The sequence below is a fragment of the Veillonella sp. 3310 genome (genome assembly GCF_003999875.1).
Classification (GTDB): Bacteria; Bacillota; Negativicutes; order Veillonellales; family Veillonellaceae; genus F0422.
Genome location: NZ_RQVJ01000001.1, coordinates 519044 through 576714, shown reverse-complemented (window position 1 = coordinate 576714; position 57671 = coordinate 519044). Strand labels below are relative to the sequence as shown.

The 57671-nt window shown below is 39.4% G+C and carries 50 protein-coding genes and 5 tRNA genes (2 of these 55 running past the window's edge); 45 read left to right on the top strand and 10 right to left on the bottom strand.

The genetic code is table 11. From position 1 onward, the window contains the following. The 15 genes from EO127_RS02830 to EO127_RS02760 form a co-directional block, all read left to right on the top strand. On the top strand, nt 1–780 hold the 3' portion of the coding sequence (locus EO127_RS02830) for a glutamate-5-semialdehyde dehydrogenase (RefSeq protein WP_127447923.1). It extends 477 nt beyond the left edge of the window; the window shows 780 of its 1257 coding nt (coding positions 478–1257); its start codon lies beyond the left edge, outside the window; its stop codon occupies nt 778–780. A 129-nt stretch (nt 781–909) separates the two neighbouring features. Next, nucleotides 910–1521, top strand: coding sequence for a nicotinate-nucleotide adenylyltransferase (nadD, locus tag EO127_RS02825; protein ID WP_127447922.1), 612 nt, complete (start codon nt 910–912; stop codon nt 1519–1521). A gap of 53 nt (nt 1522–1574) precedes the next feature. Beyond that, nucleotides 1575–2165 (top strand): bis(5'-nucleosyl)-tetraphosphatase (symmetrical) YqeK, encoded by a 591-nt coding sequence (gene yqeK, locus EO127_RS02820; protein ID WP_127447921.1) that lies wholly within the window; start codon nt 1575–1577, stop codon nt 2163–2165. Beyond that, nucleotides 2166–3257, top strand: coding sequence for an LCP family protein (locus EO127_RS02815; protein WP_127447920.1), 1092 nt, complete (start codon nt 2166–2168; stop codon nt 3255–3257). A 9-nt stretch (nt 3258–3266) separates the two neighbouring features. Further along, entirely contained in the window at nt 3267–3626 is a 360-nt protein-coding gene (gene rsfS, locus EO127_RS02810; protein ID WP_127447919.1) for a ribosome silencing factor, read from the top strand. A 1-nt stretch (nt 3627) separates the two neighbouring features. Next, entirely contained in the window at nt 3628–4545 is a 918-nt protein-coding gene (locus tag EO127_RS02805; RefSeq protein WP_127447918.1) for a S1 RNA-binding domain-containing protein, read from the top strand. A gap of 11 nt (nt 4546–4556) precedes the next feature. Beyond that, nucleotides 4557–5897 (top strand): Trk system potassium transporter TrkA, encoded by a 1341-nt coding sequence (gene trkA / locus EO127_RS02800; protein WP_127447917.1) that lies wholly within the window; start codon nt 4557–4559, stop codon nt 5895–5897. A gap of 28 nt (nt 5898–5925) precedes the next feature. After that, complete coding sequence (locus tag EO127_RS02795; RefSeq protein WP_127447916.1) at nt 5926–7440, top strand: TrkH family potassium uptake protein; 1515 nt, start codon at nt 5926–5928, stop codon at nt 7438–7440. Then, on the top strand, nt 7406–8008 hold the full coding sequence (locus tag EO127_RS02790; protein ID WP_127447915.1) for an MBL fold metallo-hydrolase: 603 nt from the start codon (nt 7406–7408) through the stop codon (nt 8006–8008). The genes EO127_RS02795 and EO127_RS02790 overlap by 35 nt, the downstream gene beginning before the upstream one ends. Nucleotides 8009–8156: 148 nt before the next feature. Continuing rightward, a tRNA-Asp gene (locus EO127_RS02785) sits at nt 8157–8232 on the top strand. Nucleotides 8233–8238: 6 nt separating this feature from the next. Beyond that, nucleotides 8239–8314: transfer RNA gene (locus EO127_RS02780), tRNA-Phe, on the top strand. 3 nt (nt 8315–8317) lie between these two features. Then, nucleotides 8318–8392: transfer RNA gene (locus EO127_RS02775), tRNA-Gly, on the top strand. 7 nt (nt 8393–8399) lie between these two features. After that, nucleotides 8400–8474: transfer RNA gene (locus EO127_RS02770), tRNA-Cys, on the top strand. A 15-nt stretch (nt 8475–8489) separates the two neighbouring features. Further along, a tRNA-Leu gene (locus EO127_RS02765) sits at nt 8490–8578 on the top strand. A gap of 88 nt (nt 8579–8666) precedes the next feature. Beyond that, nucleotides 8667–9011, top strand: a complete 345-nt coding sequence (locus tag EO127_RS02760) for a hypothetical protein (protein WP_127447914.1) — start codon at nt 8667–8669, stop codon at nt 9009–9011. A gap of 76 nt (nt 9012–9087) precedes the next feature. On the opposite strand, the gene EO127_RS02755 is transcribed toward EO127_RS02760, so the two are convergent. Beyond that, the gene (locus EO127_RS02755; protein ID WP_127447913.1) at nt 9088–10314 is read right to left on the bottom strand and encodes an MFS transporter; all 1227 of its coding nucleotides are present in this window, start codon (nt 10312–10314) and stop codon (nt 9088–9090) included. A 471-nt stretch (nt 10315–10785) separates the two neighbouring features. Between EO127_RS02755 and EO127_RS02750 the strand changes: the two genes are divergently transcribed. Further along, entirely contained in the window at nt 10786–11295 is a 510-nt protein-coding gene (locus EO127_RS02750; protein ID WP_127447912.1) for an Lrp/AsnC family transcriptional regulator, read from the top strand. Next, the gene (locus tag EO127_RS02745) at nt 11264–12475 is read left to right on the top strand and encodes an aminotransferase class I/II-fold pyridoxal phosphate-dependent enzyme (protein WP_240645974.1); all 1212 of its coding nucleotides are present in this window, start codon (nt 11264–11266) and stop codon (nt 12473–12475) included. Before EO127_RS02750 ends, EO127_RS02745 begins: the two co-directional genes overlap by 32 nt. A 201-nt stretch (nt 12476–12676) precedes the next feature. On the opposite strand, the gene EO127_RS02740 is transcribed toward EO127_RS02745, so the two are convergent. Beyond that, complete coding sequence (locus EO127_RS02740; RefSeq protein ID WP_127447911.1) at nt 12677–14368, bottom strand: DUF438 domain-containing protein; 1692 nt, start codon at nt 14366–14368, stop codon at nt 12677–12679. A gap of 421 nt (nt 14369–14789) precedes the next feature. Further along, on the bottom strand, nt 14790–15665 hold the full coding sequence (rarD, locus tag EO127_RS02735; protein WP_127447910.1) for an EamA family transporter RarD: 876 nt from the start codon (nt 15663–15665) through the stop codon (nt 14790–14792). A 321-nt stretch (nt 15666–15986) separates the two neighbouring features. Between rarD and EO127_RS02730 the strand changes: the two genes are divergently transcribed. The 26 genes from EO127_RS02730 to rsmA all read left to right on the top strand — a co-directional run bounded on the left by EO127_RS02730 (nt 15987) and on the right by rsmA (nt 45089). Further along, nucleotides 15987–18449, top strand: a complete 2463-nt coding sequence (locus tag EO127_RS02730) for a TonB-dependent receptor (protein WP_206169246.1) — start codon at nt 15987–15989, stop codon at nt 18447–18449. A gap of 51 nt (nt 18450–18500) precedes the next feature. After that, a complete protein-coding gene (locus tag EO127_RS02725; RefSeq protein WP_127447909.1) occupies nt 18501–19532 on the top strand; it encodes an ABC transporter substrate-binding protein in 1032 nt (343 codons plus the stop codon). Further along, entirely contained in the window at nt 19525–20580 is a 1056-nt protein-coding gene (locus EO127_RS02720; RefSeq protein WP_127447908.1) for an iron ABC transporter permease, read from the top strand. Before EO127_RS02725 ends, EO127_RS02720 begins: the two co-directional genes overlap by 8 nt. After that, entirely contained in the window at nt 20580–21350 is a 771-nt protein-coding gene (locus tag EO127_RS02715; RefSeq protein ID WP_127447907.1) for an ABC transporter ATP-binding protein, read from the top strand. Before EO127_RS02720 ends, EO127_RS02715 begins: the two co-directional genes overlap by 1 nt. Before the next feature lie 25 nt (nt 21351–21375). After that, nucleotides 21376–21990, top strand: coding sequence for a MotA/TolQ/ExbB proton channel family protein (locus EO127_RS02710; protein ID WP_062403273.1), 615 nt, complete (start codon nt 21376–21378; stop codon nt 21988–21990). Further along, complete coding sequence (locus tag EO127_RS02705) at nt 21980–22384, top strand: biopolymer transporter ExbD (RefSeq protein ID WP_127447906.1); 405 nt, start codon at nt 21980–21982, stop codon at nt 22382–22384. The genes EO127_RS02710 and EO127_RS02705 overlap by 11 nt, the downstream gene beginning before the upstream one ends. 9 nt (nt 22385–22393) lie before the next feature. Further along, complete coding sequence (locus EO127_RS02700) at nt 22394–23122, top strand: energy transducer TonB (protein WP_127447905.1); 729 nt, start codon at nt 22394–22396, stop codon at nt 23120–23122. A 225-nt stretch (nt 23123–23347) separates the two neighbouring features. Next, entirely contained in the window at nt 23348–24670 is a 1323-nt protein-coding gene (locus EO127_RS02695) for an MFS transporter (protein WP_127069032.1), read from the top strand. Nucleotides 24671–25144: 474 nt separating this feature from the next. After that, nucleotides 25145–26518, top strand: coding sequence for a bifunctional UDP-N-acetylglucosamine diphosphorylase/glucosamine-1-phosphate N-acetyltransferase GlmU (gene glmU, locus EO127_RS02690; protein ID WP_127447904.1), 1374 nt, complete (start codon nt 25145–25147; stop codon nt 26516–26518). A 114-nt stretch (nt 26519–26632) separates the two neighbouring features. Next, on the top strand, nt 26633–27586 hold the full coding sequence (locus EO127_RS02685) for a ribose-phosphate pyrophosphokinase (RefSeq protein WP_127447903.1): 954 nt from the start codon (nt 26633–26635) through the stop codon (nt 27584–27586). 1 nt (nt 27587) lies between these two features. Then, a complete protein-coding gene (gene pth, locus EO127_RS02680; RefSeq protein ID WP_127447902.1) occupies nt 27588–28166 on the top strand; it encodes an aminoacyl-tRNA hydrolase in 579 nt (192 codons plus the stop codon). Nucleotides 28167–28420: 254 nt separating this feature from the next. Further along, complete coding sequence (locus tag EO127_RS02675) at nt 28421–28609, top strand: hypothetical protein (protein WP_126939527.1); 189 nt, start codon at nt 28421–28423, stop codon at nt 28607–28609. A 312-nt stretch (nt 28610–28921) separates the two neighbouring features. Further along, entirely contained in the window at nt 28922–29119 is a 198-nt protein-coding gene (locus tag EO127_RS02670) for a hypothetical protein (protein WP_127069028.1), read from the top strand. 240 nt (nt 29120–29359) lie between these two features. After that, the gene (locus EO127_RS02665) at nt 29360–30967 is read left to right on the top strand and encodes an aminotransferase class I/II-fold pyridoxal phosphate-dependent enzyme (RefSeq protein WP_240645972.1); all 1608 of its coding nucleotides are present in this window, start codon (nt 29360–29362) and stop codon (nt 30965–30967) included. A gap of 108 nt (nt 30968–31075) precedes the next feature. Next, the gene (locus EO127_RS02655; protein WP_127447901.1) at nt 31076–31759 is read left to right on the top strand and encodes a thymidylate kinase; all 684 of its coding nucleotides are present in this window, start codon (nt 31076–31078) and stop codon (nt 31757–31759) included. A gap of 189 nt (nt 31760–31948) precedes the next feature. Beyond that, entirely contained in the window at nt 31949–32992 is a 1044-nt protein-coding gene (locus EO127_RS02650) for a DNA polymerase III subunit delta' C-terminal domain-containing protein (RefSeq protein ID WP_127447900.1), read from the top strand. Continuing rightward, the gene (locus tag EO127_RS02645) at nt 32992–33837 is read left to right on the top strand and encodes a stage 0 sporulation family protein (RefSeq protein WP_127447899.1); all 846 of its coding nucleotides are present in this window, start codon (nt 32992–32994) and stop codon (nt 33835–33837) included. The genes EO127_RS02650 and EO127_RS02645 overlap by 1 nt, the downstream gene beginning before the upstream one ends. Further along, entirely contained in the window at nt 33827–34546 is a 720-nt protein-coding gene (locus EO127_RS02640) for a tRNA1(Val) (adenine(37)-N6)-methyltransferase (protein ID WP_127447898.1), read from the top strand. Before EO127_RS02645 ends, EO127_RS02640 begins: the two co-directional genes overlap by 11 nt. Beyond that, the gene (gene rsmI, locus EO127_RS02635; RefSeq protein WP_127447897.1) at nt 34539–35405 is read left to right on the top strand and encodes a 16S rRNA (cytidine(1402)-2'-O)-methyltransferase; all 867 of its coding nucleotides are present in this window, start codon (nt 34539–34541) and stop codon (nt 35403–35405) included. Before EO127_RS02640 ends, rsmI begins: the two co-directional genes overlap by 8 nt. Next, nucleotides 35398–37347, top strand: a complete 1950-nt coding sequence (gene metG, locus EO127_RS02630; protein ID WP_127447896.1) for a methionine--tRNA ligase — start codon at nt 35398–35400, stop codon at nt 37345–37347. The genes rsmI and metG overlap by 8 nt, the downstream gene beginning before the upstream one ends. After that, the gene (locus EO127_RS02625; RefSeq protein ID WP_127069021.1) at nt 37347–38114 is read left to right on the top strand and encodes a TatD family hydrolase; all 768 of its coding nucleotides are present in this window, start codon (nt 37347–37349) and stop codon (nt 38112–38114) included. The genes metG and EO127_RS02625 overlap by 1 nt, the downstream gene beginning before the upstream one ends. Before the next feature lie 69 nt (nt 38115–38183). After that, nucleotides 38184–39746, top strand: a complete 1563-nt coding sequence (locus tag EO127_RS02620) for a Ppx/GppA phosphatase family protein (RefSeq protein ID WP_127447895.1) — start codon at nt 38184–38186, stop codon at nt 39744–39746. 10 nt (nt 39747–39756) lie between these two features. Next, nucleotides 39757–41877 carry a polyphosphate kinase 1 gene (gene ppk1, locus EO127_RS02615; protein WP_127447894.1) on the top strand — a complete coding sequence of 707 codons (2121 nt, stop codon included), beginning with the start codon at nt 39757–39759 and terminating at the stop codon, nt 41875–41877. A 628-nt stretch (nt 41878–42505) separates the two neighbouring features. Continuing rightward, nucleotides 42506–43156, top strand: a complete 651-nt coding sequence (locus tag EO127_RS08695) for a 3D domain-containing protein (RefSeq protein WP_164742263.1) — start codon at nt 42506–42508, stop codon at nt 43154–43156. 521 nt (nt 43157–43677) lie between these two features. Then, a complete protein-coding gene (gene rnmV / locus EO127_RS02605; protein ID WP_127447893.1) occupies nt 43678–44217 on the top strand; it encodes a ribonuclease M5 in 540 nt (179 codons plus the stop codon). An 11-nt stretch (nt 44218–44228) separates the two neighbouring features. Then, on the top strand, nt 44229–45089 hold the full coding sequence (gene rsmA / locus EO127_RS02600) for a 16S rRNA (adenine(1518)-N(6)/adenine(1519)-N(6))-dimethyltransferase RsmA (RefSeq protein WP_127447892.1): 861 nt from the start codon (nt 44229–44231) through the stop codon (nt 45087–45089). Nucleotides 45090–45169: 80 nt separating this feature from the next. Here rsmA and EO127_RS02595 read toward each other — a convergent pair whose 3' ends face one another. The 5 genes from EO127_RS02595 to EO127_RS02575 all read right to left on the bottom strand — a co-directional run bounded on the left by EO127_RS02595 (nt 45170) and on the right by EO127_RS02575 (nt 50293). Next, nucleotides 45170–45634 carry an OsmC family protein gene (locus EO127_RS02595; protein WP_127447891.1) on the bottom strand — a complete coding sequence of 155 codons (465 nt, stop codon included), beginning with the start codon at nt 45632–45634 and terminating at the stop codon, nt 45170–45172. Next, entirely contained in the window at nt 45627–46802 is a 1176-nt protein-coding gene (locus tag EO127_RS02590; RefSeq protein ID WP_127447890.1) for a cobalamin-independent methionine synthase II family protein, read from the bottom strand. Before EO127_RS02590 ends, EO127_RS02595 begins: the two co-directional genes overlap by 8 nt. A gap of 1 nt (nt 46803) precedes the next feature. Further along, the gene (locus EO127_RS02585; protein ID WP_127447889.1) at nt 46804–47628 is read right to left on the bottom strand and encodes a phosphate/phosphite/phosphonate ABC transporter substrate-binding protein; all 825 of its coding nucleotides are present in this window, start codon (nt 47626–47628) and stop codon (nt 46804–46806) included. A gap of 90 nt (nt 47629–47718) precedes the next feature. Continuing rightward, entirely contained in the window at nt 47719–48846 is a 1128-nt protein-coding gene (locus EO127_RS02580; RefSeq protein WP_127447888.1) for an acyl-CoA dehydrogenase family protein, read from the bottom strand. 202 nt (nt 48847–49048) lie between these two features. Continuing rightward, entirely contained in the window at nt 49049–50293 is a 1245-nt protein-coding gene (locus tag EO127_RS02575; RefSeq protein WP_127447887.1) for a sodium/glutamate symporter, read from the bottom strand. A 449-nt stretch (nt 50294–50742) separates the two neighbouring features. Here EO127_RS02575 and EO127_RS02570 point away from each other — a divergent pair, with 449 nt between their 5' ends. Then, nucleotides 50743–51579, top strand: a complete 837-nt coding sequence (locus tag EO127_RS02570; protein WP_127447886.1) for a polysaccharide deacetylase family protein — start codon at nt 50743–50745, stop codon at nt 51577–51579. A gap of 239 nt (nt 51580–51818) precedes the next feature. Here EO127_RS02570 and EO127_RS02565 read toward each other — a convergent pair whose 3' ends face one another. After that, nucleotides 51819–53408 (bottom strand): peptide chain release factor 3, encoded by a 1590-nt coding sequence (locus EO127_RS02565; RefSeq protein WP_127447885.1) that lies wholly within the window; start codon nt 53406–53408, stop codon nt 51819–51821. A gap of 530 nt (nt 53409–53938) precedes the next feature. Here EO127_RS02565 and EO127_RS02560 point away from each other — a divergent pair. Then, nucleotides 53939–56305 (top strand): DNA topoisomerase 3, encoded by a 2367-nt coding sequence (locus EO127_RS02560; protein WP_127447884.1) that lies wholly within the window; start codon nt 53939–53941, stop codon nt 56303–56305. A gap of 191 nt (nt 56306–56496) precedes the next feature. Here the strand turns inward: EO127_RS02560 and EO127_RS02555 are convergent, their stop codons facing one another. Next, nucleotides 56497–57671, bottom strand: the 3' portion of a protein-coding gene (locus tag EO127_RS02555) for a DEAD/DEAH box helicase (RefSeq protein WP_127447883.1). It continues 124 nt past the right edge of the window; only the last 1175 of its 1299 coding nucleotides appear in the window; its start codon lies beyond the right edge, outside the window — the gene reads right to left on this strand; the stop codon is at nt 56497–56499.

Below are 57671 nucleotides of genomic sequence, written 5' to 3'. Positions count from 1 at the left end.
GCGATGGTACAAGTTATGCAAAGTTCTTTAGAACGTTGTGGCGCTCCTAAGGAACTAGTTCAATTAGTATCTATTCTAGAACGTGAGGCTGTAGGTGAATTGTTAGCACAACGTAAATGGATCGATGTGATGATTCCACGAGGTGGGGCAGGATTGATTCAATTTGTTGTGAATAACAGTAAAATTCCTGTCATAGAAACAGGGAGTGGTGTTGTCCATGGCTATGTGGATGCCTCTGCTGATGAAGCGATGGCATTACAAGTATTGGAAAATGCAAAACTGTCACGCCCATCTGTATGTAATGCAATGGAAACAATTCTGTTACATGAAGCGAGATTACATGACTTAGGTCCTAAAATTGTGGCTATGCTAAAAGAAAAAGGTGTTACCATCTATGGAGATGATAAGGTGCAAAGCTTATCTTCTCAAGTGAAGCCTGCTACAGAGGACAATTGGGCTACAGAATATAATGACTATATTGTGAATTTCAAAGTGGTAGCTTCCATTGATGATGCTATTGACCATATTAATACATTTGGCACGAAACATTCGGAAATGATTCTTACAGAAGACCCAACTCAGGCAGAACGGTTTATGAACCTGGTGGATGCGTCTACAGTCTATGTCAATGCATCGACACGATTTACAGATGGTTTTGAATTTGGTTTAGGGGCAGAAATTGGAATTAGTACGCAGAAGTTACATGCTCGTGGACCTATGGGATTAGATGCGTTGACAAGTTATAAATATTTCGTCTTTGGTCATGGACAGGTACGATGAAACTTGAGTATGTAAAAGCTTACTTTCAGTATATGAAGTCTCCTAAAGGGGCTTATGAATGGAAGTCTTACGGCATCGTATTAGCCATACTAAGTATGGTATCTCTAGTGTGTATAGGGGCGTGGTTACATGGCAGATAAGAAAAAGAGAATTGGCATTTTAGGGGGTACCTTTAATCCTGTTCATTTGGGGCATTTAATGATTGCAGAAATGGCGTTAGAAGCGTTTGATTTAAATCGGGTTATTTTTGTGCCCGCAAAGGAACCACCGCATAAAGAAACCGATGTCATTGAGGCGAAATATCGATTAGAAATGGTGCGTGCAGCGGTATTGGATAATCCCAATTTTGTGGTTTCTGATGTAGAGATGAGGCGGGATGGAAAATCTTATACCATTGATACATTGAGGTATTTTCATGATGTGTATGGACCGGATACAGAGTTTTTCTTTATTGCTGGCACAGATACGATTCAGAATTTACCAAATTGGAAATACATAGAGGAATTGTTAGATATGTGCGAGTTCATCGGGGCTATTCGTCCTGGTGCTACAAACGACATTGGTGAAAGCATCGAATGGCTTACTCAACGAAGCGGTCGTATTCATATATTAGAAGTGCCAGAAATGAAGCTGTCTGCCACGGAATTGCGTCATCGATTGCGCCATGGCTTGTCTACCCGATATATGTTGCCGAGAACCGTGTACCAATATATTAAGGAACATAAGATATATAATACGTAAACTTACTATCGAAAGAGATAGAGTTAATTTTGTGATACCCCATAGAAAGGTATATGTTAGTGAAGGATACAATAACAATAGAAAGATTACAACATATTGTGAAAGGTCGGCTTTCATCAAAACGATTTGCCCACACACTAGGTGTGGTGGATATGGCAAAACGATTAGCGAGCCACTATGGGGCGTCGGTACAGCAAGCAGAAGTGGCGGCACTATTGCATGATGCTATGAAAGAAAGTCCCTTACAAGAGATGCAATCATTGGTGAAGGAGGCACAGATACCTGTGGATTCCGAGATGCTCAAGAATGGAGCGTTATTGCATGGACCAGCAGGAGCTGCCTATGCTAAGTTAATACTACATATCCATGATGAATCAATTTGTGAGGCCATTCGTGTTCATACATTAGGCAGTACCCATATGAGTGTATTGGATAAGATTATTTTTCTAGCAGATTATATTGAGCCAAATCGTGATTTTCCTGGTGTAGAAGAACTACGGGCGTTAGCATTTAAAGATTTGAACGCTGCTGTTATTCGCGCCTACGATGGAACAATACGTCATTTGCTAGATCAAGGGTTGAGCATACATGTGGATACGATTCGAGGTAGAAATAGTGTATTGTTAGAAAGGTCGGATGTATAAATGGATCAAAAGATACGACGCAAACCACGTAAAAATGGACTGCGTTGGGGACGAATTATAGGGGCCTTTATCCTCCTCATAGTAATCATAGGATTGGTAGTGTGGGGTATACGCATTGCGGTAAGTTCCGTATCACAGCCTACTACTGGCCAAGAATCGCATCCGTTACCGGTTGTGACAAATACAACGCCTATCGATATGAGTTCAATTAAGACCTCTTATATGCTAGTTGTAGGTGTCGATAAGAGTCAACCACAACAAGCAGATGCGCTGTATGTAGTGGCTTTCAATTTAGATGCCAAAACTATGCAGATTATTGGTATCCCAAGTAATAGTAAAATTATTAATCGTCATAATGAGGCCCCGCAACGAATTAATGATATCTATGCACAAGGTGGAATTGAATTGACGAAGGCAGTCGTGGAAGATATGTTCCATATCGTCATCCCTTATTATGCGGTAGTGGATCAAGATAGTTTCCACTCTATGATGAACATTTTTGGTGCTCCTAGTTTATATGTAGAGCAATCGATGGTACATCGAGATGCAGCATCTGGTGAAGTAGATATCAATATTCATCAAGGGTACCAAGATTTGACTAGTGATACAGCTTATGGGTATATGCGGTTTATCAATGATCCAGGGGATACATTGGGAAGGACCATGCATCAAGAGCGATTGTTGAAATCTATGTTGGAACATGAACGTAATCACGTTAGCTTAGGGACTGCTTTTCGAGTATGGCGACAATGGAGCCATATTAGTACTAATGTGAGCACTTGGGATGGAGTTCGTTTTGTGACAAAAGTGATTGAATTCCCGAAAGATAAAGTGCGTTGGTATATTTTGCCAGGATCACCAGAAACGATTGACCATGTGGACTATTGGAATGTAGAGCCAGTGGAATTACAACAATTGGTGGGGATAACCGTAGGGGATATTCCGAGCGATGCAGAAGTGATTCCTGTGATTGGAGACTCTCCAAAAGATGGATCCAAGGATTCTTCTAAAGATAATGGAAAGCAACCAAAGGACAGTGAAACAGAGGGCACTAAGGAGAAAACAGAGCCAGGGAGCCCCACAACAAGATAAGGAGTTAGAATGAAACAGAAACAAGATATTTTAGGAACCGTAAAGGTATTAGCACAAGCTGGGTATGATAAAAAAGGCGAAGATATTTCCATTATGGATATGGAAGGTCTTACGATGTTAGGGGATTATTTCTTAGTGGTCACAGCGAACAATGTAAAACATGCACAAAGTGTGGCAGATGCTATCGAAGATGCAGGGGCAGAACAAGGTATGACAGTGTTACATCGTGAAGGTTATCGCGAAGGCGATTGGATTTTGTTAGACTTTGGTGATGTCATTGCCCATGTGTTCACAGGTGAATACCGTCATTTCTATGGACTAGAAGAATTGTGGAAGGATGCACCGAGAGAATCCTTTGAAGGAGTCTAATATGGTTAGTAGCTTATCAGAAAATACCATTGCCACCCTTAAAGTGTTGCGTCAAAGTGATCAAGGGGCTTTCTTAGATGGTCAAACAGGCAATACGAATGATGACATTTTATTGCATAAGGACCAACAAACTAGTTCCGTTGCGATTGGTGAGGAAGTGACAGTATTTCTCTACAAAGATCCAAAGGGTCGTTTAACGGCGAGTATGCGTTTACCAGCCATGAAAGAAGGCCAAATCGGTTATGTAGAGGTTATCAATACAACAAACTTTGGTTGTTTCGTAGAGGTGGGAACAGAACGGGGGATTTTTATGCCTCATGCAGAAATGCGTGGACGCCCTCAAAATGGTGAAAAAGTTTGGGTTCGCCTTTATAGTGATAAATCAGGTCGCTTAGCGGTGTCCATGGATGTGGATGATGCCATGCGCCGTGCTTCAAAACCTGCTACAGAGGCTAAGATTGGTGGCATGGTGAAAGGTGCCATTTACAACATGACTAGCGAAGGGGCATTTTTGATTACTCCTGAACGATGGATTGCTTTCATGCATCGCAGTGAAATGACAAGACAACTAAAGGTGGGGGAACTCATTGAAGGTCGCATCACGTTTAAACGGGATGATGGACGTATCAATATTTCTATGCGCCCAGTGAAAGAAGCGGCACTCGCTTCGGATGGAGCCCAAATTATGACCTACTTAGGCAGTCGTCATGGACGTATGCCTTATGGGGATGGCACATCAGCACCTATCATAAAAGATAAATTCAATATTAGTAAAGCAGCTTTCAAACGGGCCTTAGGTCATTTAATGAAAGCCGGTTTTATCATCCAAGAAGATGGTTGGACTCTCTTAACTGAGGCAGGACAACGTGCTTTGCTAGACGCAGATGAACAATCTGCAACGGTAGAGGAACCAAAATAGGGGGATATGTCATGAAAATTGTGGTAGTAGGTGCGGGTAAAGTAGGCTACTCCTTAGCACAACGATTGGCGCAAGACCAACATGATGTGTATGTCATTGAAAAAAATGGAGATCGCATTAAGAATTTAGAAAATAATTTGGATGTGAACTTGGTTCAAGGTAATGGTAGCAGTATTTCTCTGTTACAAGAAATTGGCGTAGAAGATATGGGGATGCTCATTGCTGTGACAGACTCTGATGAGGTCAACATGCTAGCATGTATGCTAGGTAAAGCCGCAGGGATTCCTAAGACCATTGCAAGGGTCCGTGACACGGAATATGAACATGGTACGAATGCGGTGATTCGTGAGCGATTAGGGATCGATCTTTTTATCAATCCTGAAATGGTAACAGCCCAAGAAATTTATAAAATTTTAAAGACCCCAGCTGCACTGGATGTAGAAGATTTTGCTAGTGGTGCCGTGCGGTTAGTGGAGTTTAAAATACGAAACAATCACGATATCATGGGGATTCCTTTACGCTCTTTAACGTTGCCACCGAATGTGCTCGTAGTAGGGATTCTACGTGGTGGGGAAATGATTATTCCTCATGGTGACAGCACCTTAGAATATATGGATAATGTATTCTTTTTAGGTGCCACCGATAGTATTGATGAGGTGGAATCTTGGCTTCATGAAACAACACGTCCTACACAACGTGTAGTGATTATTGGGGCAGGCCTCATTGGTCGTAATCTAACAGTTCTCTTAGAAAAAGATGGATACGACGTGAAAGTCATCGAAAAGAATATTGATCGCTGTGAACAATTGGCAGCCATGGTAAATCGGTCCATTGTCATTCATGGAGATGGCACAGATATCGACCTATTGGAAGCTGAAGAAATTAGCGATAATGATGTTATCATTTGTTTAACAGATGATGATAAGTTGAATCTACTAGTAGCACTGTTAGCGAAACATATGGGAGTACCTAAAGCGTTTGTTCGTGTAGGGCGATTAGAATATATTACTTTGATGGAGCAGGTGGGTATTGACGTAGCATTTTCACCGAGATTATTAACATCGGGACAAATTTTACGGTTAATTCGAGAAGATGAAAATCTCATTAATATTTTTACTTTCGAAGGATCTAAAGCTGAAGCTGTGGAAATAGAAGTTACAGAAAAGACATCATTGCTAAATAAACATTTAAAAGACCTAAAGTTGCCTGGAAAATCATTAGTGGGAGCTATTGTTAGAGAGCATCAAACTATTGTTCCTAAAGGGGATACATTGCTCCTGGAAGGAGATCATATAGTTATCTTTACGTTGCCAGAAAATATTAATGCTTTATTAGCATATATTAATAAATGATATAAAAATTTTGAAAGGAGAAGGAATCATGCGCATTCAAAATATTATGCGAGTTGTTGGACAAGTGATGCTTATATTAGCTTCCTTCATTATGGTTCCCTTTTTCTTTGGTATATTAGATGAAGGGGTTTTTTACTACTCTTTTCTTATTACATCATGTATAGCAGGAGGAGTAGGGTTTCTATTATATTATTATGGTACAGCTACTAATGTATATAGTGTACGAGATGGATTTCTTGTAGTCAGTGCAACTTGGATCTTAGCGTCTATATTCTCGGCGTTGCCCTTTTATTTTAGTGGAGTACTTGAGCAATTTGTAGATGCTTTATTTGAGTCTGTGTCAGGTATAACGACTACCGGGGCAAGCATGATTGATGATGTAAGTGCTTTACCAAGAGCCTTTATTTTGTGGAGGGGGCTTACCAATTGGATTGGTGGTATGGGAATGATTGTCCTAGTGTTAGCATTCTTGCGTAATTTGGGGACTGGAGTAGCTCCATTAGTTGAAGCAGAGGCTTCTGTACCAAGACCTGGTGTTGTATTACCAAGAATTCAATCTATGGCTGGGAACTTGCTGAGAATTTATTTGGGATTTACATTTTCTTGTACTTTTCTATTATGGCTAAGTGGGATTGGTTTATTTGAAGCACTTAATTTTACCTTTGCTACGGTAGCTACAGGTGGATTGTCCCCAATTACTGGCAGTACATTTAGATATGCTGATTCCTATTTGGTCTGCATTATATTAGTAGTATTTATGATATTGGCGGGTGGAAATTTTGCAGTCTATCAATCTGTCTGGCAACGAGGTATTAAAGAGATTTGGCGAGATTTTGAATACAGAATTTATCTCATTACTCTAGCAATTGGATCAAGTTTGGTATTATTTGCATTAATATGGGAAGCTGGAGATGCTAAAATTGAGCATTTGCGAAATGCAATTTTTACGCTTGTTTCCATACAGACTGGGACTGGATTTGCTATTGCTGACTATAATCTATGGCCTAGTTTAGGACAAATGGTATTGTTTATGGGGATGTTCTTTGGTGGTTGTAGTGGATCGACTGCTGGGGGACTTAAAATTATTCGGATTATTATCTTGGTGAAAAGTAGTATTCTCTATCTACGAAAAGCTATCCACCCTGATATGGTACAGCTAGTACGATTAAATGGCTATGTATTACCTAATAAATGGTTACAAATTACACAACAATTCTTTTTTCTATATATGCTAATTTTTGGTCTTTCCTCGGTGATTATCTCTTCTACAGGGTTACCCTTGTCAGATGTGTTGCCATTAGTTGCAGGTAGTTTAGGAAATGTAGGCCTTGCGTTTGGATCACTAGGGCCTACAGAAAGTTTTACAGTTTTGGCACCTCTTGCAAAGATAGTTTGTATCATTGATATGTTATTAGGGCGCTTAGAGTTGTTTACTTTATTAGTGTTATTGCATCCAGGTTTTTGGCGTGGATATTTTACAAAGAAAGAAAAAGGCTATAGACGATTCGATGGACATCATAAGAACGCCTCAAGGCTTGTATAAGACAAATTGCTATATTCTGAAAGAAAATGGATACGCCCTTATTATTGATCCAGGCTTTCACGGTCAACGTATTATGAAAGAATTACAGGACGTGGTGCCGGTAGGTATTGTGTTGACCCATGGTCATGCAGACCATATATGCGCTGTGGATGCCCTAGTAGAGGCGTATCATATCCCTGTATACATGCATCCTAAGGATGAAGAACTTTTGTTAGTCAAACGGCGCATGCCATCGGGGTATAAAGAACGGTTTACATCGCCATACATTGCGTTGGAAGAGGGACCTTTACAGATAGGAACCTTTTCTTTGGACGTATGGGAAGTGCCTGGACATAGTGCAGGTAGTGTATTTGTTGGGTATAAACATATTTTGTTTACAGGAGATACATTATTTAAGGGAACCGTAGGGAAGGTGAATACCTATAATGGTGATCCGGTGGCTATGAAAGAGACATTAAAAAGAATAAAAAGCTTCCATCCATCTTATGTAGTATATCCAGGTCATGGATCGAGTACTACAATAGAGCATGAATTAACAACCAATCCGTACTTGATAGTACATGAGTAAAAGAAAAGATACTTAGAACAATAATATGACGTAGTGGATTGTTCGAGTGTTAGACAAGATATCAAAGAAATACAAAATATTTATAAAAAAATATAAAAAAGTGTTGACGAGAAATATGAAATAGGGTATACTAACAAAGTAGTCAATTGGCCCCGTGGTGTAGCGGTTAACATGTCGCCCTGTCACGGCGAAGATCGTCGGTTCAAATCCGATCGGGGTCGCCACTACTTGCCTCGGTAGCTCAGTCGGTAGAGCAACGGACTGAAAATCCGTGTGTCGGCAGTTCGATTCTGCCCTGAGGCACCATTTGCGGAAATAGCTCAGCGGTAGAGCACCGCCTTGCCAAGGCGGGGGTCGCGAGTTCGAATCTCGTTTTCCGCTCCACTTTTTTGGCGGCATAGCCAAGCGGTAAGGCAGAGGTCTGCAAAACCTTTATTCCCCAGTTCGATTCTGGGTGCCGCCTCCACAACATTCCACCCATGCCGGGGTGGCGGAACAGGCAGACGCAACGGACTTAAAATCCGTCGGTTAGAGATAACCGTACCGGTTCGATTCCGGTCCTCGGCACCACTTAGACCAACTTCGGTTGGTCTATTTTTTTATGTCTAAATGGATTATAATGTAAGTATCATACAATGAGTGTGCTTAGGGAGGGACTATGAATACAGTTACTGATGTTGATCGATTATATAATGCTATTGAAATTAACGAAAGAACATTTCAGTTTTTTCAAATCGATGTACAGTCTTATGGTATACAAGATGTCGATAAAGAAGGTGAGCAATCCTTCTGTGTTCTTCTTGAAATCATGAATGGCAAATTTAATTGTAATTTAGAGTTTATCGTAAACTGTTATAATGAGTTAGGAGCGATAATCTATAGTGAGACGAACCTCCTTCTTATAGACAGATATATTGGCTATGATACTTTTAAGTTTTATTGCAGTGACACTAATTTGATCAATAGAACGGAAAAAATTCGTATATTTGTAAAAAAAGAATAATATAAAAGTGCCATATACCGATATGCATATGTATGTTATAGCATATCGGTATATGGCAATTTTTATGTGTATATACTTATTGATGTTGTGAAATCTCTTCTTCGTAGATAGCTTGTTTTTTCACTGGACGATAATAGATGGCATAGAGTACCAATACGATGACTGGGATGATGGCAGATACGATGTAGATACCACTGTAGGATAGTAATCCATGCAAGATACCTAATGTATAAGGTCCTACTCCTAAACCAAGATCTAAACCGATGAAATAGGTGGAAAGAGCTACCCCAATTTTGGCAGGTTCTACTGCTTTCAAACAAACCGCTTGACCATTAGACATGAAAGTACCATAGCCTAAGCCGACAAAGGCACCAGCGATGAGTAGTAACGCTGCATTTGAACTATAAGCGATGAGTAAAAGTCCAATAGTTAAACATACATAGCTAGGGTACATGACAGCATTTTCCCCGCGTTCATCAAAGATACGACCTGCAATAGGGCGAGTGACAGTAATCACAAGGGCATAGACAACAAAGAAGAAGGCTCCTGCTGTAATAAGACCGATTTCATGGGTGAAGATAGAAAGGAATCCTAGTACACTAGAGTAAGCAAGGCCCATTAGGAAACCGAGAAAGGAGATGAAAGCTACGCGTGGTTCAATAAAGTTTTTAAGAGACCAAGATTTCATGGAGGCCGCTTCTGTAGAGGATAAGCTTAAATTTTGTACAGGGAAACGCAAACAAGCAATAGCAACACCTACAGATAATAGGACAGCAAGATAAATAATCCAAGTGAAGCCTACGGCAGGCAATAAAATCATGCCGATGAAAGGTCCAATTGCGGCGGCCAAGCTAGTGCTAAGACCATAATAGTTGATACCTTCACCATCTTTTGATTTAGGAATGTAAGCAGTGACCACTGCATTGGCAGCGGTGGATACGGTACCATAGGCAAATCCATTTAAGAAACGGACTGCATCTAAGATTAAAATATCTTTGGCGATGAGATAGGCAAGAGTAGTGAGAAAATAAAAGATAGCGCCATAACGAAGTACTTCTTTACGTCCGATAAGCTCTAAGCGCTGTCCCATGATAAGGCGAGCAAATAAAGTACCTATAATATAAATACCGGTAGCAAAGCCTGCCTCGGCAACTGTAGAATGTAGTTCTTTTGTAGCATAACTTGCTGTGATGACCACAAAACAATAGTACACTAAAAAGACAATAAAGTTAATGATAGTAATACTGATAAACCCAGAATTAAATAATGTTTCTTCTTGATTTTGTAACGATTGGGCATTCATGGATAACTCCTCCTTTTGTAATACGTTCTATAGAATATACCTAATTGTGAACCTTGTAAAGGTTATATAAATATTTTCTATAGAAATTTACTAAGTTAACAATATAATGAAAGATAATTATCGGAAATCATGGGCTACCAGGCCACATATAGACGTACTATGTCAATTTATCTGTCAATTATACATAGGAAGATAGTCTATGAAGAGGGTATAAAAAATTTTTAGAGTGTACATATCTATATTATGAGCATTTAGCTAGATAAGAAGTAGCAGTTCATTGAAAGTTCAGTGCCGTAGGATTCAGCGTATCGCTATACTTTTAATTGTGATGTTTATTTTGTATGAGTGTTATAGAATGTATTGCTACTTTCAGAGAAACTGACTATAATAAAAAAATAAGCATTGAGAATAGATGTACAATGCTATCGTTTATCAGACATAGATGTGAATCATAAGAAAGGAGTCTCCCTTATGACAGTACAATTAGACACATTGGATCATCGTTTATTACGTTTATTAGATGAGGACGCCTCCATGTCGGCTGCAGATCTCGCCATTATGCTTAACAGTGAAGAAGCACATGTGGCAAGTCGCATTCAAGTTTTTGAGGAGTCTGGTATTATTAAACGGTACCAAGCAGTCATTGATTGGGAACAAGTAGACCAAAATAAGTCTACAGCCCTTATCCAATTAGGTGTGACTCCTGCTCCAGATCAAGGTTTTGATAAAGTGGCAGAACGAATTATGGAATTTCCAGAAGTACAAGGTGTATACCTTATGTCTGGTAGCTATGATTTGACGGTTATCGTGGAAGGGGCGAGCATGCGTGACATTGCGTTATTCGTATCTCGTCGTCTATCTACATTGGATTCGGTGTTGTCCACGACAACAAACTTTATCTTAACACGTTATAAAGACAACAATATTGTGTTCCACACGGGTGGAGTTCGTGAAGATCGGAGAAATGTATTCGATGATTAATTATGACAACTATTTAAACACTGAAATCAAAGCTGTAAAGCCATCGGGGATTCGTCGTTTTTTTGAAATTGCTAACGAATTAGATAATGTTATTTCCCTCAGTATTGGTGAACCAGATTTTGCTACGCCCTACCACATTCGTGAAGAAGGCATTACTACATTAGAAAAGGGGAAAACCTGGTATTCTCCAAACCGTGGTTTTATGGAACTACGGGAAGAAATTTCTAAATGGTTAGAACGAAAGTATCATGTGTCCTATGATCCGGCAACGGAAGTGATAGTCACTGTAGGTGGATCGGAGGCCATTGATTTAACATGTCGTACCTTACTCAATCCAGGGGATGAAGTATTGATTCCCGTACCAAGCTTTGTGTGTTATACACCATTGGCGGAGTTGTGTAACGCCAAACCAGTACAGATTGTAACGAAGGAAGAGGATGAGTTTCGTTTGACTCCAGAGGCGATTGAAGCGGCAGTAAACGAGAGAACGAAGCTATTAGTCTTACCATTCCCTAATAATCCAACAGGGGCAGTATTACGTCGTGAACATTTGGAAGCCATTGCGGAAGTCGTTATTAAACATGATTTGTTTGTACTCTCCGATGAGTTATACAGTGAACTTACCTATGGTGATGAACCACATGTAACGATTGCATCTATTCCAGGTATGCAGGAGCGCACTATTTTAATTAATGGATTTTCTAAAGCCTATGCAATGACAGGCTGGCGCCTTGGGTTTGCCACTGGTCCAGCACCGATTATTGCGCAGATGACGAAGATGCATCAATACGGTATCATGAGTGCTCCATCAATGTCTCAATATGCAGCTATAGAAGCGTTAAAAAATGGAGATAAAGATATTCAATACATGCGTGAAGAATACGATATGCGCCGCCGGCTATTGGTAAGTGCTTTTAATCGTATGGGACTGCACACATTCGAGCCAGAAGGGGCATTTTATGTGTTCCCATCTATTACGAGTACGGGCATGACATCAGAAGAGTTTTGTGAAAAACTACTCTATGATCAACGTATTGCCGTGGTGCCTGGGAATGCCTTTGGCGACTGCGGAGAAGGATTCGTTCGCGTAGCCTATTCTACCTCCTTGCAAAATATCAAAGAAGCGGTAAAACGCATCGAAATATTCTTGGAAAAAATTAAAAATAAAGAAATTGAGTAATAGAAAAGACAGACATGGTTTGCTAGTGCAAACTGTGTCTGTCTTTTCAGGTTCTATGATATATTTTTGGATGACAGTAAGAGCCATCCTCCTTCCTCCGAGGTATTTTTTGTGTGTAAAATATATATTGGCAACGCTAGTAACGATGCATTAAGGGGATAAAAAAGAGGACTATCGCTGATAGTCCTCGAATAGATAGTATTAATTCTTATGTTTGAAAGCTAAGATCGCTTGGATTAATGCCTCTAATGACATCTCGCCACGTTCTGCCACCATAGATAAAGTAGCTTTGTGTTTCATTAATTTAGCTAGTGGAGAATTTAGCATTTTATAGTTAGGGTGAATATGAATCATATGATCTTTCAGACCTGGAATGGTATCGAATAGAGGGAATAGTTTTGTGTCACCAGTTAATCCTAGGTCATTTTCATAGATAGTAGATTGTGGTGTGCTATCTTGCACTGTACCTTGTTCAGCTGTACTAGATGGAGCGTCTTCTTTGCGTACATGTTTGTAGTCGATATGATCCACTGCATGGTAAGCAGAATTAGAACCTTCCCAAATCAATTCTTTACGGGAGCCACTTAAGCTACGAATATGTGTGCAATCTTGGACCATTTCCAAGATACCCTTAAATTGGCCTTCTTCGTTACGCACAGCGATGTATTCGATATGGATGAATAGGTCAGGCTTGTTAATCCACATTTCAGCGTAATCTTGTCTGCCAGCTTTGAAAGAATCGATAATTTCTTGTACCAATGGTAAGCTTTTCTTTGGATGACAGTTTTGTACCACACGACCGATAATATTAGAACTACGAGGGAAGATGCGGTGCTTCGTATCATTGTAGAAACGAACCAAATCGTTTTCATCCACAAAGGTAATGTCTACTGGTAAGAATTTAAAGATTAATTTAATTTGCTCAATTGTTAAAGCGCCAACAGCTAGGTCATGTGTTTGTTCAGGGCTTCCATTGATACCATATTTGCCTACTAATTGTGCTAACTCTTGTAAAAGAGCAGTAGAGTTACCAGTAATACCTAATGGTGTGTTTTCATGATTTCCCACATCAGCATGATTATGTTGTGGTGTTACATGACCTGCATTGGCAGACACCTCTCCAAGGTTCTTAGGTTCCGCATCAGGGCGGCCTTTATAAAATGGAGGAGGGGCGATGAAAGCAAATCCAATTTCATGATCACCTTGGCTCATAGTGATGAAGTCACTGTCTTGTAATAACTTCCATGCTGTTGGAATCAGTACTTCTTTTTCTTTGTTGTTAAGGTCACGGATAATATCGATGACATCCGCTTGTTTCGCTAAAAATTCGGACTCTTGCCCAGACTCTAGGAGTTGTTTGCTTTCAGAGATAGCATCACGAACGGCGTCGTCGAAAGTCCACATGATTTTCGTAGGGCGGTCAAAACCGTATCGTTCTAAAACAGGATATAATTGATTTTGTTTGCGAGCTAAATGGATGCGCCAAGTAGTGAGGGCATCATATACGCCAAGCCAAGGATTGAGGATGAAGTGAGGTGCTTGTAACAAAGTTTCCATTTCCGTTAACTGTTGTTCCATTGCGTTGATTTCATTTAGGTACACTGTTAATGGATGATGTTCGGGATATTCATTGTTCGCACGGATTAAAATACCATCGAATAATTCTAACAAGTCATCCATACGATGGGTGATTTCTTCGTCAGTGTAAGAACCTTTTAATTGTTGTTCACCATAGGCAAATTCATCAGGCGTACAAGTGCCGATTTTTTCTTTCAATAATGTACGAGCCGTTTCTAAATCTAAGGTGCCACCGAGAAAGCGATCTTTAATGTCGATCATAACTTCCATTCTGTCGTTGCCTGTAAGACCAAGGGCCTGTTTCATTGTATCCATGTGCGTATCCTTTCTGTGTTTACTATTAGTTTAATCATTGTTATGGTATCATCATTTGCAGATACTTTTTTGACTGAAAGCCGCTGAAAGAATGCAGACATTCTTACAAGTGAAGATACCATGGGTCTAGCATGATAAAGTATATGGAGCGTTCTCTCATAGGAGTCGCTCCCTTTGATGCCTTTAGTATACAGTAAATAAAAATAATTTTCAGTTGCTAGGGATACAGAATTGAAAAAGTTTTGTAAGGATTGGGACAAATCATAGGAACAATATGGTTATGTAAAAGTTATAGAATTTGAGGATGCTCTGAAGGTATATGAAAATTTAGGAAATATTGTAGTATTACATAAAAAAAGATGAAGAATGATAAAAATATACTAAAATAGCCTATGCGATGAATGCATAGGCTATTTTGTGTTTATTTAGTGTAATTGGAGGCTGTATAGATTCCAAGGGCAACCCAAATGAAAGAAAAAGAAATCATTTTATTGGTATCGAAGCTTTCACCGAAATAGAAGATGGCGATAAGTAAAGCGATGGTAGGGGATAGGTATTGTAGGAATCCTAATAGATTGAGCGGCAACAATCGTGCACCATAGGTGAATAGAACGAGAGGTGCCGATGTGGTTAGACCAGAAATCACGAATAATGCAGCTGTATAGGAATCGTTTTGAAACGCTGTCCAAGAGCTAGCGTCGATGTACGTTGTGTATGCTAGTGCTAGGGGCGCTACGAGCCAAGCTTCAAAGGCAATACTTGTAAAAGGATGAATCAACAGTTTTTTCTTTACAAGACCATAGAGACCAAAGGTTAAGGCAATGGCTAGGGCTAAGTCAGGGGTACTTCCCATTTGTAGAGAAATGAAGATAATGCCGATGGTAGCTAAACCTACACTACACCACTGTGGAAATGTTAGCTTTTCTTTGAAAACAAGTACCCCTAAGACTACATTAAGGAGCGGATTAATATAATATCCAAAACTAGTATCCATCACACGATTGTTGGAGATGGCCCAAATGTATAATCCCCAATTACTAGATACGAAAATAGAGGCCAGAATCAATAAACCCAATTGAGATATATTTTGTTTTAAATGTATGCAGTCTTTCTTAAATTGTTGGTAATTAAGTCCAATAGCCACAAAGGACATAAAGAGTGCAGACCATATAATACGGTGTGCAAGTACGCTATAGGCTGATATATGGTGGAGAAGTCCCCAGTATATGGGTAAAAGTCCCCAAATAAAATAGCAACTTAAAGCGGTGATAAGACCTTTTTTGTTAGTTTGTTGCATAGATACCTCCTTTAGTGTATTCAGTTATCATAGTACCACAGATTGCATACATATTCTATGAGAAATCATTATATGGGGTATAAATAAGACGTTAAAAAGATACCAATACATCTAATATGCACCAAAAATATAATATAGAATATAGAAAAATCTAATATAGAATATAGAAAAATCTAATATGAAATTTAGTTATATTTGATAAGCGTATTGAAAAATAAAGATATCATGAAGTATAATTATAAACAGTGCTTTACTATGTAGTAAAGGTAATATAAATTTATCAATTCGTATGGGCGTACGAAATTTTTTGGAGGTATATTCATGAAAATAACAAATAAGCGCATTTCTGCAGCTCTGTTAGCCTGTGTAGCATTGACTACATTTAGCGGTGTACACGCGGCATTTGATGAGCATTTAGACAACTATCAATTAGATACAAAGGTAGTGAAAGGTGATCGTTCTAAAGATCAATTTGGTAACACTGTAACAGAACAATCTTACTATCGTACAGGTGGTGACGTAAAAGTTATCACTCGTGATGAAATTGAAAAACGTCATTACGCTGATTTAACAGAAGCGATCAAACGTATTCCAGGTATTACATTCCAAAACCCAGGATACCGTGGAGGGGAATATGGGTTCCAGTTTTTCAATAATGGTATTTCTATTAATGGAGACACTCGTGTCATTATTATGGTGGATGGTCGCCGTGTAGATAACTCTACAAGTACTCGTATTGCAAGTAGCAGTGAGTCAGGTAGTAAGTCTACAGGAGTAAATCTTGACCAAGTTATCGATATTAATGCAGTAGATAAAATCGAAGTAATTAAAGGTCCAGGAGCCTCTGTATATGGTTCTGATGCTACTGGTGGTGTTATCAATATTATCACACGAAAAGGTGAGGCTATAAGTCAAGGCTCTATAGACCTTTCCACTGGTTCTTGGGGAAAACATAACTATGATTTCTCTTATTCTGGTAGTGCAGGAAATGACAACTCTTTACATTACTTTGTCGGACTACACCGTGTGATGTCTGGTGATACAAAATATCGTGATGGACATACCGGAGATATTGGAATATTGGGTGGCTCTCGTTTTGATGAGCGAAGCGCTAATGTACGACTTGATAAAGATTTTAGTGATACAGAACGTTTAACTGTATCTATTAATCATCAACAAGGTAAGGATGGATATCCGATTACTACACCAAATCAAAAGTATTGGAATCAAAAAGATTGGAATCGAATTATATTTAAAGCAGCTGTTGGTGAACGGGATGAAGATGGCAAGTTAGTCTTAAATGAAGAGTATTCAGGGGACTATGAGTACGAAAATAAATATAAAGTTGTGCAAAATGAAAAAGGAAATCCTGCCTACCATAATTTATTTGCCCTAGATGGATTTGGTTACAATTCATATAGTAAATATAAAAATAATGATGTGGATGTAAAATACACTTTCGATCGTCAATCTGACATGGAAAGCTTTGTTCGTTTCTATCATCAAAGTCATCAATATTTAAGTAGTGATAAATATGCTTGGGTATTACATGATGATGGAATGAGTAATAAGGCATTCAATTTAACGGGAGATCAATTTACAAAGGATTTCCCAGATGGGGCTAAAGATGGAGCTTTATTAGATGCATGGATTGAAAAAAATTTAGCCCCATTCCCTGGCGGTAGTAAAGCAGCCTTGGAAGAATGGGTAGCTAAAACGGGTGGAAAAGCACAAGATCCAAGACATTATTATGATGAAAGAAAGCGTGGGATTCAATTACAACTGGCACGTTCTATAGGTAAACATGATATCATCATGAATGTTTCCTACGATAAAGATCAAAATGATTATGTAGATCAAGTACGGAAAAGAAAAACATCTGTAAAACGTAATTCTTTATATGGTTATGTACAAGATAAAATTCATGTAAATGATAATTTTGATGTGACACCAGCTGTACGATTTGCTAAATATAGTGATTACACAACAGAAACGGGAAAATCGTTAGGTGGCGATCCACATGTAGTGACACCTTCCTTAAATCTACAATACCAACTGCATGATGGTAGCACAGTGTATGCTGGTTGGACAAAAGTTCTTCGTCCATTACGTAGTGGTGATTATGTTTCAGCCTATGATGGAACAAAAACAAACTTAAAGGATGAAAAAGGAAATGTATATACAGTAGGCTATCAAAAAATATTTAACAAGAAAACCACTGTAGGTGTAAACTATAGTCTTACTGACATGACAAATGCTATTGCTAGCTTTGAAATAAGAACTCCGAGGGGGTTTGAAAGTGTTCCTGTGAATGCAAATCAAAAGAAAACATCTTTTAATCTTACAGTAGATCATAAGATTAATAAAAACTGGACTGTTGGTGTGGCATACAGTCATTTAAAAGATAAATGGTCTGCAAAACCAGGTTATGTAGTAAATCCAGCATGGAACTATAATAACTCTGGTGATATTAACACAGGTATTAACAAATTGCGTCCAGCGAATCATTATACACTCAATGTAAATTATGATGCGGGTAAAGTATCTTCTGGATTGTTAGTAAACTATTACACAGGCTCTAATATAGAAGCCTTTACATCGAAACGCTTTGTAGTAGTAGATTGGAATTTAAACTATGAGGTTACTAAAGATTTAACAACATACGTTGCAGTGACAAACTTAACGAACGAAGCATACGAAACTACTAGCTATGCCGTATATGGCCCAGGTAGTTCTGCAATGCCAGCTCGTCAAGCTATGATTGGTGCTAAATACAAATTCTAATAATGATTCATGAAAGAGCTACCTTGGTAGCTCTTTCGTTTAGGTGAATAAATGAGAAAGTTATATATAACTGGATGTATGTTAGCTATCATATTAGGATTATACAGCGCACATCTACATGGTATGGAAGAATTTATTCCTATGCCTGACTATGTGGAAAGTACTGTTGTTTCCCAGGAAGTAGGACCTCGTACGGTAAATCAATTAACGAGCAAAGGTACGGATCAAGAGATTACCTATGAAGGGGAACCACGTCGCATCATGGGCGTTTGGCAAAGTTCGGTAGAAACGTTGCTTGCTTTAGGTGTAGGTGATCGTATGATTGCAGCTATAGGAGTGCCAGATAGCAAATATATAGCAGAAGAATATCGTGATGCTTACGAAAAGATTCCTTATAAAAGCATGGAAATTCCAGATGTAGAAACTACCTTATTATGGGAGCCAGATTTGCTTGTAGGCTGGTATTCTACCTTTCAGAAGAATAACTGGAAGAGTACAGATTTCTGGGCACAACGTGGGATTGATAGCTATATTTCAAGAGCATCCTATAAAAAATCTAAGAGAACAGTAGAGGGAGAATATCAATATATTCTTGATCTAGGCGCGATTGTCAATAGACAAGAACGGGCGCAGGCGCTGGTGAATCGAACTAAACGGGCAGTGGCAGAGGCAAGAGTCTATGGAGAAGCGCAGAGCACAAAAGATACGGTTTTAATATTAGAGAATTCGGGACGCCAGTATCGTGTGTATGATAAGGAAACATTAGCAGGAAATATGCTGGAAGAAATAGGAGGACATCTTATTTCTGAGGCAGGACAAACAATCAATGCAGAAGAGTTGATTCATTTAAATCCATCAGTTATCTTTTTAGTGCTAGTAGAAGAGGATTATGAACGGCAAGATGAACTCATAGACAATCTATATAAGAATCCTACACTACAACACGTAGATGCCATACGTAATCATCGAGTACATGGGGTTCCCCTATTTATGGTGTATAGCGCAGGTACACGAATCCATGATGGATTGAATCTTATGATTCACGGATTGTATCCTAATTTTACAGGAGGTATTCATGAGTAATCGAACACATACGCTTACAGTGGTGGGTGTGGGAATTATACTCATAGCCCTATTGATTGCGGGAATGGCATGGTCTTTATTTTTAGGAACTGTTCATATTCCAGCAAATACATTGTGGCAAGTGGTGGCATCAAAATTTGTAGATACAATCACGATTGAGGATCCACGACAAGGGGCTTTGAATGATATTGTATGGATGTTGCGTATGCCACGGGTTGTCTTAGCGGCTCTAGTAGGTGCGGGACTTGCTGTCAGTGGTGTTATTATGCAAGCCATTGTTAAAAACCCATTGGCAGATCCATATATTCTAGGTATTTCATCAGGTGCATCTACAGGCGCTACAGTAGCCATTTTAATGGGTGTGGGCATTGCCTTTGGTGAAGAATACGTAGGTATTATGGCTTTCATAGGGGCTATGGTTATATCCTTTGGTGTGCTTATTATTGCTAATATGGGTGGACGTGCTAATGCAATTAAATTGTTGTTAGCCGGGATGGCCTTGAGCGCCGTTTGCAGTGCCTTTACGAGTATTATTGTATACTTTGCAAACGATAAAGAAGGGATTCAAAACGTAATCTTCTGGATGATGGGTAGTCTGGCAGGGGCTAATTGGGATTTGATTGGCATTATGCTACTTGTTATTCTAGTACCAATTGTATTCTTCTGGTCCCAAACACGCATTTTGAACTTGATGTTACTGGGTGATGAGGTGGCTATCACATTAGGGATAGATTTACACAGATATCGCCAATTATACCTTGTGATGAGTTCGATTATGATAGGTTTTGCCGTGTATGCAGCAGGGATTATAGGATTCGTAGGGTTGCTTATTCCGCACATTGTACGACAAGCGTTGGGAACAAATCATAAAGGTTTAATTCCTATCTCTGCCTTGGGAGGCGCTTTATTACTTGTGGTGGCAGATACACTCAGTAGAACGATTATTCCTCATACGGAATTACCGATTGGTATTTTAATTTCTGTGATCGGTGCGCCAGCTTTTGTATACTTAATGATTAAGCAAACCTATGCGTTCGGAGGTAATTAATGAATTTACAAGCAGAACAAGTTGCCTTTGGCATTGGACAAACGCAAATCTTACAAGGTATAGATTTAAAAGTGCAAGACCGTGAAATTGTAGGTCTAATTGGTCCTAATGGTAGTGGTAAAAGTACGTTGTTAAAATGTATCTATCGTACATTGCATCCTAATGCAGGACAAATTATGTTGAATGGCCGCGCCTTAGATGAACTTTCATTTCGTGAAAGTGCTTTGCAAATGGCGGTAGTGGCACAACATAATCAATACCAATTTGACTTTTCAGTGATGGATATTGTACTTATGGGGCGTATGCCTCATAAAAAATTACTTGAAGGAGATACGCCGGGGGACTATACTATAGCTAGACGGGCTTTAGCACAGGTAGGCATGGATCATATGGAAACACGTAGTTTCTTGAGCCTTTCAGGGGGAGAGCAACAGCGTGTGATTTTGGCCAGAGCCTTAACACAAGAAAGCCCATGTTTGATTTTGGATGAACCAACGAATCATTTGGATATCAAGTACCAATTGGAAATGTTGGAAATCGTTCGTGATGCGGGTGTAACTGTATTGATGGCTGTTCATGATTTAAACTTGGCATCCCAATTCTGTCATCGTTTAGTAGCCTTGGAAAAAGGACGAGTGGTTGGCACAGGGACGCCAAAAGAGTTGTTGACACCAGAGTTTATTCAAAATCTATATGGTGTACATAGTCGCATCGTAGAAGGTCCGACAGAAGATTCTATTCATATTATTTTTACGGAAACAGTGAAATAAGTATTTATGTATAAGGAGGTATCACATGGAATTATTTGAATTATTTATTAAGGGTGGATATGTAATGTATCCATTGTTACTCTGTTCTTTTATTGCGGTGATTATTTTCGTAGAACGGTTGCGTTTCTATCGCTCTATGTTAGATGATGTAAATGCATTGCGTGAAAAGATTATTCCACTAGTACAACAAAGCAATTGGAAGGGCTTACAAGCCTTAAAAGAAACAAGCAAAGGGATGGCAACACATGTCATTGCAGAAGCAGCTCGTGGTGGCAATAATAAAGAACAACAAGAAAAATTGTTGGAAGCAGCAGCCATTAGTGAATCTGCTAAGTTACGTCAATATTTGAACTATATTGAATCTATCGTAACAATGGCTCCTTTGTTGGGTTTGTTGGGTACAGTAACAGGTATGATTGGGTCTTTCAGTGTATTATCCATTTCTGAAGGACAACCATTTGCCATCACTGGCGGCGTAGGGGAAGCTTTGATCGCCACAGCTACAGGCTTGATCGTGGCAATTATTGCTTTAATTTTACATACATACTTAGTGCAACAACAAGATATTTTGATTAGCCAAATCGAAGATGCAAGTGCTATGTATATGGCGGAATTGGCAGGTGACAACCATGCGGCTTAGATCCTTACGGACTACGTCTAAACCGAAACTCATGATTATTCCAATGATTGATATCATCTTCTTTTTATTGGTATTTTTCATGATGAGTATGTTGACAATGGTCGTACAAAAATCTGTGCCAATTCAGTTACCGCAAGCGGTGGCGTCGAAAGTGGACTTGCAACGTAAAATTCCAATTACTGTAACTAGCAATGGACAAATTTATGTGGAAGCACAACCGGTGACGCTTGACCAAATGATTCGCTACTTGCAAGCTGAAAAAGCGAAGGGCGATGACATGGTCGTTATCTTGCGTGGTGATGTGAAAGCTGAATATGGCGCATTTGTTACTGTCTTAGACACATTGAAACAAATGGGTATTGTTAAAGTATCCATTGCGACAGATAGTAAATAAGGAGGTACTATGGATAGACGATGGCGTATACCCGCAGTGATATCCGGACTGACAAATATAGGTCTTGTAGTACTTCTAGGCGTATTGGGTCATATCCAAACACCGACACCAGAATCGGATGAAATTGTAGAGGTGCAGTTGGTTCATGAGGACAAAGGTAGTGCAGGGCAACCGAGTGCAGGACCAGCGATTACAGCACCCCATACTGAAAAACGTGAAATTCCACCGCCGATTACGAATTTAGCCGATGCAGAAGCAATTTTAGAACAAGTGAAAGCGGAAGCACCTAAACAGGTAGCGATTGTCGCACCGCCATCAGCACTTTCAGGAAATCCTGGAGGCGGTGGAGAAGGTACGGGACCTAGCGATGGAAATGGTGATGGTAACGGAGATGGCGACGGAGATGGCGACGGCAAAGGCACTGGAGATGGTAACGGGGTAGACGGCAACGATGATGGAGTGATTGTCGATGCTGGTAGTTTATCTTTAGTCAGTGATGTAGAAGCACCGTACCCTCCTAAAATGCTCCGCCAAGGTAAAACAGGCACTGTGGTTGTTCAATTGGTAGTAGAAAAAGATGGTTCAGTTAGCTCTGTAGATATTATTGGAGGCAGCGGACAACCTGAATTTGAACAAGCTGTGATGCGCGTGGCGTATCAATGGACCTTTGTACCAGCTACACGTAATGGACGACCAGTCCGAGCCTATGCAACGAGAACCTATCGCTTTGCATTATAAAATTAAATAGATATATCTATGCATTAGTATAGACGAAGTACTTAGCACCATATGATTCTTAATATATTTAGACAAGAAATGTATGGTGCTTTTGTGTATTCGTATAAGAAAGATATATAGGTTTTCCTAAGAAGAGATAAGCTTCTTTCAGAAATAAACTACTAGCCTATCATCTAAAAAAGGTATATACTATGCCATGGTGTACATTGTAAAGGAGGCATTAGAATGGAACAAGTTAGTCAAGAGGTAAAAAGTCGTTTTTTACGCTTGCAAATGAATTCTCTAATTGGTGTATGGATTGGATATGCAGCTTACTACTTAGTGCGCAGTAACTTTAATTTAGCGTTGCCTTATTTATCTGGTGAACTAGATTTAAGTAAAACGCAATTAGGGTTATTGTCTAGCTGTTTGTTGATTACATACGGACTTAGCAAAGGATTTATGTCTGTGTTGGCAGATAAAGCAAATCCGAAGTATTTTATGGCTATCGGGTTGACTTTATGTGTAATCTTGAATGTATTGATGGGATTTACTACACATTATTCCTTATTTATCGGACTCGTTATTTTATTAGGTTTATTCCAAGGAATGGGCGTAGGACCGTCAATTATTACAGTTGGGTATTGGTTCCCTAGATCACAACGTGGTCGTGCTAGTACAATTTGGAATATGTCCCACAACTTAGGTGGTGGCATTGTAGCACCTATCGTGGGTGTAGCCATTGGCTATTTAGGAACAGAGCATTGGCGCCTCGGTACATTCGCAGTACCAGCAATATTAGCTGCAATTTGTGTGCTATTAGTCTTGTATTTTGTTCGTAAACGTCCAACAGAAGAAGGGTTACCAACGGTAGAGGAAGTATTCCAAGAGGAAGCAGCAGGACAAAAATCTGCTAAAATGGCAGCGGGTAAACCAGAGAATATGAATGCATTCCAAGTGTTCTATAACTTTGTATTTAAAAACCCAAACTCTTGGTATTTGGTGTTGATCGACGTATTCGTATACATGGTCCGCTTTGGTATGATTACTTGGATTCCTTTATACTTACTGAAAGTAAAAGGATTTACTAAAACAGAGATGAGTGTAGCCTATATGTTATTTGAATGGGCTGCCATTCCATCTACGATCTTGGCAGGCTATTTGGTAGATAAATACTTCAAAGGACGCATCATGCAATTACCAATCTATTGCTTAGTGGTCATCTTTGCTTGCGTCATTGGATATATGAATTCTGATAGTATTTTATGGGCCACTGTATTTGCTTGTATCACTGGATGTTTGATTTATATTCCACAATCTATGATTCCAGTACAAGCGATGGAAGTCATTCCAACATTTGCTTTAGGATCTGCTGTAGGCTTGCGTGGATTTATGAGTTACCTTGTGGGTAGTTCCTTAGGAACAACACTCTTTGGTTTTGTTGTAGACCATTGGGGCTGGGACATGGGCTTCTACACATTATTAGTGGGCGTAGTTCTTTGTATGTTCTCTTGTTACTTATCTAATAGAGGGGTACAAAAAATCTATGCGGCTGCTGATAAAGCCTAGACAGATGAAACAATACAGATAAAAGAATGGGTACTAGTAAAATGTGCTAGTGAAAGTTACAAAGGAAAGCCTCAGTAGGGGGGGCTTTCCTTTGTTGTGTATATAGTAGGCTTATAGAAACTTAAGAATTCATAATATGAAAGTATACAGATTTATGTCATAGATTGTACTGGTATAAAAAAATTCTGTAGTAGAAAATGGTATTAAAAGTTTGCACTCCATGACATAAAATTGCTATTTCTGTTAAGAATTTGCAACTCATGCCACAAAACGACTATTTTTATGAAAAATATGTACTCCATGACATAAAATGAGCAAACTTGAAGAAAATTTGCTGTGGAATCCATACAATTAAGACAGAAATTTATGAAGCGTATAAGAAATAAAGTTATATTTAGTGTCGAAAAATCTCCCACAATATGGTATGCTAATTTATATATAATTATTATTCAATAACAATAAAGGTGGATGTATATGAATGAATTAGTAGGTTTGATTTTGGCGGCCGGTAAAGGGACACGCATGAAATCTAAACTTCCAAAGGTATTGCATAAAGTAGCGGGTAAAGCTATGGTGGAACGTGTCTTAGAAGCGGCTCAATCTGTCGGGGCACAGCGCAATGTGGTCATCGTTGGTTTCGGTGGGGATCATGTAAAAGCTTACTTAGGGGACCGTGTGAAATACGTCACACAATTAGAACAAAAAGGTACGGGCCATGCGGTGCAACAAGCTGAATCTGTGCTAGGTAACCATGATGGATTGATTTTATTGTTATGCGGTGATACACCATTGGTCACACAACAAACATTGGAACAATTATTAGCGCACCACAAAGAAACAGGGGCAGCAGCCACAGTGTTAACGGCTTATATGGATAATCCATATGGATATGGTCGAATCATCCGTAATGATGCTAAGTTCGTAGAACGTATTGTAGAAGAAAAAGATGGTACATTGGATGAATTAAAAGTGCACGAAGTGAACACTGGGATGTACATTTTCGATTCCAAAGAATTATGGCCTTGTTTAGAGCAACTTTCAGATGACAATGCACAAGGAGAGCTATACATTACAGATGTGGTGAGCATCCTTGTACAAGCAGGCAAAACGGTGAGCGCTTACATGACCATGGACAGCGATGAATCCCTAGGGGTCAATAGCCGTTTACAATTGGCGCAAGCAGAATTGATTTTGCGGAATCGCACAAACTTAGCGTTAATGGAAGCGGGCGTTACCTTAGTGGACCCACATAGCACCTACATTGCTCCAGAAGTGGTGGTGGGGTCAGATACGATCATCTATCCAAATACAACCTTAGAAGGCAATACGGTGGTGGGTACGAATAATATTTTGGGACCTAACATACGTTTGTCCAATGTGACAGTGGGCGATAATAATCACATCCATGATTCTTACGCCCACGATTGTGAAATTAAAAATGATACAGTGATTGGACCATTTGTGCATTTGCGCCCAGATACAGTGCTCTCTGATAAGGTAAAAATCGGCAACTTCGTAGAAGTGAAAAATAGCGTGGTTGGTACAGGTACAAAACTTCCTCACTTATCTTATATCGGAGACAGTGATGTAGGAGCCAAGGTAAATATCGGTTGTGGTACCATTACTGTCAACTATGATGGTAAAAAGAAACATCGTACGATTATTGAGGATGGCGTGTTTGTGGGTTGTAATTCCAATTTAGTAGCACCTGTCACAATTGGCAGTGAAAGTTATGTAGCCGCTGGCTCTACGATTACGAAGGATGTGCCAAGCCGTGGATTGGCATTTGGACGGGCTCGCCAAGTGGTAAAAGAAAACTGGGTTACAGAAGATACTTTCAAAAAATAAATTTGTGTTAAAATTTAATAAAATAGTTTACACAAAATTGAGAAAATGAAGTACAATATATAGAGAGCCTTTGTGCATCAAATTGTAAGTCAATTGTTTTAGAGGAGTAATGACATGGCATTAGAAGATGGTAAACGACTCAAAGTTTTTACAGGTAATGCAAATCCAGCATTAGCCAAAGAAATTTGTGATTATTTGGACCTTCCATTAGGAGAAGCGTTTGTAGGACGTTTTAACAATGGGGAAGTACAAGTCATGATTGATGAAAGTGTACGTGGTAAAGACGTATTTATCGTGCAACCAACTAGCTATCCTGTGAATGATAATGTAGTTGAGTTGTTCATCATGGCAGATGCATTAAAACGTGCGTCCGCTCGTCATATCACAGCCGTTGTACCATATTATGGGTATGCTCGCCAAGATAGAAAAACTCGTGGTAGAGAACCAATTACAGCAAAATTAATGGCAGATTTATTACAAACTGCTGGTGTAACTCGCCTTGTAACTGTAGACCTTCATGCAGGTCAAATTCAAGGTTTCTTTGATGTGCCAGTAGACCATTTAATGGGAGCTTCCATTATTGCAAACTATATCAATGAAAAGAAAATGGACGATGTCATCGTTGTCTCTCCAGACCTTGGTGGCGTAACACGTGCTCGTGATTTAGCGGACCGTATTGGCGCACCAATTGCTATTATTGAGAAAAAACGCCCACAACCAGGCGTAGCAAAAGTGATGAACTTAATCGGTGATGTAAAAGGTAAAAACTGTATCATCATCGACGATATCGTAGATACAGCGGGATCTCTTGTAGAAGGGGCGAAAGCATTGCAAGAATTTGGTGCAAAATCTGTAACCGCTTGTGTCACGCATGCAGTATTGACAGATCCAGCTTGTGAACGCATTGCAAACTCCAACATTAAAGAGTTGATTGTCACAAATACAATCGATATTCCTGAAGAACGTCGCTTACCAAATATTACAGTATTGTCCGTGGCTCCATTATTAGGAGAAGCGATTTTACGTATTTTTCAAGAAGAGTCTGTAAGCTCTTTGTTCGATAAATAAGATGAAATTAATCGTTGGACTTGGAAATCCAGGTAGGGACTATGAGGGAACTCGTCATAATATCGGCTTTATGGTGGTAGATGCCATAGCCGAGGGGGTAAGCCATACACCTTGGAGAGAAGATTATAAAGCAGAAATTTGCTCCTGTACCATAGAGGGTGAAAAAGTGTTATTGGTGAAACCACAAACATTTATGAACCTTAGTGGTGAATCGGTGGGACCACTGATGCGATATTATAAGCTCACACCTGAAGATGTGTATGTCATATATGATGACATGGATTTGCCTGTAGGTAAATTACGGATTCGACCAAATGGCAGTGCAGGTGGTCATAATGGCATTAAGTCTATGATTAGTCATTTAGGAACGGATGGATTTCCACATTTTCGCTTCGGCATTGGTAGGCCTTTGCCAGAATGGACAGTGGTAGACCATGTATTATCTCGGTTTCCTGAAGACCAACAAGACACAGTACAAAAGGGGATTAAGGCTATGGTAAAAGCAGTCCTTGGCTGTGTAGAAGTAGGTATTGATAAAGGAATGAACTTATATAATCCTAAAAAGGGGCGTCCTCGTTAAGGACAGAAAAACCAAAATAGAGCACCTGTTCTATTTTGGTTTTTATTATGCATATATCGTGTATATCAGGGTAGTTTTGATTAACTATTGTATTACTTTTGATTTGTTGGCGTAATTCAATCAAATAAATTCACTATATATGTCTTTTCATCTTGAAATTATGAAAATAAAAGTATATACTAAGTTTAGAGCAGTATAATTAGTATTTAATGTGAATCGTCTTTATTTTTACTTATTGTGAGGGAGGCATTATCATGAAAGGTAATAATTGGGGCGGCAAGCGGGCTGGTGCAGGTCGCAAAAAATCCTTATTTGAACGTAAAGGACGTACTTTCCGTTTGACTGATGCTGAGTTTCTTGAAGTCAAACCATTAGTGGATGCAGTACGACGTCGTACTGAGGAAGCTATGTTAGCTACATTAGCAACTAAAAATAAAAAATAGTTGTACGTTCTTAATACTACTGAGTTTAATTAGCTAAGCGCTTTTGATTACAAGTTAGTATGGAAAATCGACTCCTTTTGGGGTCGATTTTTTTTAATTCTATAGAACTACTTGACAATATCGAAAAATATCGTTATAATAATACCTAACATAGCGAAGTAGACTGATGCTAGAATAAGGTAGGTATACGAATAGATGCTTACAGTATACACCCTTATGATGGTTTATGAGCTATGGTGGTTCAACCCGACCACAGAAGGATCCAATTTTGGAAATGAATTCAAATAATTACTACACAAATGGAGGTTAGCAATGAGCTTAATTAAAAGTTTATCCAACCGCTTGTCTGTGCTAGGATATAGTGGTTACGAAATTACACAAATTATCAATAGTGCAACGGGCGGTCAAGACATCAACGCATTGACTGGTCAAGATTTACACCATGTGGCAAACACAATGGAACACTATGTAAAAGCAGGTGCCCAATACGTTGCGGAATATAGTAAATAAGTAAAAACTGCTACAGTTTGTAAGGAATTACAAATTGTAGCAGTTTTTTTATAGTATCTTGTATGTAAAATATATTGATATCAATATGTGTGTATACTTATGTCATATCATAGAGGAATAGAAATCTATGCTAAAGGTGATGGAATTAGTTGAATGGATGTACAGAGTAGGGTAGAATACTAGATAGAGTATTTAGAACTATAAGCTTAATGATATTGTGAAAGAATCAATAGTAAATATATGAAACAAAACATAAATCAACACAGGCTTCCTTTTGTGGAGTCTTTAGAACGATATAAAGAACAACATATGGTGCCCTTTCATACGCCGGGTCATAAAATTGGTGTAGGAGCGCCTACATTGCTCACAGAGTGGATGGGTCCAGCGCTGCCTTATGATTTAGGGTTAATGTATGCCATTGATGATTATCATGAGCCAGAACGTGAATTACTGGAAGCACAACAATTGGCGGCACAGGCCTTTGGTGCCGATCATACATGGTTTTCTATTAATGGTACATCAGGTGCGATTCAAATGATGATTATGAGTGCTGTGAAAGAAGGTGACTCTATCATTATTCCTAGAGAAGCCCATTGTTCTGTTCATAATAGCCTGGTGTTAAGTGGAGCTAAACCAATTTATATGAGAGGACGCTTTCATCAACGTTGGGGCATTCCTACAGGGGTGACTGCGGAGGAGGCTATTACTACGATGGATGCTCATCCAGAGGCAAAGGCCATCTTACTGGTTCATCCTAATTATTATGGAATCGGTGTGGATGTAAAACGAATTGTAGAAGCAGCACACAAACGACACATGATTGTGTTAGTGGATGAAGCACATGGACCACATCTTATGCCATACTTAGGCATGCCAGTGTCTGCTATAGAAAGTGGAGCAGATTTAGTTGCCCAAAGCACACATAAATTATTAGGTTCGCTGACACAGACCTCGATGCTCCACGGACAAGGGACTCATATTGATGTAAACCGTATTCAACGATTGCAACAAATTTTGATGAGCACTAGTCCGAATTATATTTTCTTAGCATCTTTGGATATGGCGCGCCATCAATGGGCTACAGAGGGTCAGTCCCTTATGAAGCAAACATTGGAATTAGCTCGTACATTGCGAAGAGCTCTGAATGAGATTCCTGGCATTGTTTGTCCTGGTTATGAGGATATAGAAGGGGCTTTCAGTTTCGATGAAACAAAGATTATTATCGATGCGAAGGGACTTGGACTCACTGCACAAGAGTTAGAACTAGAGTTACGACAACGCCGTATTGAAGTAGAATTGATGAAAGCTTACCATGTATTGCTGTTAATTACCATAGGCGATACAGAAGCATCTATACAACAGGTCATAGAGGCGGTGCAGGGTATCTCAGCCATGTATAGATATAAGCCAGAAGGTAGCACAAAGAGTGGTAGAGCGTATGCACAACGAGACAACTCATGTTTACTTGACCAAAGTAATCATACGTCTTTCAATACAGTGAATAGTGCAAAGAATCGTATTATAGATAGTGTAGATGATACATATACTACGAATGACAGTGATGTAGATGCAAGTATAATGGAAATATTACCGACACCAGTAGTGGTGCTTTCACCTCGGCAGGCATTTTATGCAGAGCTGGAAGAAATCCCTTTGGAAGAAGCTCTAGGACGAATTAGTGGAGAAACGATTACCTATTACCCACCAGGAATCCCTTGTTTAGGTGTAGGTGAGATCATAACGAAAGAAGTATTGGCATATGTTGGGCAGAAACAACGTGATGGGTATGTGCCGAATGGTGCTAGGGACCGCCAGCTGAAGACAATCCTCGTATGTAAAGATATATAGATATATTATGCATAGAAATAAAATGTATTTAGTAAGAAGATACACACGATATATATAAGGGATTGAAAGAGTATACGAGAAGAATTACGATGTCATAAGGAGATATATATGGGACAATTAATTATTATTGAAGGTGGCGACGGCAGTGGTAAGGCCACGCAGACCGCAAAATTGTTGGAACGATTACAAGCAGAAGGATATCCTGTGCGATCTGTAAGTTTTCCTAATTACGACAGTCCAGCGGCGGAGCCTATCAAAATGTATTTACGTGGGGACTTCGGAAAAGAGGCAAACTCCGTGAATGCCTATGTGGCTAGCACTCTCTATGCGATAGACCGATTTGCATCGTATCGCCAAGATTGGCAGCACTTCTATGAAAAAGGCGGCATTATCATTGCCGACCGGTATACCACATCTAATATGGTGCATCAAATGATAAAGTATACGGATATGAAAGAACGTCAAATATTTTTACAGTGGCTTGACCAGTTGGAATACGATTTATATGGGTTACCAAGACCTGATGCAGTGATTCTATTAGACATGCCTCTATCTTTGTCCAAAGCTTTATTAGCAGAACGTACAGGCAAGACTGGTGGTAATACGGGAGACATTCATGAACAAGATACCACTCACTTAACGGCAGTTCATGAGGCTTATGATATGTTGGTGACCACTTATGATTGGCATCGAGTACATTGTGAGAATGAAAGTAATCAATTGCGCACCATTGAAGACATTCATGAGGAAGTCTATAGCATTGCAAAACAGTATATTCAGGGTAATCAGTAAGAAACTATTTTTCTAGCCTAGTGAGGAGACATACAAAGGCATAGCTTGGAATAAGATATATAGATATATGTAACACGACAGGATGACGTAACATTGCGCAGACTCTGTCGTGTTTCTTTCTTTTAGCGGTGTAATTATTGTCATAACATGCTATAATAAAGGGTAGTCTTATGAGGTAAAGGAGGGTGTATGTCATTTTTTGAAACTGTACTTGGTCAACACCAAGTGAAAGAACAAATTACTACATTAATCCATGATTCTGCTTTACCCCATAGCTTACTGCTCTACGGAGAAACAGGTTTAGAATCTACCTCTATGGCTATAGCCATTGGATCCTTAATAGTGGGACGTCAGATTTTTTCTCCTGATGAGGGACGGACCTTTTTATCCGCTATAGAGCAACAACGCATTGAGTCTGGTGAAAGTGAGAGCGCAGTCAAAGAGAAAGGTTTGCCAATCTATATTGATCAAGGTCAAGCTTTTTGGATTCGCCCTATGAAAACACAGCTCAGTGTGGAACAATGGTATACCTTATTAGAGAAGTATATCAATGTATCTAGTGATACACCACGGGTGGTTATCGTAGAAGGCTTTCAGACGGCCAATACTGTTCTAGCGAATGCAATGCTGAAAACGATTGAAGAACCACCGAGAAATATGTATTTTATCATTGTCACTACCAATATCGATAATGTACTACCCACCATCGTGTCACGATGCATGCTCATTGGTATGCAACCAGTGCCAGAAGAAGAGTTGGTGAAAGCCTTAACCAAGGAAGGATATACAGGAGACATTCGACGTGCTGTGCGAAGTGCTCGTGGAAATCCCACATTAGCTCGTCAGTGGGCGCAGGCTGGTGGTATTGAAAGTTTAGAAAAGGCGATGGAAGTGCTAGAATGTGTGGTTGAAAGAAGTCATTTCTTTACCACCTTAACCTTATCCTTTGAGGGACTTTCAAAAGAAGTGGTACTCGATATATTGGGTTGGTTACGAGTGCTAGCAAGGGACATGTTAGCCTTGCGATATGGTATAGAGAGTGAGAAGATGATACTTAGTGAGTATCGATTCCGCATGCAAATGATTTTACAACGATGGTCGTCTAAATCTTTGCAACGAATTGTGCCCATTACATTAGAAGCAGAACAGGCACTGCGCCTTAATGTGCGCTTAGGCCTTGTTATAGATGGAGTTATATTGGCCTTAAGGGAGGCTGTGAAGGAGGATATATAGTGGTTACTATAGTAGGAGTACGCTTTAAAAAAGCAGGCAAAATCTACTACTTTAGCCCTGGGTTTGTAACCCTTACGACAGGAGATGGTGTCATAGTAGAAACCTCTCGTGGTTTGGAATTTGGGGAAGTCGTAATTGGACCACGGAAAGTATCGAAAGATAGCGTGGTACAACCGCTGAAAGAAGTGACGCGTAAAGCAACACCAAAAGATTATAAACAAGTAGAGAAAAATAGAGAGCGAGAAGAAAAAGCCTTTGAAATCGGATTAGAAAAAATTGCCTATCGTGGATTGCCGATGAAATTAATCAATGTGGAATATACATTTGATATGAATAAAATTGTCTTTTTCTTTACTGCAGAAGGTCGTATTGATTTTCGTGAACTTGTAAAAGATTTGGCCAATGTATTCCGTACGCGCATTGAATTGCGCCAAGTAGGGGTCCGTGACGAGGCGAAGGTATTAAATGGAATTGGTGCCTGTGGTCGTCCATTATGTTGTGCTACGTTTTTAGGTGATTTTGCATCTGTATCGATTCGGATGGCGAAAGATCAAAACTTGAGTTTAAATCCAACAAAAATTTCTGGTATTTGTGGTCGCTTGATGTGCTGTTTGAACTATGAAAATGACTCCTACCAAAAAGGGGGAGACTTGTATTCACAAAAAGCAAAACAACCAGTTCCTGTAGCAGAGCCCCCAGGTATCGGTAAAGAAGTGGTTACCGATGAAGGATTAGGAAAAGTCTTAAAAATCAATACCATGAAAAAGACAGTAAAAGTACAATTAGAAGCAGGACGTACAATCGACTTACATTGGTCGGAAGTGGCATTGCCGGATGAAGAGTAATATTACAGTCACAGAATTGCTACTGAGTGAGTTTCAGCTATTCCAAGATGAAGGAGAATTTAAGTTTTCTATTGATGCTATCTTACTCGCTCATTTTGGAGAGGCGAAATCCAATAAGCAGTATTTAGAATTAGGTACCGGCACAGGGGTAATTCCTCATGTGTTGTACCATCGTGGAGCCCGTCATGTAGTAGGGGTTGATTGTAATCCTCGTGTCATTGAGCTAGCTCAGAAAAGTGTCATCCATAATGATATTGCAGAAGCAGTATTCATGGTGGAGCTAGATTACATGACCGATGCAGGTAAAGTTTACTATGGTCAGTTTGATGGTATCTACATGAATCCCCCCTATTTTGAACCGAATAGTGGACTTTTATCGCAAGAAGAAAGTGTAGCATTAGCCTTGCATGAACAACAACATTCTATGAAAGATAGATTGCTACAAGTTCAACGGTATTTAAAATTTGGCGGTACTTTGTGGATGATTTATACCACACCACGCTTAGAATCCTTGTTACATGCTATTGAACAGACTCAATTTAGAGTCAAACGAATGCGATTTGTTCATGGTAATCAAGATAAAGTGAGCAAATTGGTATTACTAGAATTAAAATATGGTGGAAAATTAGGCATGATTGTGGAACCACCTTTATATATATACGAAGTGGATGGTTCCTATTCAGAAGAGGTACAAGCATATTATGAGTAGTCATAAAGGGATATTATTTTTAATTCCCACACCCATTGGGAACTTAGAAGATATGACCTATCGGGCTGTGCGTACATTACAAGAAGTAGATGTGGTAGCAGCGGAAGATACGCGTCATACGGGAGTGTTATTACAACATTTTAATATTGCTAAGCCTATGATATCCTATCATGAACACAATAAAGTGGAGAAGGGGACAGAACTCATCGAACGCTTGTTAGAAGGTCAATCTATAGGCTTGGTTAGTGATGCGGGTATGCCTGCTATTTCTGATCCCGGCGAAGATTTGGTGAAAGAAGCCCTAGAAGTAGGAATCCCTATTGTTCCATTGCCAGGGGCGAATGCAGGTTTAACAGCACTCATTGCATCAGGGCAAAATACGAAGGAGTTTCACTTCATCGGATTTTTACCGAAGCGAAAGCAGCATGTAAAAGAGGTGCTATCACGGATTGCTACCTATGAAGGAACCCTTATTTTCTATGAAGCACCCCATCGTATAGAAGAAACGATCCAAAGCTTATATGAAGGCTTAGGAAATCGTTCTATTACAGTAGGTCGTGAACTGACGAAAAAGTTCGAAACTTTCACACGAACCACTTTGCTAGAATTACAAAATGATTTTAGTCAAATCGTAGAAAAAGGGGAATTTGTCCTCTTAGTAGGTGGTAGTGAGACAGTAACAGGTGAAGCAGTGCTGGAAGAAGTGGTGCTTTCACCGTTAGAGGCAGCCTTAGCCTTAATCGAAACGGGAGTACCTAAAAAAGAGGCAGCCCGTCAAATTGCAAAAGAACGTGGCCTTTCACGGCGCGATGTATATAATGAAATTGAATGGTATAGTAAGGAGAGAACAGATGACTAAGAAACCGTATTATATTACGACACCAATTTATTATCCAAGTGCGAAATTACATATTGGGCATACATACTGTACGTCCATTGCTGATACAATTGCTCGTTTTAAACGTAGAGCGGGTTATGATGTGCGATTTTTGACAGGCTCTGATGAACATGGACAAAAAATCCAACGTATGGCGGAATCGATGGGTATTACTCCATTAGAATATACGACGCAAATCGTAGATGGATTTAAACATTTGTGGGAAAAATTGAACATTTCTCATGATGATTTTATTAGAACTACGGATGAACGACATATCAAATATTGCCAACATTTATTCCAAAAGGCCTTCGACAATGGAGATATTTACAAATCTTCTTACGAAGGTTTGTATTGCGTACCATGTGAAACATTCTGGCCAGAATCTAAATTAGGTCCAGAAAAAACATGTCCTGATTGCGGGCGTCCATTAGAAGTGGTACAAGAAGAAAGTTATTTCTTCCGCATGAACAAATACGCTGATCAATGGTTCAAATTCATTGAAGAAAATCCTGATTTCATTCAACCAGAATCTCGTCGCAACGAGATGATTCAATTCGTCAAACAAGGCTTAGAAGATTTGGCAGTATCTCGCACTAGCTTTAACTGGGGTATTCCGGTACCATTTGATGAAAAACATGTTATGTATGTGTGGTTTGATGCGTTGATTAACTATATTTCTGCACTAAACCCATTAGATGAAAACAGTGATTTATTTGAAACGTACTGGCCTGCAGACTTGCATTTAGTGGGGAAAGAAATCGTGCGTTTCCATACCATCATTTGGCCGATTATGCTCATGAGCCTTGGCTTGCCATTGCCGAAAAAAGTATATGGCCACGGCTGGCTTGTCGTTGATGGAACAAAAATGAGTAAATCCTTAGGCAATGTGATCGACCCAATTCCATTGATTGATACCTATGGTTCTGATGCATTGCGCTATTTCTTGGTGAATGAAGTGCATTTAGGCAATGATGGTAATTTCAGCTTGCCTAACTTCATTACGAAAATCAATGCTGACTTGTCTAATGATCTTGGTAACTTGTTGAATCGTACCGTAGCGATGATTGAAAAATATCATGGTGGTATTATCACAAAACATGAGCCGACAGAAGAGGTGGATAAGGATTTAATTGCCTTAGCAGAGCAAACGGTAAAAGACTACGAACAATTGATGGAAGATATGCAGTACAACAAAGCTTTCAAAGCTGTATGGGCTTTCATCGGTCGTACGAACAAATACATTGATGAAACGATGCCTTGGGTACTGGCAAAAGGTGCTAATGAAGGCGATGCTGAGCGTTTAGAAGCTGTTATGTATCATTTGGCAGAATCTTTACGTATCATCGCTGTGTTAGTGGACCCAGTGATTCCAACAGGAGCTCCTAAAATTTGGGAACAACTTGGCTTACAAGGGTTTGCACAAGCTATGCTAGATGATGTACGCACATTTGGTGCTCTTCCTACAGGTACAAAAGTGGTGAAAGGAGATCCAATCTACCCACGTTTTGAAATTCCTGAAATGGTGGATGTAGTGCCAGAAACTACTGAAGAAGTAGTTGAGGAATCTGTTGATACTAGCAATATTCCTCCTATCAAAGAGGCTATCGAATACGATGATTTTGCAAAATTAGATTTACGGGTAGCGAAAGTATTGACCTGTGAAGCGGTGAAAAAATCTAAAAAATTATTGCTATTTACATTAGATTTAGGAATTGAAACACGTACTGTGGTAAGCGGTATCTCTCAATTTTACAAACCAGAAGATTTAATTGGTAAAAAAGTAATTTATTTGGCAAACTTAGCGCCGAAAAAAATCATGGGTCATATGTCAGAAGGTATGATTTTGTCCGCATCTAATGAAGAGGATCAATTAGAAGTAACGAATATTGAATCCTTAACTCCAGGAAGTGTGGTGAGATAATGCGATTGTTCGATACACATGCGCATATCAATGATGAACGATTTGATAATGATCGGGAACAGATGATACAAGACTGTTTTGACCAAGGTGTAGAGTACATTATGTGTCCAGCAGTAGACCGCAAAACTGCAGAGTCAGCCATTGCTTTGGCGGAACAGTATGACCGTGTCTATGCTGCTGTAGGGGTGCATCCACATGAATCTAAAGATGCCACAGAAGAAGACTACGAATGGTTCAAACAAATGGCATCCCATCCTAAAGTCAAAGCCATTGGTGAAATCGGTTTAGATTATTACTATGATTTTTCTGATCGAGATGTGCAGGCAGAGTCTTTCAAACGTCAACTAGCCATTGCAAGAGAAGTGGATTTACCAATCATTATCCACGATCGTGATGCACACGGAGCCATTCGAGATATGTTAGTGGAACATGGAAAAGGCAATTATGGGGTCTTCCATTGTTTCTCTACAAGCTTAGATATGGCAAAAGAATTTATTAAAATGGGCTATTATATTTCCTTTGCAGGACCTGTAGTATTCCCCAAATCTACGAATCTAAAAGAAGTAGCAAAGCACATTCCCTTGGATCGTTTGCTCATCGAAACAGATTCTCCCTATTTGACTCCCCCTCCATTTAGAGGTCGTCGTAATGACCCATCCAAAACTCAATTTGTGGCACAGGAAATTGCCCAATTGCGCGGTATGGATGTAGAAGAACTAGCTGCCATTGCTTTAGAGAATGGCAAGCGTTGTTTTGGTATTGAGTAATATATAACTAGAAAGGCACTTTCACAGTAGCATATACGGAAAGTGCCTTTCTGTGCACACAGGAGACCTATGAAACGAGTAGCATTAATAGATTTAGGATCAAACTCAGTACGGTTTGTTATTTCAGAGATTACCGAATCCGGCAGTTATCGTTTGATATATCAACAGAAGGAGTCGATTCGCCTTAGCGAGGGGATGTGGACCCACCAAATGTTGACGAAACCCGCTATGGAACGAGCCATTAAAACATTAAAAGCCCTATCTCATATGGCGAAAGCTATGGGTGTCACAGAGATTCAAGGTATTGCTACAGCAGCCGTACGATTGGCTAGTAATGGTAATAGTTTTATTCGTCGTGTCTATGCTGAGACGGGGATTCCTTTACGTCCTATTAGTGGTGAGGAAGAGGCGTACTTAGGATTTTTAGGGGTTGTGAATACCATAGGACTCGATGATTTTCTCGTCTTTGACCTTGGTGGGGCGAGCATTGAGATTAGCTTAATTGAAAATAGACAATTAAAAAAATCTGTTAGCCTTCCTATGGGAGCGCTTGTCATGACAGGGCAATTCCAGTCGAAACACGAGTTTACGAAAGCAGAGTATACTAGTATGATTTCTCATATTCAGGATATCTTACATCGTGAAACTTGGCTTAGAAATGTAAAACTACCACTTATAGGGATTGGTGGGACCGCACGGAATATTGCTAAGATGGACCAACGTGAGAAAAACTACCCCATCCCTAAATTACACAATTATAAGGTGAAAAAAGCGACTATGGAGACTTTGTTTCATCGGGTGAAAGAAACGCCATGGGAAGAAAGGAAAAAGATTTCTGGATTGTCTTCTGAGCGAGCTGACATTATCGTGGCAGGTATGGCTATCATTATGGAATTGATGGAGTATACAAAGGCATCGTCCATGATTGTCAGTGGTTGTGGCTTGCGAGAAGGATTGTTCTTTCAATACTATGGGTCCCACTATTCGGGAGAGATGTATGGCCTACCATGCCTTCAAAAAAATGGTGTTGTAGATGATATTGTGACCCACTCCACATTGAATGTACTGCGTTCTTTCACTCCGCACGATGTGGACCATTCCCTATACATTGCCAAGTTGTCGAAACTGATTTATAAACAATGGAAAGAATTAATGCCAGAAGGGGAACGTCTGAAACTGCTATTGAAAGTAGCCTCATTATTGCATGATTTAGGAAAACAAATCAATTATTATAGTCATGCAAGGCATAGTGCGTATATGATTATTAATAGTAATCTATATGGATTATCCCATAGAGAACAGTTGTTAAGCGCGTTTATTGCATCCTATTCCCATGGAGCAAACAGCAAATTTATCAAGCAGTCCCCCTATCTGTCCCTACTAAAAGAAGGAGATCGGGAATTGATACAAAAATTGTCATTTCCTTTAGCTTTAGCAGAAGCCTTGGAAGAAACCCATGAACGGACGGTCCGTTCTATCCAAAGTTATATTACAGATAAACAAATCGATATGCGTGTAGAAGTGCAAGAGTTGAGTCACATTCCTATGATGGAGATGGCCATCGAAAAATTAAAGAAACAGTGTAAAAAAGAATTTAAACGTGAACTAGTGATACATTGGAATGTCCGTTAGGAGTGATACTATGAAAGACTTTGATAATCCTAAGTATTATTTTAATCGTGAATTATCATGGCTGAAATTTAATCAGCGAGTCCTACAAGAGTCTATCGACAGAAGCAATCCACTTATGGAAAAACTACGATTTTTAACCATAGGGAGCTCTAATTTAGATGAATTTTTTATGATTCGCGTATCTGGATTGCGCCATCAAGAGCAGAGTGGAATCATTAAATACGATGCTGCCCATATGGATGCCAAAGCACAATTAAAGGCTATCAGTGAGGCTACAAGAAAGTTAGTGTCTTTACAATATATGTACTTTCACGATATTTTAAAACGATTACAAAAAGAAGGACTACACTTTGTCAAAGTAAAAGACTTAAAAGAAAGCGAATTGCGTTGGGTATACCAATATTTTCGTACTCATATATTTCCGGTAGTTACGCCATTGGCTGTGGATGCAAGCCATCCTTTCCCATTTTTGGTAAATAAAACACTAAACTCGGTAGTGAAAATACATCCTATCCATGATAAAGATCAAGAAAAGATGGCTATATTGCCGATTCCTTCTGTATTGAATCGGATTATTGAAGTACCGAATGATGTGCATCGTCACTTCGTTATGTTAGAAGATGTCATTAACTATTATTGTGAAGACTTCTTTGTAGGTCATCATATCGATTCCTTTACTACCTTCCGTGTCACACGTGATGCTGATTTAGACATTGAAGAAGAAGCAACGGATTTACTTCGGGAGATTGAAAAGTCTCTTCGAAGACGTCGTCGTGGTGAAGTGGTACGTGTGGAAGTATGTGAACAGTATGACCCACAGTTATTGGAATTTGTTTTGCAAGGCTTACAGGCGAAAAAAGAGGCCGTTTATATAGCCGAAGGGATTTTAGATGTAGCCTCCTTTGGAGAGTTCTGTAATTTACCTGGCTACGACCATTTGCGATATCCTACTTTTACACGGAGAGAACTTCCTTGTGTAATGGAGCGTGGGACTTCAGCTATTTTTGATTATATACGTGAAAAAGATAGACTCTTGCATCATCCATTTGATTCTTTTTCCATGGTGGAGGAATTTATAGCTAGAGCAGCCGTAGACCCTGATGTGCTAGCTATCAAGCAAACTTTGTATCGTGTTAGCGGGGATTCTCCTATCGTAGCGGCTCTGGTGAAAGCAGCAGAACTGGGAAAACAAGTTACAGTATTAATGGAAGTAAAAGCCCGTTTTGATGAAGAAAATAACATTATTATGGCACGGAGATTAGAAAAAGCCGGCTGTCATGTGATCTATGGTTTGAGAGGGCTTAAGACGCACTCCAAAATTACTATGGTAGTGCGTAAAGAGGGGGAAGTACTGCGAAGATATATGCACTTTGCCACAGGTAATTACAATGGTAAGACTGCAAAATCTTATACGGACTGCGGGTTACTGACCTGTCGTGAATCTTATGCAGATGATAGCTCTCTATTTTTTAATACCATTTCTGGATATACAGAATCACAGCAGTGGCAACATCTTATTGTGGCTCCATTGACGTTGCGGTCCTCTTTGATGGATTTAATTGATGGAGAAATCCGAGCTGTAGAGCATGGAAAAGAAGGACATATTATTGCAAAGATGAATTCTTTGTTAGATAAAGAAATCATTGCCAAGCTATATGAAGCCTCTTGTAAGGGAGTCAAGATTGATCTCATTGTTCGTGGTATTTGTACCCTTAGACCAGGTATTGAAGGGGTCAGTGAGAATATCACAGTACGATCCATTGTCGGACGTTTCTTAGAACATCATCGTATTTTATACTTTAAAAATCACAGTGAAAGTCCCTATTATATTTCTAGTGCCGATTGGATGCCTCGAAATTTGAATGATCGAGTGGAGTTAATGGTACCAGTAGAAGATAAGGATTTACAACAAGAATTACAACATATCTTAGAGGTATATTTGACAGATAATCAAAAAGCCCATGTCATGCGTGCTGATGGATCATATCGTAAAGTGATAGCGAAAGAGCATAAGGTGTGTGCCCAACTTTCATTTATGAATCCTAATGAGATAGATACTACTGAAAGTATATCTGAGTTAGGTTTATGGGAGCCTATTTTAGAATTTACCGCTACTGATGAGATTAAGTAATGGTATCGCTTATATGGTCAAAACCTAGTGGGTAATACATATAGGTGATAAAAAGTTTTGGGCATATTACAATGTAAAAACGTATCTATATGAGTGGGTATGCATACCTAAATCTATCTATATTGCTATAAAAATAATAGAAATTATAATAAAATTAGCTAAAAACACACAATTCGTGTAATCTGCGGCTGATTTTTAAAAAATGATGTGGACAAGTTATGAGTTTTAAGAATGGGGTATTACTAAAATGCGTATCATATCAATTTTGCATTATCAATAAGAAAGTGTTATTTTGAAAATGTAGTAGACTTCTTTGCAGATAGATTGCACACTATATGAAGCCTGTGGATATAGTTATACACATGGTTTAGGCTGTGTATAAGTTTAGAGTATGTTATACATGCAAACTATGGATAATTAAAAAAATATCATAATGAGAATTCTTGAGCATAATATATAAAATTGTTAATCAAATTGAAATGTCTTTGTATGGTGGACTTAAAATATTTTTATATAAAAAGCACAAAAGCATAGAAGTTTAAAAAAATGGCTTTGTAGAGCGATTTAGGAGCATATGTTTGACCTTATCTATCCGTCTATGGTAGAATACCACCCATGGAGGTACTAGATGACAAATCGATTACTACAGCAAAAGCAAAAAGCAGTGCTTATGCTCACACTGTTACTAATAGTCTTTGTTACAGTCTCAGGCTTTATGTGGAATCATGGATTCCAAACTAAAAAGATAGAAACACATCAAGTGGAAGTACCGGTATCGGTACAATATGAACGAGTGGATACGTTACCCAAAGGAACGGAAGAAGTGTTACAAGAAGGCACGCCAGGACTTGATGAGGTACAAGAAGAAGTCCACTATAACCATGGTGAAGTAGTAGATACGAAAGAGCTACAGCGTACAACGATTACACCGATGAAACCTAAAATTATTCGAGCAGGTACACGAGATATAGAAGTATCACGTTCCTATAATCGTGTGAAAGAAGTGATTACTATGGAAGCGACTGCCTATTTACCAACAGATGGTGGTGGAGATGGTATTACAGCGACGGGTATACCAGCACGTCACGGCGTAGTGGCTGTAGATCCTAATGTGATTCCTTTAGGAACACGTGTATATATACCTGGATACGGTGAGGCAATTGCCGCCGATACAGGTGGAGACATCGTGGGGAATCGTATCGATGTAGTGTTGGAAGATTATGGATCTGCTATGCAATTTGGACGAAGAACGGTAGACGTATATATCCTCTCTTCTTAGTCTATGTATCTATGGCGTTTTATTTTTAACTTTATATTGATTGAAGAGCACGGCACATTCCTTCACAAACGGCACTACGTAATGAATTGTCACTTGCAATGATATTCTGTCTTGTGGCAGTTTGTAGATAAATGAATAAAGGTCAGACCGCAATACACCCCCTCAGAAACGGTATTTCATAATGTTTCTTCGGAGGTATATTGCGGTCTTTTGCATGTGCATGTATGAGGATAAAATGCCACAAGACGTTCTACTCATAACTGCGTTCCTCAAGGGAATAGTTAATAGCTACGTTGCAAGTTTTTATTTGTAGTATAGTGTGCCGTGCTCTTCTGCATATTTAGAATTTAAAAAGTAAAACGCCATAGACTACTACGCCTAATTGCATTCGTCTCGAGGGGGCGTTATTTGGCAATTTTTGCTACGTGTGGTTCGCTGTTAGTATGTGTTATATTTGTTGGGGCATGCCATAGGTTTCGATATATGGTATAATAATAAAATACTATATTGTGGAGGAGCTTATGTTAAAACAGGTCTTGGTGGTTGAGGGAAAATCAGATATTCAACGGGTGCAACAAGCTTTAGAGGTGGAGTGTATTGCTACGGAAGGATTTAATTTGCGTAAGCCTGTGCTCAGTCGGATTAAGGATGCTTATGAAAAGAGGGGTATCATTATTCTGACGGATCCAGATTATGCAGGAGAGCGGATTCGTCGTTTTTTAACAAAACGCTTCCCTTTGGCGCAACATGCATTTGTACCACGAGAGGAAGCCTATGCGAATGATGATATTGGAATTGAGCAGGCTAGTCCTGAGTCTATACGCAAGGCGCTAGAGGTGTTACATATAGAATCCATGGAATCATCTGAGCTATTTACTATGCAAGATTTAGTCCAACATGATTTGAGTGGAGGCTCTAGTAGTGCAGCTATGAGAGCTCGTATCGGTGCTAAGCTGGGTATAGGCTATGGTAATGGGAAGCAGTTCTTGTACCGTTTAAACCATTATGGCATAAGTCGGGATGCATTTTTCAAAGCACTTTCAGAAGATGAAGAGAAATAATAGGAGTATTCATGATAGAATCAGTCATTGCAAGTCCAGAGGTTGTACATTATATATGTAAACGGTTTGGCATTCAAATGAGTAAAAAATTAGGGCAAAACTTTTTAATTAAGCGCACTGTGGTGGATAAGATTGTGCAGGCTGCGGAATTAGACGCAGGGGATGCTGTGTTAGAGGTAGGTCCTGGTATTGGTACATTGACGCAAGGTTTAGCACAAAGTGGGGCTAATGTTACTTCCGTAGAGCTAGATAGACGCTTGTTAGAGGTCTTAGATACAACCCTAGAGGCCTACGATAATGTACGGATTATTCATGGAGACGTATTGAAAGTCAACATCCCAGAATTAATGGACCACAAACCATTTAAAGTAGTAGCGAACTTACCATATTACATTACAACACCGATTATTATGTCCTTGCTAGAATCTAAACTGCCTATTGAACGGTTAGTGGTAATGGTCCAAAAAGAAGTAGCAGAGCGCATGATTGCAAAACCAGGTATAAAAATGTATGGCGCTTTGTCGGTAGCGGTGCAATATTACACAGACCCATATATTGTTATGGACGTGCCTCCTAAGGCATTTTTACCAGCTCCTGAAGTGACTAGTGCTGTGATTTGTTGCCCATTGCGTAGCGAACCGCCTGTGAAAGTCCATAGTGAAGCGTATTTTTTCCGGGCTGTGAAAGCAGGTTTTGCGCAACGTCGTAAAACGTTCAGCAACACAATGAAGACTACAGGACTAAGCAAAGAGCAAATCGAAGCTATTTTAGCGAAAGCAAACATTGATGGCTCTCGTCGAGGTGAAACATTTACCTTAGACGAATTTGCTCTTATTGGCAATGCTTGGTATGAATTGGACCAAGAGAAATAATACCATCCTATGATGGAAATACATAAAAGGACTATATCCTGTAATGATTACGGGGGATATAGTCCTTTTTTTATGTAAGCTTACACTAAAGGCGTAAACTGTATAGTTAGTTCCATAGCCTGTTGTAGGGTATGATAGATATAACTCTTCTTAAGGGCCTCATTACAAAAGAAAATGAGTGAATCATTATCTGTATCAGCATATACATAATAAGTAATATGACATGTTTTAATAGAAGGTGGCTCATGATACCCTTTTACGCCTAATATAGTTAAGGGCTCTGCTAAGGTCAGGTGAATTTTACCTTCGAGTTCTTCTATTTCAAGATGCGCTCGTTTTCCTTCGTTGATAATCGTGTGGGCAATGCCACCCATAATAGATGAGGCAAAATAGTTAAGGCTACTCTTAGCATCACCTTGGATATCAAAGTTAACATCACTAGTCACTTGTATGGCATCATTTGCTGTGTATACCTTGAAAGTATCATCCATCAATATACCACGTAAGGATAAGTCGTAATGAGTGGACTCATAGATATCATTCATAATTGGCCCTCAATAGATCTTTGGCTTCTTTGAGACGAGCTAGTTTTTTGTTGATGATGTCTAGACTGTTAACTGGACGATTGGCAAAGGTAGCAAATCCACAATCTGGATTGATCCATACACGGTCCTTAGGCAAGAACTGAAGGACTTCTTTCACGCGATTTACAATGCTCTCTAGGGATTCAACTTCGTCCGTTCTAGGATTCATGACACCTAGACCTAGGATACAGTGCTCTCGTAGTTTAGTACTGCTCAGTAAGGAAGAAATTTCTCCTGCTCTAGGCGTGGAAAATTCTAATGTTAAAATATGAGGTAATACCGTTTCAAAGAGCGGCACCAAAGGTGTGTAAGGACCTTTTAATAAAATACTTTCATTACGGCTCCAATTACCACGACAGACGTGAAGTGATACTAAGATACCTTTTTTCTTAGCGTAGGAAACGACAGCCTCTAAGAGTTGTGTAGCAAAGGCTAATTCTTCCGTAGGATCTTTTTTCTCTGACAGAGCAGCACACATAAAAGATCTAGTTTTTCCTTCAGAAAACACAACTTCTGTTAATACAGGCTCATCAAATTGTACGATATCTACACCGATAGCACTTAAGGCATCAATCTCTTGTTGTAATACCTGGATAATATCTTTTCCTAGTTCTTCTTTGGAAGTATAAAACTTGCTAGATAAGGCAGGTAACCACATAGAACGGGTCATTAAGTAAGGGCCTGGTAAAGTGGCTTTTACTTTTCGATTCGTCATCTCTTTTAAGGCGACCATTTCGTCAGCGACTAGTGGTTTGTGATAGGTAACTTTTCCAGTACAAATGGCATTCTTAATACTGATAGCAGGTACATCCAAAATCTCTAAAATCTGTTCGAAACCTTGTTTATCTTCGATGTAATCCAACATATCTGCCATGCTCATCATGGTAACCCCATGTAAACGTTCTGCGATGAAGGACACGTAATTATCACGACGCAGTTCTCCGTTGGTAATGATATCTATATCATTTTTTTCTTGAAGTTCCACAATATATTTTGTTTCCGCATCCAGTAACTCTTCATAGGTGGAGGCATCTATCGTTCCTTTTAGTAACTTTCGTTTAGCACCTAGCAGTTCTTTGCTTCTAGGCATGCTACCTAGTAGTGAGATCATAAAGGAGGAAGTATCCATATTATTCTCCGTGAAAGTCATTAAAGAAGTGTAAATATTCGTTCGCCTCTCCAATTTGTTTAAAGCCAGTAGTACGGCCATACACCCATTGTTTAAGACCTTCCATATCCATCATTTCTTTATGATCTGGGTTGTTATAATCCATTTTGTGAAGTACTTCGATGAACTTTTCAAATCTATCTTTTTCAAGATTTGGATGACCAGAGAAAATACAATGATCGAAATGGTCAGTTTTAGATAGGATTGTCACTTGGCTTTCATCTAGTGTGCCATCACCAATCCAAGTGTTGTAGTTTAAATCTAACATCCAAGTAGCATCTACTTCGCCATGTTTTAAAGCCATAGCTGAATCTAACTCGCCACCTACATGGTCACCATGAAGACCTACACCGATATCAAAGCGTTTTTCTACATAATCGGTACCAAACTCTAATCCATGAGTATGTAAATGGTTAATTGGAATTAAACGAGCTTGTGGAGAGTCGATAGCGCCAAAGCCAATGGTTTTGCCTTTTAAATCCGCAAGAGTAGTAATGCCGCTATTGTTTTTTACCACCAAATAAGAGCAACGATTTTGGTCAGTATCACGCATAGAACCATCTAAAGCCGTTCCTTTTGTACGAATATGTGTATCTAACCAAGCTAATGGAGAGTTCCAAGCCACATCAATTTCGCCAGCTAATAAACCATCTACTTGCGCTTTGTAATCTTTGTAATACACTGGTTCGATAGGGAATTGTTCATCTTCAAAAAACTTCGCAATAATGCCCCAGATAACAGTTACTTTTGGATTATAGATAACAGCGCCAATTCTTAATTTGTTCATAGATGTATACCTCATTGTCAATGATACTAGAGAATTAAGTAAAAAGGGGACGTGTTAGTTTCCCCTTTTACTTGTTATGTGTATTGCTTCTTATGGAAGTTGTTGTCCTGTAATAGCTTTACCTAACCATACTGTTAATACATCAACGCTAGGAGCCATGATATGACTAGCAAAGGAGTCACGTAAATAACGTTCCATATTACCTGCACGGTTATAGGCTTTACCACCGCCTACACGCATGCCTAAACGAGCTAATTCAATAGCTGTTTCACTAGCAACAATACGAGCGGATAGTATTTTAGCTAACATGTCGGCATCATTAGCTAAGAAGCTGCGAACTGCTTCGTTTGTGCTAAGGATAGCAGAGTTAGTTTGGCTGTAAATTTTTGCTAAGTGAATTTGTACAGTTTCAATTTCGCTGAGGGATTTGCCATCAGGGTATTTTCTGTTGGTAGTATGGTTAATGGCTTCTGCTAAAATAGCTTCACATAATCCAGTGTACACAGCCGCAAGACCAGTGATGAAGTACGTTGCCACGATCGTGAATACTTGGTCTACGCCAGAACCAGCAGTACCAATACGTAAGCCTTTGTCTAATTCCACGTCATTGATTTCCATTTGGCAAGATACGTTGCCACGCATGCCAAGGCCATGCCATGTGGACGGTTTAAAATCTAAGCCAGGAGTACCCAATGGGAATACCCAGTTATCAATGCCACCTTCTACGTCGGAAGGAGTGAGAACTAAGTAATAAGAAGCATATTCCGCAGAGGTAACCATGCTTTTTAGACCATTGAATACAACAGACGTATCTTTGAAAGCAGTTTTTACATCAGAAATATAGAAATGAGTCCCAGTACCTAATTCGCTATAAGCTAACGCCATAAAAGTTTCATTTTCTACAATATCTCTGCAAATTCTAGATTTTAGTGCATCATCAGCGTAGGAAAGAACACAATTTAAAGCTACGTTATGCATCATATAGCATAAGGCAACCGTTGCACTAGATTTAGCAAAGGCGCGGCATGCTTCTGCATGTTCTTTCATTGTTTTTCCTAAACCACCTAACTCTGTAGGAATCATTAATTTGAAATAACCAGCTTTTCCTAATTCTTTAAATACTTCTTCTGGAAAATGTTCTTGCTCATCAATTTCTTTTGCAATTGGATCAATAAAACGTTTTGCAAATTCTCTAGCTTCATTGTAAAAACTGCTCATACTAAACCCCTCCCATAAATGTGCAATATATTATAAAAGATAATTTAAGTATAGCACATCCAACTTTCAAATAAAAGATAATAAGGATAAATATAATGCATAGATGAAAGAGTATGGAAAGAAAGGCTGAGTATAGAAAAAGGACTCTACAACAGATGTTATAGAATCCTTTTTTGTTTAGGATGGCGTATAGAAGAATTAATTAAATCAATTTCGCCATAAATGTGATTAAGAATGCATTTGTAAAGTCGATGAGGAAGGCCCCTACTAAAGATACGACTAACCATGCTTTTGGAGATGGACCGTATTTAGAAGCCAAGGACAACATGTTTACCAATGCATTTGGTGTAGCACCTAAGCCGAAACCAATAGCACCAGCACCTAACATAACAGAATCATAGTTGCGTTTGAACAACCAGTAGATTAAGTATGCGAAGATTGTAATCAACACCATTTGTGCAGCTAAGATTGCCATTAAAGGTAATGCTAAGTCAACTAATTGTGCTAATTTCAAGCTGTTAATAGCCATAGTAACGAAGATACTCAAAGATACATTGGAAACCGCATCAAGAGCAGCACTATTAATAGTAATGTGACCAGTGAAGTCAGCATAGTTACGAATGCAAGCGCCGACAATCATAGCACCGATATAGGCAGGTAATGGACCGAATACGGAAGATAGTAGAGCACTGACTAATGTGCCAAGTCCTAAGGAAATACCTACAAAAGCAATGACATGCATTAACGACTGTAAATCGAATAATTTACTTTCAGAGTCGGATTCATTAATATCGATACCGTCAGCTTCTAATAATTCAGGATGATCGACAGGAGTAGGGACATTGTGCATTTTGATAATACGGTCACCTACAGGAGCACCTAGCAATGTACCAGCTACCATACCGAATGTAGCGGCTGCGATAGCGGCAGAAGCCACACCTGGAACACCAGTTAACTCTTCGAAATGAGGGCCGAAGGCACCTGCTGTACCAAGGCCACCCATCATAGAAACAGAACCAGCCATAATACCAAAAATTGGTTCAATACCCATAGCTTTGGCAATCATGATGCCCGCTCCATTTTGAAAGACAATCCAGATGGTACATACAATCCAGAAGAAGATAATAGCGACTCCACCTTTTTTAAGAACATTTAAGCTTGCCATAAGACCGATAGTGGTGAAGAAGGCTAACATTAGGAATGATTGCAAGGCACTATCAAAGATAATATTTACAATTTTATAATAGGATAAGAAGGCACATAAAAATGCAAATGGCAAACCACCTACGGCTGGTGCAGGCATACTCACACGTTGTAAGAATGGAGAATGCTTTTTGATAAATTCCCCTAAATATAATGTAACAATAGCTAATGCTACCGTTTGAATCATAGACAGTTTTAATGTCCAGATTCCGTTGACTAGACTCAAGTCGATAAGACCTTTCATAGTACAACCCCCTTTGGAACAAGATGCATATTAGATAAAACTTATGCTCTTATCATAGCATGAAATAGGGGCATTCGTCATAGTGATTTTTTCCACTATAGCGCTATGTATGAGCTCTTTTCATAGATAAGGGAGATAGGATATATCATATTAATTGTAAACAACTATTAAAGGCATTCTATAGAATGTAGAAATGTAAACGTATGAAAGGCGGTACATGATGATGCATGATGTATACATTACATACTATTGATGATTTTTGGTAATGTAATAGTTGCAAAAATAATATAATTGAAAAGTAGAAAATAGGGTGTTTTATATAAAAGATGGATAAATTTATGAAAAACAACTGATAAATTTAGCGAAGTGTGGTACTATAGTAAAGTCATATTTACATCGTTTTGTAAATATAGAATCATTAGGTAAAGTTACTAACATGTGAGGTTAATGTGAAACGGATTATTATAGGTATATTAGGGCTTATTGTAGCCGTAGGTGTATATTTGGGAATACAATACCAACGTTCTTGGGATTATAAGGCAGTAGGTGTTCCCGTTTTAAATTATCATCGTATTGATACAGGGATTCGACATTCTTTAGTGGTACCACCGGAAGAGTTCAAAAAGCAAATGCAATATCTTCATGATGAGGGATATCATACCATTACGTTGGATGAGTTATACGAGTACGTGACAAAGGGAACTGATTTGCCCGACAAGCCAGTACTAATTACTTTTGATGATGGATATATTGATAACTATCAACATGCTATGCCAATTCTGAAAGAATACAATATGAAAGCAACCTTGTTTATGATTACTAGTTCCATTGGAGAAAATCGATTTGTCAATGTAGAGCAATTGAAAGAAATGCAAGCGAATGGTATCGATATCCAAAGTCATACAGTGAATCATAAAGATTTGCGCAATATGTCCTTAGACCAAGCACGGGATGAACTCATTAGCTCGAAAGCAGTCTTAGAAGATCGCATGAAGCATCCTGTTCGGTACATTGCATATCCAGGTGGATTTGCTAACAAAGATGTAGATAAGATTTCTGAAGAAAGTGGCTATCGGATGGCCTTTACCGTGCAAGCAGGGAATGTAGAGCCAGGCCAAGATCTATTTAATTTGCCAAGACAAGCCGTGTTTTTCAATGATACACCTTTTGAAAATTTCTGGGTTCGATTACATTATCCATGGGAAAATGCATTTATGTGGCGCATCCATGATAAATTGTTAGAATGGAATTTGAAAGGATTAGCAGATTTGGAACCGTTGTTTTAGCCTATTATACGGTATCTTTGACATACTAGAAGAGATGATAATAAAGAGGTCATGTGCCCCTTTTGGTGTGTAAAATAGAAAAAAGAGGGAAGTTGATACTTTTTGATCAACTTTCCTCTTTTTTTATTTGAAGCTATTTTGTTCAGTCTCTATTTTATTTAGAAATAATATATACTATCTTTTATTGTGCTACAAGTAGTATGAACCTTAGTGATTTGTATATCTAAGTATAGAATATGTTATGCCTCTAACTTGGGAGCATGCAAGAATGTTACATCTGGATTGCGTTCTACGACCCACCCCATTTGCCATTCGTTGGAGATAAGAACAACGAGGCGACCACGGTTATCTTTTACAATCATCGCATTGTCCATACCTTTTAGACTGTTCACATCGACCTCGCCATCGATCCAGCGAGCTACGCCATATGGTAAGGAATTGTTCACAAGGTCAACGCCGTATTCGTGTTTCAAACGGTATTGCAATACTTCAAATTGGAGCATACCTACAGCACCGACTACAAAGGAATCCATAGAGTAGAGAGGTTCAAAGATTTGTACAGCCCCTTCTTGTGCTAATTGTGTCATGCCTTTCAAGAATTGTTTACGCTTCATGGAATCTTTTGGGGTTACACGAGCGAAGAACTCTGGTGGGAATACAGGGAAGTCGCTGAATGTCACTTTGTGATTGGATGCACATAAGCTATCACCTACGCCCATAGTACCAGCATCGAAGACACCGATGATGTCTCCTGGATAGGCTTCATCGATAATGGTACGCTCTGTGGCTAAGAACTGTTGTGGTTGAGACAGGCGCAATGTTTTACCAGATTGTTGGTGAAGTACGTTCATGCCTTTTTCAAACTTACCGGAGCAAATACGCATGAATACAATACGGTCATGGTGGTTTGGATTCATGTTCGCTTGGATTTTAAATACGAAGGCAGAGAAGTCCTCAGATGTAGGTTCTACCGTTTCTTCGCGGGCTATACGAGGCGCTGGCATAGGAGCTAGTTCCAAGAATTTTTCAAGGAATGGTTTGACCCCAAAGTTTGTCATAGCAGAGCCAAAGAACATGGGTGTTAATTCACCAGCTTTGACTTTTTCTAAGTCGAACGCATCACCAGCCACATCGAGAAGTTCAATGTCATCGATTAAGGATTGATGTACTTCGTCGCCTAGAAGTTCACGGAACGCTGGATCGTGAACATCGCCCTTAGTGGAGGCTAGTTTCTTTTGACCGTGAGACTCATCTTTTTCAAATAACTCTACAGTATTCGTTTCCCGGTCGTATACACCTTGGTATTCACCGTTAATACCTACAGGCCAGTTCATAGGGACGGCACGAATGCCGAGAGAATTTTCAATTTCTTCCATTAAATCAAATGGATTGCGACCGAAGTGGTCAATCTTGTTAACGAAGGTAAAAATAGGAATACCACGTTCTTTACAAACGGCGAATAGTTTTTTTGTTTGTGCCTCCACGCCTTTCGCCACGTCAATCAACATGACAGCACTATCTGCCGCCATCAAGGTACGGTATGTATCTTCAGAGAAGTCTTGGTGACCAGGGGTATCTAGGATGTTCACGCGATGACCATCATAATCAAATTGTAATACGGAGCTGGTAACAGAGATACCACGTTGCTTTTCAATTTCCATCCAGTCAGACACAGCATATTTTTGCGTTTTTCTAGACTTAACAGAACCTGCCAAGTGGATCGCACCACCGTATAATAATAGTTTTTCCGTCAACGTTGTTTTACCCGCATCTGGGTGAGAAATGATGGCGAACGTACGGCGCCGAGTTACTTCTTCTAAAAATGTCATAATTCACCTCTATTAATCCATGTGTATGGTATATACTTTCATATCTTTAAAATTATATACTATTTGAGCCCTCCCTGTATAGGATTGGATGGTGAAAGTTAGGAAAAGTGTTGTTTAGTTGCAATGCATCAGTACAGTGCATTTGCTATATTTATGTATAAGTAGTACTGGTAGGAAATTTTAAAGGACTATGCATGATGACTAGAGAAATATTTTTGTAGAATATAAGATATATTGAAATGGATAGGGATATCATATCTAGAGTAGTCTTACGGTGAGAGGTGTTGTAAGTTGAAACGGATGTGTGCGTATTATATCTATGAAATAACAGTTGTAAAATGTGTAGAAATAGATTGTTTTGCAAAGTATTGAGAAAGTAGGTACCTGTTTAATTTTGGTGTGCAATCGTAGTATAATAAAAGCCAGCGTAAAGAACACCTATAATAATAGAAACTAATAAAAGTCATTAATAGTAGGAAATAGTTAGTTAAACATAGTTATACATAGTAGTAAGTAGGAAGAGGGAGCATATGCGTTTATTTATTGCGGAAAAACCCAGTGTAGGGCGAGAGTTAAGCCAAGTGTTACCAAACTCGCAGAGCGCCAAGCGACATGATGGGTATATCGTGCAAGGCGACGATGTCATTACTTGGGCTTTTGGTCATATGCTAGAACAAGTAGAGCCAGGTGACTATGATGAAAAATATAAATTTTGGAGATTTGATTCATTACCGATTTTGCCGACCTCTTGGAAGTTGAAAGTTAAATCATCGAGTGCTAAACAGTTCAAAGTGATTAGTGGTTTAATTAAGAAGGCCAGCACCATTGTCAATGCAGGTGACCCGGACAGGGAAGGGCAATTGTTGATCGATGAAATGCTAGATTATTTGGGCAATACTAAACCGGTAGAGCGTATCTTGCTCAATGCCCTAGATGAAAAATCGATGCGTTATGCCCTAGAACATATGCAGGATAATAAGAAATACCAACCTTTAAAAGATTCGGCCTTAGCACGCTCCCGTGCAGATTGGTTGATGGGGATGAATTTATCCCGTGCTTATACTTTAGAGCAACAGCATATGGGAAAGAAAGTAACTTTTCCGATTGGTCGTGTAAAAACGCCAACCTTAGCACTAGTGGTGCGGAGAGAACGGGAGCTACAAAACTTTGTGCCTGTAGAATATTATGTGTTGCAAGTACAATATGGTCATGAAAAGGGAGAGTTTTGGGCCACTTGGAAACCGAAAGATACGCAACAAGGATTAGACCCTGATGGGCATATGTTGGATCAGGCTATCCTCAATGACTTGCGTGAACGATTAATGCAGGCCCCAGAAGGTACGATTTCTCTAGTAGAAAAGAAAAAGAAAAAGGAAGGGCAGCGGTTGCCGTTTTCCTTATCATCACTACAAATTGTGGCTGGTAAATTATATAACTATACGCCACAGGAAGTGTTGGACATTGCACAGAAATTATATGAGAAAAAATATACATCCTATCCTCGGTCAGATTGTGAATATTTGCCAGTGAACCAACTTTCAGATGGGAAAGCCATTCTATCAAACTTGGTGAATATGGGACATAAGGAATTAGCTGCGTGGGCAATGGATGCTAATCCTACTATCAAAAGCCGTGCTTGGAATGACAGTAAGGTCACAGCCCATCATGCGATTATACCGACCACAGTGCGTTGCCCACTGCATACCTTATCCAAAGGTGAACAAAATATTTATTTCCTCATTGCTCAAGCCTATATTGCGCAATTCTACCCAGAGCATGTGTATGAGCATACTCGCATCGAAGTGACACACCAAGGGGAACTTTTTACCACAACGGGACGTGTTGTTATCGATTTAGGCTGGAAAGCATTATATAAAAAGGTAAAATCTACAGAAGAATCAGAAGGGAATCAAGAGGACGAAGAAAAGTCTTTGCCAGCTGTGAGAAAAGGAGAGACAGTAACAGCTAAGGATAGCAAGGTGGACCAACGGAAAACGAAACCACCAAGCCGTTTTACGTCTGCCACCTTGGTGCAAGCGATGAAGGAAATTCACAAATATGTGAAAGACGAAGAATTAAAGAAACAATTAAAAGATGTGTCCGGTATAGGTACAGAGGCGACACGGGCTACGATTATTGAAGATTTAATTCATAATAAGAAGAACCCTTTGCTCAAAGAAGAAGGGAAAAAGAAAACCTTAGTTCCTACAGAGTCTGCCTATGCCTTGGTAGATGCATTACCAGATTCCTTACTATACCCTGATGCGACGGCGCAGTGGGAAGAGCGGTTGGCAAAGATGAGCGAAGGGAACGAAGCGATTGATGTATTTTTAGAAGATCAAACAAAATTCGTTGTACAACTCATTGAGGACGTCAAACAACGAGTAGGAAATACACCTAAGATGGCTATGTCTAAAACAGAGACAGGTGGAAATGGAAAAGGTACAAATCGGAATCCTTCTACCGCGCAGCCTACTGGACGGTCTTGCCCTAAGTGTAAAACGGGAGAGTTGCTCTTACGGAAAGGGAAGTTTGGCGAATTTTATGGGTGTTCAGGATTTCCAACATGCAAATACACAGAAAATGTGTCATCGTCTAAGGAAAGTGTGTCAGGTGCTAGGGAATCGAGAGTCAGCAAAGATGAGCAAACTTTTGTGAATAAGGTGAGGATACCACAGGGACCTAGGGAAGAGATGATGCCACCGATGCCAATGGCAAGTGGTAAAGTCTTGGATGATACGCATAAGGAATATGCATGCCCACGATGTAAAAAGGGATACCTTGTACAGTATGAGGCGCAACCAGAGCCCGTGTGGAAATGTAGCGAAGGCCAAGCTTGTCGTACTAGTTGCGCCGATGTAGAGGGGAAACCAGCTATTTATGCAAATCGGAAATAAACGTACCGGCTGGGTGGAATCATGATATAGATAAAAGATATTGCCCAGTAAGGTATAAAAAATAGAGGAAAGTTGATATGTATTGATCAACTTTCCTCTATTTTATTTTGAAATTATTTCGTTATACTGCTTTTTATATATGGAAAATAATAGAATGCTGACCTATTGGGAAAATAGGACACATTAGAAATTTATCGTTTTCCTCTACTACGGCCGCTAGTGCCACTAGATTTCGCACGGCGCACCCTTGTATTGGCACCTTTATGACCTCGAGCTTTATGTGCTTTCGCTTTTGTCGCTTGGTAAGTGCTTTTAATTTTAGGCTTTTTGCTAGCGGTTTCCTTCTTAGGTGCTAAGCTAGAGCCTTTCGTTTTTACTTGCCCATCTTTTGTATATTTCGTTAATGTTGCTTGGATGGATCGTTCAATGCGGCGTACCCAAATTTCTTCGGCTGGCGTAGCGAACGTAACGGCAACACCAGTAGAACCGGCACGACCCGTACGGCCGATGCGGTGGATGTAGTAATCCATGTCATGAGGCACATCGAAGTTGTACACGTGGCTCACTCCTTCGATATCGATACCACGAGCTGCAATATCGGTAGCCACTAAGATTGGTGGATTGCCTTTGGCGAACTCTTTCAATACTTGCGTACGACGACCTTGCGTCATATCGCCATGGATTTCACCTAGTTCGACACCTTTACGGGCTAAATCGTAAGCCAATTTAATGGCGCCTTCTTTTGTATTACAGAATACGATCGCAAGATAAGGATTGTCTATCTCTAACATTGCTACAAGGCGGTTTACTTTATCTTGTTCTTCCATCATGTATACTTTTTGTTCAATCGTATCGAGGGTGATATTTTCCCCTTGGACAGTAACAGACGTCGGTTTTTGCATGTAGGCTTTTGCCAAATTGCGAATCTTGTCTGGGATGGTGGCAGAGAACATTAATAGTTGACGTTTTCCATCGGTGCCACTAATAAGCTTTTCGATGTCTGGTAAGAATCCCATATGAAGCATTTGGTCAGCTTCATCCAATACAACACGGCGAATAGAATTTAAATGTAAGGTACCACGGTTGACGTGATCTAGTAAACGACCAGGAGTACCAATAATGACATGAGGACGGCGACCTAGTTTTTGTAATTGTCCTTCGATGGTTTTGCCACCGATGAGTGGTAATACATCGACTCCAAGAATAGATCCTAAGTATCGAGCTTCTTCTGCAATTTGTTGGATGAGCTCACGAGTCGGGGCGATGATGAGCGCTTGCTCCTGTTGCACATCTATGTGGATGCGTTGCAATAGTGGCAACAAGAATGCCAGCGTTTTGCCCGTTCCTGTTTGGGCTTTGGCGATGA

Excerpts from the sequence above, each read along its gene's own strand:
- metG (WP_127447896.1), top strand. The coding sequence starts at position 35,398 with ATGACTAAGAAACCGTATTATATTACGACACCAATTTATTATCCAAGT.
- EO127_RS02560 (WP_127447884.1), top strand. The coding sequence starts at position 53,939 with ATGCGTTTATTTATTGCGGAAAAACCCAGTGTAGGGCGAGAGTTAAGC.
- EO127_RS02805 (WP_127447918.1), top strand. The coding sequence starts at position 3,628 with ATGGTTAGTAGCTTATCAGAAAATACCATTGCCACCCTTAAAGTGTTG.
- EO127_RS02670 (WP_127069028.1), top strand. The coding sequence starts at position 28,922 with ATGAGCTTAATTAAAAGTTTATCCAACCGCTTGTCTGTGCTAGGATAT.
- glmU (WP_127447904.1), top strand. The coding sequence starts at position 25,145 with ATGAATGAATTAGTAGGTTTGATTTTGGCGGCCGGTAAAGGGACACGC.
- EO127_RS02760 (WP_127447914.1), top strand. The coding sequence starts at position 8,667 with ATGAATACAGTTACTGATGTTGATCGATTATATAATGCTATTGAAATT.
- EO127_RS02590 (WP_127447890.1), bottom strand. The coding sequence starts at position 46,802 with ATGGATACTTCCTCCTTTATGATCTCACTACTAGGTAGCATGCCTAGA.
- EO127_RS02585 (WP_127447889.1), bottom strand. The coding sequence starts at position 47,628 with ATGAACAAATTAAGAATTGGCGCTGTTATCTATAATCCAAAAGTAACT.
- EO127_RS02790 (WP_127447915.1), top strand. The coding sequence starts at position 7,406 with ATGGACATCATAAGAACGCCTCAAGGCTTGTATAAGACAAATTGCTAT.
- EO127_RS02815 (WP_127447920.1), top strand. The coding sequence starts at position 2,166 with ATGGATCAAAAGATACGACGCAAACCACGTAAAAATGGACTGCGTTGG.
- EO127_RS02750 (WP_127447912.1), top strand. The coding sequence starts at position 10,786 with ATGACAGTACAATTAGACACATTGGATCATCGTTTATTACGTTTATTA.
- EO127_RS02715 (WP_127447907.1), top strand. The coding sequence starts at position 20,580 with ATGAATTTACAAGCAGAACAAGTTGCCTTTGGCATTGGACAAACGCAA.
- EO127_RS02595 (WP_127447891.1), bottom strand. The coding sequence starts at position 45,634 with ATGAATGATATCTATGAGTCCACTCATTACGACTTATCCTTACGTGGT.
- EO127_RS02640 (WP_127447898.1), top strand. The coding sequence starts at position 33,827 with ATGAAGAGTAATATTACAGTCACAGAATTGCTACTGAGTGAGTTTCAG.
- EO127_RS02795 (WP_127447916.1), top strand. The coding sequence starts at position 5,926 with ATGCGCATTCAAAATATTATGCGAGTTGTTGGACAAGTGATGCTTATA.
- EO127_RS08695 (WP_164742263.1), top strand. The coding sequence starts at position 42,506 with ATGACAAATCGATTACTACAGCAAAAGCAAAAAGCAGTGCTTATGCTC.
- yqeK (WP_127447921.1), top strand. The coding sequence starts at position 1,575 with ATGTTAGTGAAGGATACAATAACAATAGAAAGATTACAACATATTGTG.
- rsmA (WP_127447892.1), top strand. The coding sequence starts at position 44,229 with ATGATAGAATCAGTCATTGCAAGTCCAGAGGTTGTACATTATATATGT.
- EO127_RS02665 (WP_240645972.1), top strand. The coding sequence starts at position 29,360 with ATGAAACAAAACATAAATCAACACAGGCTTCCTTTTGTGGAGTCTTTA.
- ppk1 (WP_127447894.1), top strand. The coding sequence starts at position 39,757 with ATGAAAGACTTTGATAATCCTAAGTATTATTTTAATCGTGAATTATCA.
- trkA (WP_127447917.1), top strand. The coding sequence starts at position 4,557 with ATGAAAATTGTGGTAGTAGGTGCGGGTAAAGTAGGCTACTCCTTAGCA.
- EO127_RS02720 (WP_127447908.1), top strand. The coding sequence starts at position 19,525 with ATGAGTAATCGAACACATACGCTTACAGTGGTGGGTGTGGGAATTATA.
- EO127_RS02625 (WP_127069021.1), top strand. The coding sequence starts at position 37,347 with ATGCGATTGTTCGATACACATGCGCATATCAATGATGAACGATTTGAT.
- nadD (WP_127447922.1), top strand. The coding sequence starts at position 910 with ATGGCAGATAAGAAAAAGAGAATTGGCATTTTAGGGGGTACCTTTAAT.
- pth (WP_127447902.1), top strand. The coding sequence starts at position 27,588 with ATGAAATTAATCGTTGGACTTGGAAATCCAGGTAGGGACTATGAGGGA.
- EO127_RS02755 (WP_127447913.1), bottom strand. The coding sequence starts at position 10,314 with ATGAATGCCCAATCGTTACAAAATCAAGAAGAAACATTATTTAATTCT.
- EO127_RS02695 (WP_127069032.1), top strand. The coding sequence starts at position 23,348 with ATGGAACAAGTTAGTCAAGAGGTAAAAAGTCGTTTTTTACGCTTGCAA.
- EO127_RS02565 (WP_127447885.1), bottom strand. The coding sequence starts at position 53,408 with ATGACATTTTTAGAAGAAGTAACTCGGCGCCGTACGTTCGCCATCATT.
- EO127_RS02730 (WP_206169246.1), top strand. The coding sequence starts at position 15,987 with ATGAAAATAACAAATAAGCGCATTTCTGCAGCTCTGTTAGCCTGTGTA.
- EO127_RS02725 (WP_127447909.1), top strand. The coding sequence starts at position 18,501 with ATGAGAAAGTTATATATAACTGGATGTATGTTAGCTATCATATTAGGA.
- rsmI (WP_127447897.1), top strand. The coding sequence starts at position 34,539 with ATGAGTAGTCATAAAGGGATATTATTTTTAATTCCCACACCCATTGGG.
- EO127_RS02620 (WP_127447895.1), top strand. The coding sequence starts at position 38,184 with ATGAAACGAGTAGCATTAATAGATTTAGGATCAAACTCAGTACGGTTT.
- rnmV (WP_127447893.1), top strand. The coding sequence starts at position 43,678 with ATGTTAAAACAGGTCTTGGTGGTTGAGGGAAAATCAGATATTCAACGG.
- EO127_RS02710 (WP_062403273.1), top strand. The coding sequence starts at position 21,376 with ATGGAATTATTTGAATTATTTATTAAGGGTGGATATGTAATGTATCCA.
- EO127_RS02675 (WP_126939527.1), top strand. The coding sequence starts at position 28,421 with ATGAAAGGTAATAATTGGGGCGGCAAGCGGGCTGGTGCAGGTCGCAAA.
- rarD (WP_127447910.1), bottom strand. The coding sequence starts at position 15,665 with ATGCAACAAACTAACAAAAAAGGTCTTATCACCGCTTTAAGTTGCTAT.
- EO127_RS02685 (WP_127447903.1), top strand. The coding sequence starts at position 26,633 with ATGGCATTAGAAGATGGTAAACGACTCAAAGTTTTTACAGGTAATGCA.
- EO127_RS02740 (WP_127447911.1), bottom strand. The coding sequence starts at position 14,368 with ATGGATACAATGAAACAGGCCCTTGGTCTTACAGGCAACGACAGAATG.
- EO127_RS02655 (WP_127447901.1), top strand. The coding sequence starts at position 31,076 with ATGGGACAATTAATTATTATTGAAGGTGGCGACGGCAGTGGTAAGGCC.
- rsfS (WP_127447919.1), top strand. The coding sequence starts at position 3,267 with ATGAAACAGAAACAAGATATTTTAGGAACCGTAAAGGTATTAGCACAA.
- EO127_RS02575 (WP_127447887.1), bottom strand. The coding sequence starts at position 50,293 with ATGAAAGGTCTTATCGACTTGAGTCTAGTCAACGGAATCTGGACATTA.
- EO127_RS02650 (WP_127447900.1), top strand. The coding sequence starts at position 31,949 with ATGTCATTTTTTGAAACTGTACTTGGTCAACACCAAGTGAAAGAACAA.
- EO127_RS02700 (WP_127447905.1), top strand. The coding sequence starts at position 22,394 with ATGGATAGACGATGGCGTATACCCGCAGTGATATCCGGACTGACAAAT.
- EO127_RS02705 (WP_127447906.1), top strand. The coding sequence starts at position 21,980 with ATGCGGCTTAGATCCTTACGGACTACGTCTAAACCGAAACTCATGATT.
- EO127_RS02580 (WP_127447888.1), bottom strand. The coding sequence starts at position 48,846 with ATGAGCAGTTTTTACAATGAAGCTAGAGAATTTGCAAAACGTTTTATT.